Origin of the sequence: Streptomyces graminilatus (assembly GCF_001418565.1) — a bacterium.
GTDB lineage: Bacteria > Actinomycetota > Actinomycetes > Streptomycetales > Streptomycetaceae > Streptomyces > Streptomyces graminilatus.
Map to the genome: position 1 here is coordinate 1 of NZ_LIQQ01000187.1, position 42,012 is coordinate 42,012.

The following is a 42,012-nucleotide window of genomic DNA, read 5'->3' on the forward strand; positions in this document are numbered from 1 at the left end:
CGTCCCGCCCCAGGTCACCCTCCCCGACCGGGGCATCTACGACACGGCGACCGCGTCCTCATGGACCGACGGCTTCCTCACCGGCAACGGCGAGTACGGCGCCCTTCTGTACGGGGCGCCCGCGCTGGAGAAGGTCATCTTCAACCACCAGCGGTTCGTGCTGCCCAACGGCACCCGCGACACAGCGCCACCGGTGATCTCCGGCCGACTGGACTCCGTACGGGACAAGGCGCTGGCCGGTGACTACTCCGGGGCGCAGTCGACGTTCGCCTCCGGCTGGAGCCTGAAGTGGACCCAGACGTACCACCCCGGCTACGAGCTCCAGCTCAGCACCCCCGGCATGACCACGGTCAACGACTACGCCCGCATCACCGACTTCCGCACCGGCGAGGTCACCCACACCTGGACCGACCAGGCCGGTACCTGGAAGCGGCACGCCTTCGCCTCCCGCGCCGACAAGGTCGTCGTCCACGAACTGCTGCCCGCGACGGGCCGCACCGTCGACACCACCCTCAGCGTCAACACCGCGCTGGAGGGCACCCCGTCGAGCGTCACCTTCGCCACGACGGCCACGGTGAGCGGCGGAGACGGCTACCTGAACCTGCGCGGCACCTACCCCGCCGGACAGGGCGCGTTCGGCTACGAGGGTGTCACCCGGGTCGTCGTATCGGGACCCGGCGCCTCGGTGACCGTCAGCGGCTCGACCCTGGTCGTGGCCCGCGCCACCAAGGTGCTGCTGCTGACCAAGCTGGGCCGGTACGAGACCTCCACCGGCTGGGACCCCAAGCCGCTGCACAGCGCGCTGGCCGCCCTCACCGCGGACTACGCCACCCTGCTGTCCCGCCACAGCACCCCGCACTCGGCGCTGTACGACCGCTCCAGCCTGGACCTCGACGTCTCCGCGGCCGACCGGCGATTGTCCACCAGTGAGCTGATCGCACGTCAGAACAACGACAGGTCGGTCATCGACCCGGCCCTGCTGGAACGCCTCTACGACTCCGGCCGCTACTTCTTCGTCAGCTCCAGCGGGATCCTGCCACCCCGGCTGACCGGCATCTGGACCGGCACCTGGAACGGTGCCTGGGCGGACGACTTCACCACCGACGCCAACGTCAACTTCCAGGTCGCGGGCGGCAACATCCTCGACCTCACCGACGCCATGCAGGGCTACTTCGACCTCGTACTGGGGCAACTCGCCGACTGGCGCACCAACGCCCGGAACATCTACGGCACGCGCGGCTTCCTCGCCCCCATCCGTACCGACGGCGAATCCGGCCACATGCTCCACTTCGACGGAGGCTTCGCCGGTCAGACCTGGACCGGCGGCGCCGACTGGCTGCTCTACCCGCTCCTGGAGTACTACCAGGTCACCGGTGACGCGGCCTTCCTGAAGAACAGGCTCGGCCCCGCCCTGATGGAACTCGCCCTGTTCTACGAGGACTTCCTCACCCGCACCGACGCCGACGGCAAGGTCGTCTTCGTACCGTGCTTCTCGGTGGAGAACAAACCCGGCAACACCAACCAGTTCCTGTCGGTCAACGCGACCGGGGAGATCGCCGCCGGCCGGCACGCCCTCGAAGCGGCCATCGACGCGGCGAACACCCTGGGCGTCGAGCAGGGCAGCGGACAGGGCGTGGCGCGCTGGACGGCGCTGCTGGCCAAAATGCCCGCACACCGTGTCAACGGCGACGGAGCCCTGGCGGAATGGGCCTGGCCCAGCCTCACCGACCACTACAACAACAACCACGCCCAGCACATGTACGGCGCCTGGCCCCTCCACGAGATCAACCCCGAGGACGAGCCGGACCTGGTGCTGCGCGCCCGCAAGGCCCTCGACCTGCGCGGCGACGAGACCAAGGCCGCCCACGGCGCCATTCACCGGACCTTCGCCCGGGCCCGCCTCAAGGACGGCGCCGGTGTCTACGGCAACATCAGGAAAATCGTCGGCAACAACATGGTCTTCAGGTCGCTGATGACCTCCCACAACCCCAACCTGACGACCTACAACGCGGACGCGGCCAACGCCCTGCCCGCGATGCTCTCCGAGGTACTGCTCTACACCCGCCCAGGCATCCTCGAACTGCTGCCCGCCCTGCCCGACCAGCTCGCCAAGGGCACCATCAAGGGCGTACTGGGCCGCAACCGGATCCGGATCGAGAGCCTGGCCTGGGATCTCGCGGGGCGCACGGCGACCGTCGTCCTGACCTCGGCCGTCACCCAGGACATCACCCTGATCTCCCGTCGCGGCATGACATCGGTGACCACGGCGGCGACAGTCGCCCCGTCGTCATTGGGCGGTCACGCCCGGGTCGTGTCCCTGACCGCGGGAACCCGGACGACCGTCACCATCGGCCTGCTCACCGGCGCCTTCCGCCTGGTGAACCGCAGAAGCGGCAAGGTGCTGGACCTCAAGGACGGTTCGACCGCCTCCGGGGCCACGGCGATCCTGTGGCCGTGGAACGGCGGCACCAACCAGCAGTGGCGCTTCCTGCCGAACCACGACGGGTCCTTCCGTCTGGCGAGCGTCAGGAGCGGAAAGGTCCTGGAGTCACCGGGAGGATCGACCGCCAAGGGGCAGGTCCTCGACCAGTGGACGGACGACTCGGCGTCTCACCAGTGGTGGAAGCTCGTCCCCACGAGCGGCGGCCACTACCGCCTCGTCAATGCCAGGAGCGGCCTGTGCGCGGACGCGGAGAACGGCGCCACGGCTGACGGCACCCGAGTCATCCAGTGGTCCACCGACGGCGGCTCGAACCAGGAGTGGCAGATCGTGGCGGTGTGAGCCACGGGTGCCGCGCGGGCACCCGGTCACCCGGCCGACGAGCGGCGGTCCGTGCCCCCCGTCGTCGAGAACACCGACGCGGCGCCTCCGGAGTACAGGAGGCGCCGCGCTGTGACTCCGCGCTCGCGAGGTCAGGGCGGCCCGGCCGCGCTGCCGGTCAGGCAGGATCGGCAGCGGTGGCCGGTCGGCGGGAGAGCGCGTCGGATGCCTTGGCCGTGGCCCAGAGGGACACGGCGAGGGTGAGGGTGAGGGCCGCGCCCGCGGCGAACACGCCGGCCGACGGCTCGGCGTCCGGGACACCGGCTTCCGTACGGGCGGAACCCGTGAGGAAGGGGACCACCACGAGGACGGCCAGGCCCAGGACGATCTCGCCCCAGACGACCTTGGGGAAGTGCCGCAGCGTCAGGAGGAAGAGTGACGTGGTCTCGCCCGCGCGGCGGGCCTGGGCCATGCGCGGCATCAGCCAGAACTGGTTGAAGGCGCCCGCGGTGACCAGCCCCAGGACGAGGACGAGCTTCACCAGCAGGGCGATGCCGTAACCGGTGGTCCACAACTGGCTGATCGAGCCGACGTGTTCCCAGCTCATCCACAGGCCCGAGACGACGACGGCGGCGACGCAGACCATCGCGACGAAGCTGAAGCGGCGCCACATGTCGGCCCAGACCAGACCCGCGTCGGAGCTCAAGTGCCGGCGGGTACCGGCGAGGACGCTCAGCAGGACCAGACCGCCGAGCCACACCGTGCCACTGATGATGTGGACCTGGGTGAAGGCCCGGTCGAGGAGGTCGGCAGCCCTCTCCGGGGCGGTGGCCGGGACCGAGGGGATCAGTGTCACCGCGAGTGCGAGGGGCAGGGCGGTGAGGGCGATCGCGTCGAGTCTTCGCCGGGCGCCGGGGGCGAACAGGGTCATGAGGACGGCCGCGGTGACGAGCAGGACGATGTTCTGCACCAGGAAGATGGTGCCCTGCGCGATCCAGTCGCCCTTGTCGGCCGGGGCCCGCAGGAACTGCCATATCCGGTGCGGGGCGAGCGCGTCGCCGAACGGCATGCCTTCGCCTGACCGGGCCACACGCGCGGCGAGTTGGAGGTATCCGGCCACCAGCAGCACCACGCCGGACCATGCGAGGAAGCTCGCAGACCGACGGCGCAGCACGGCGACGTCGTCGGCCGGGTCGGAAGATCCCATGACGGAGGGGCGAACAGTGGTGGCGTAGGTGACAAGACCGCCGATGGCGCCGGTCAGGCCGATGAAGTAGCCCGTCTTGGTCATGGCCCGCCAGGATGTGGGCAGGGTGTATCCGGCCGTCTCCGCGGCCAGCAGCAGTGCACTCATAAGGTGAGGCTAACCTAAGTTTAGAGTAAAATCGCACAGCTGGTGGGCGTGGTCGCGTATGAATTCCGGCTCAGGACAAGGGTGGGTGGCCCCGTCGGGCGACGGGGCCACCCGGGGGCCTACTTCTGCCGGGCGAGCCAGTCGGCGAACGTGGTCTCGGCGATGTGCGCGTCGGGACCCGGCAGGAGCGTGTCGTCCTCCAGTTCGGCGCCCCAGTACGTCGCCCGCGGGTCCGTGACGATCTCGCGGGGGTCGTTCTGGGCGGTGAGCCCCATGCGGATGAACTCCTCGAGCTGGAACGCCTCGGGACCGGCCACCTCCACCACGCCGTTGGCCGGGTCGCCGACCGCCGTACGGCCGACTGCCGCGGCGACGTCGTCGGAGACGATGGGCTGGATCCTCCCGGCGGGCAGGCGCACGGTGTCGCCCTCGGTGACCCCGTCGGCGAGCCCCTTCGCGAACTCGAAGAACTGCGTCGCGTGGACGATGGAGTACGGCATGCCGGACGCCTTGACCAGCTCTTCCTGGGCCTGCTTGGCGCGGAAGTAGCCGCTTCCCAGGAGACGGTCGGTGCCGACCACGGACAGCGCCACATGGTGTGCCACACCGGCCTCGGCCTCCGCCTTGAGGAGGTTGGCCGTGGACGTACGGAAGAAGTCCATGACGGCGCTGTCCTCGAAGGAGGGCGAGTTGGACACGTCCACGACGACCGACGCACCCTTGAGGACCTCGGCCAGGCCTTCGCCCGTCAGGGTGTTGACGCCGGTGCTCGGCGCCGCCGCGACCGCCTCGTGGCCGTGCTCGTTGAGCTCGCCGACCAGCTTCGAGCCGATGAGCCCGGTGCCACCGATCACTACGACCTTCATAACGGATTCCTCTCGTGGGTCTGCCTGGTCACATTCGGACCGCACCAGAAGAGACCGGACAGCGACTCGGTCTGTGACAGGGGGCTCAGTCCTTCCCGGCGGAAAGATCCGGGAGACCGGGCAGAGATGTCACGGCAAGGCCGTTCGCGGTCAGTCCACGAAGTAGGAGTCGTGCCTGTCGAAGAACCCGGCACGTTCCTCGTCCGTGGCATCGGCCATCTCCGACACCTTCTCGAAGTACTCCTCACGCGGTGCGCCCGGGGTGAAGAGCAGCAGCATTTCGGCCGGGGCGTCGGAGTCGTTGCGGAAGGCGTGCAGGCCACCCTGCGGCACATGCAGGAAGTCCCCCTTCCGGCCGTCGATCCACTGGGCTCCGTCGAAGAGACGCACGGTGCCGTCGAGGATGTAGAAGGACTCCGAGATGGTCTTGTGGAAGTGCGTCCTGGGGCCGCCGGCCCGCGCGCTCATCTCGACCCGGTAGAGCCCGAACTCGCCCCGTGTGGTCCGCGTCGTAGCCAGGTAGTGAATGGCGTCCTTCCCCGTCTCACCGACGCCGGGCGGGGTGTCCGCCGGGCGGAAGCCGGCGCTGACCTCCCCGCCGTCTCCCCGATACACCTGCTCCGGATACGACATGCTCACCATCCCTTGTGTGAAATCCGCGGTGCGAGAGGCGGTTCCGTGTGCGCGTCCACACTATTGACCATGTGGTCCCACGGTGTGTGACACGGCCTCGCTCACCTCGCCCGGTCCCAGTGGCGGTTCTCCCACAGGATGAGCCCGAGCAGCACCAGGAGTGCGGACACGAGTGCCGCCGCTCCGCTGAGGTACAGCGCGGCGGGGGTGACCAGCGCGGCGACGGCGAGTGCCGCCCACAGCCGGGCGAGCGGCCAGGTTCCGGCGAGGGCGCGGTGGAAGCACGCGAGGCCGGCCAGGTACAGGGAGATGCCGAGCGGCAGGAGCAGGGCCGGGACACCGTGTGACGCGTGGTGGAACCCGTGGATGGACTTCTCCATCCCGACCGCCGCGACCGCGATGCCGTAGACGACGACGAAGTAGGCGTAGCCGAAGGAGTAGATGGCGACGTGCGGTCGCCGGTCCGCCGGCACCCGTGCGAGGCGGGCCTCGCTCTCGCGTTCCTCGCGGCCGAAGTAGAGCCACCACATCGCCGCGCTCAGCGCCAGTACGAGGAGCGCGCCGGTGATCACCGTGGCCATCTCGTTCTCCGCCGAGGCCACGCCACCGACCTCGACGATCGACTCGCCGAGCACGATGATCACCGCGAGTCCGTGCCGCTCCACGAAGTGCCCGGCCCCCACGGTGAATTCACCGATCCCGGCGACGACGGGCGTCGCCAGCACCATGACCCAGGCCACCACCCACAGCCAGGGCCGCGTGCCGGGCGGAACCAGTCCGGCGGCCAGGACGACGAGGGCCATCACCACGTTGAGCGGCCCGACACGCATGATGCCGCGATGCCCCGACGTCCCGATGAACCCGACCAGATGAATGACGACCACGACGAGATAGCTCGCACCGAACAGCCACGCCCACGGGCCCCGTTCGGCGACCCTGGGCACGGTGATCGACATGACGAAGAACCCCGCTGTTCCGGTCAGGAGGAGCAGCCGGGGGCCCGTGCGGTCCAGGTCGAGTGCGTTGGTCAGCCAGGCGTAGCCCCCGTACATCCACCAGATGATCGACAGCAGCGCCGCCGCCCGTGCGAGGCCGACCGGCGTCGGCAGCTCGTTGAGGACCGACGCGACCTGAGTGATCGTGAAGACGAAGACCAGATCGAAGAATAGCTCCAGCGGCCGGACGGACTCCACCGTGCCCTGGTCCGGCGGGCGGGGCTTGGTTATCTCATCGGTCACGGCGGCGATTGTGCCAACCTCGGCCCACACACACCAGTTCAGGCCGGGCAGCCGGCCCCGTGTCACGGGTCTGTCCGCTCACCGCATGAGCGCCCCGCCGCTGTCGACCACACCGCAGGTCACCGTTCACCGCCCTTGGCCGGCCGTGTCACCGATGTGCGCTGCGTGATCCGTCCAACGACCCGCGAAGCGCGGCGCGTGTTCCGTCGCGGGCACCGCGCGACCCCCGAGGAGGTCGCCGCAGCCGTGCCTTCGCCGCCTTCGGCCTCGGCTGCGGCGCCTCATGCGGAGCACGCCTCAGAGCTTCGGGATCCTCAGCGCCGCCCAGGTTTTGGGGCCCGGGATCCCGTCCGCGTCACCGGCCAGCTCGGTCCGGGAGCGCTGGAAGTCGGCGACGTTGCGCCTGTCCGCGTCCGACCATTCGGGTCCGGGACCCGAGGTGTAGTGCTTGCCGAAACCGAGCGCCACCAGGCGCCTTCCGAGGGCGGTGACGACGGGGCTGCGGCGGCCGGGACGGAAGAAGCCGGTCCCGGGAAACGGCTCGTACCGAGGTGCCGGTGCCGGATGCTTCGCCGGGCCCGCCGTCGGCAGTTTCAGTCGCTGTCCCACGGAGATCGCGTCGGCGTCCTTGATGGCGTTGAGGGACAGCAGGGCGGCCACGGTTGTCCGGTGCGCCGCCGCGATGGACGTCAGGGTGTCGCCCGCCTTCACCGTGTAGGTGCCGGACCCGTTGGCCGGAGGGGTTCCCCCGCCGTCGGAGTGGGGCCTGCCCGGCACGATGTCGATGTCCACGGCCCCCGGGTCCCAGTGGTCCTGGCCGGGGATCTGGGAGTGCCCGTAGTGGCCGCCCTTGTTCTCCCAGGTGAGTCTGGGACGCTCCGTCGCGTCCTCCGCGGTGGCCGGCGGGGCCCCGACGGGCCACACGTCCGGGATGCCGTGCGCGCGTATCGCGGCGAGCAGCTTCTGGAAGTTCGGCTTGTCCTTCGGGTCGAACCCGTTCGTCCAGGGATCCCGGGCACGTCCCAGCACCTCGACCTGGACGCAGACCTTGCCGGTCCGGTTCGTGCGCTGAGTGCCGTCGTTCTTCAGCGCCCTCGCGGACTGGTCCAGGGGCCCGAACTGGCCCAGCCGGTCGGTGACGGGGCAGTAGATCACCTGCGGTTCCACCGCGCCGCGCATCAGGTAGGCCGCCACGGAGGTGAAGTAGTCGCCGCCGGCCGGGGACTCGGTGGTGTGCCACACGGCCCGCGGCGGCTCGTTCGGGGTGTCCATGTCTCCACCGATGCGCTGCGAGCCGAACCGGGTCACGCCGTCGATGTACGCCGGGCCCGAGTTGTCGGCCAGCAGAGTGTTCGCGGTGTGGCTGTCGCCGCCCAGGGGCTGCACGGACCGGACGCCGACCGGGCCGGGGCCGTCGCCTTCGTCGTCGTTCGTCTCCGGCAGCGGGCCGGGCTCGTGCGCGAGAGGCTCGGCCGCGTCGGTGGGAACGTACACGTCCAGGTCGCCGTCGTCGCGCAGGACCATGAAGGCACCCTCGATCCGCGGGTGTTCCTTGACCTGGCGCTCGGAGCCCGGAAGTTCGGCGAGGGCGCGTACCTGGTCGACGTGGGCCTGGTCGGCGGTGCCCAGATAGGTGGTGGTGATGTCGTGGGTGCCGGGGTCGGTGTGGTCGACCGCGACGTGGAAGGTGGTCATGTCGGAACTCCGGGTTTCGGGACTGGCGGAGGTCTTCCCGCTGGTGCGGGGCGAAGCAGGTGCCCGGGCGGGGAGGGCATGAGGTGAGCGCGTTCCCCGCTCCGGGCGCCGGTCGGAACACATCGGGCCGCGCGGTGCCACGGGAAGGGCAGGGGGCGGCGAAGGGCGCGCGGTGACGGATTCGGTCAGGAGATCGTGGGCCAGGCACAGTGCGTCGAGACGGACCGGCACGATCAACGGCCCGCCGACGCTCACCGGTCTTCCCCCGCCGGGGCATGACAAGCCCCGGTGATTCCTCGCAGCACGGCTCTCCCAGAGTCCAACTGCTGGTCGAACGTTGGCTCTCCCAGCGCGGCGAGCGCCACCGTACTGGTCAAGTACCCGATCACGAAACGAAGTTGATGGAAAACTAAACATCTGAAGGGTGACTTGAGAGCAGGTGTTCATACGCACCCGCAACGACGGCAAGTCACGCCGGTCGCCCGGCGCTGAGGACGCCAGGCGCCAGGCCGACGATCACCGCGGACGGAGCTCCCGAAGCCCCGGTCCGGTGCTCCCGCACCGCCCAAGCCGCCAACCCACACCTTCCGGACGACCGACTCGGTGCGTCTTTACCACCCCATCGCCGGCCGTTTCTTGTCTCTTGACCTGGTCCACGAGGCGACCTCAACACCCACGTTCGTGCTCACGCCCGATCCGCCTGATCCGCCCGATCGCCACGACCTCGACGGCAAGTGGAGCCGGCCCGCAGGGTGTTCGGGAAGGCAAAGGCCGAGGATCCGAATGTCTACGGCGTCGCGCGGGTGTGTCGCGTGCGGAGCGAAAGGCGCCTGACGGGTGAAAACCAGGTCAGGCACCCATGAACCGCGCCGGCTGTACGCATCGGCATGCGACCGGCGCTCGCACTGACCGGCCGCCGGTCCCGGCGTCAAAGGGGGCGGCACCCGGGGGGAGAGACGGCGGGCCTCATGCCGGAAGCCTCTGCCGGGTCAGGGGCGAGCCGCGACACTCTCCTGACGGCTGCGGCCTCGCCCCGCTCGCGATGGCGCCGGGAGATCGCCTTATCGCCGGTCGCACGCCGCTGACCAGCCCATCGGCCACTGCGTTCAGGTTGTGCTCAGGCCCGGACGGGTCTCGGGCAACTCAAGCACCAGAAGCGCCAAAACTCTGGCAAAGGGGTCTGGGGGAACCGTCGGGCACCATGCCATCGTGCCTGCCATGACGACACATCACCTCAAGGACGACCGGCCCTCGCACCGCGCACGACACATGGCGAGCAAGGTGCCCGAGGTGACCGTCTACTTCTGGATCATCAAGGTACTCACGACCGGAATGGGCGAGACTGCCTCCGACTTCCTGGCCCATGTGCTCGGTCCGGTCCCTGCGGTCGGCCTCGGTGGCGTCGCCCTGGTGGCCGCCCTGGCGGTGCAGCTCGCTGTCCGTCGGTACGTGGCCTGGATCTACTGGACGGCGATCGTCATGGTCAGCGTGTTCGGCACGATGGCCGCCGACGTCCTCCACGTCGGCCTCGGCGTGCCGTACTCGCTCTCGACCCCGTTCTTCATGGCCGCGCTGGCCGCCGTCTTCGCCCTCTGGTACCGCAGCGAACGCACCTTGTCCATCCACAGCGTCCACACCCGGCGCCGCGAGACCTTCTACTGGGCCGCCGTGCTGGCCACGTTCGCGCTGGGCACCGCCGCGGGTGATCTCACCGCCACGATCGGCCTCGGATACCTGGGCTCCGCCGTCCTGTACGCCGCCGCGATCGCCGTTCCGGCCGCTGCTCACCGCTGGGGCCGCCTGGACGCGGTGGCCGCGTTCTGGACCGCGTACGTCATCACCCGCCCGCTCGGTGCCTCCGTCGCCGACTGGATGGCTGTCGGTCACGCCCGGGGCGGACTCGACCTGGGCCTGGGGCCGGTCACGCTGTCCTGGACGGTGGCCATTCTCGGGTTCGTCGGCTATCTGGCCGTATCTCGCAAAGACATCCCTCACGACGCCATGCCGTGACGGGCGGGACGGTGCCGTCGAGTCCGGCCCGGACCTCCGCCGGAGTCGGCGCCCGCTCCGCCGCCCACGGCGCGGCGACTACCTCGCTCTCCAGCTCACCGGCGTTACGCCGTTCGGCTCTGCCCCGCGAGCCCCTGCCGGCCATGACTGAGACCTTGCACCGTGTAGGGGCCTCCCGGTCCGAGGGATGTGCCGCAGCCCTACAGGCCGTAGGGGACAGGGGACAGGGGAGCGAAATGAGCGATGGTCCGCAGGCCACGGACGGTCCGCAGGCCACGGACAGCGTGCGGGCCACGGACAGTGCGCGGGCCGCATCGCCCGGTCCGCCCGGCTTCGGCCCGACGACGGCTGTCCGTTCCGCCCGGCGGTCCCGGGGCGAGGTGGCGCTCGCGGTGGTGGCCGGCGCTTTCACCGTGGCCCAACTCCTTCTCGTGCGGCCGGGGATGGGTCTCGGCTGGGACGAGTCGGTCTACGTCAGCCAGGTCTCCCCCCACGCGCCGGCCGCGTTCTTCAGCGCCCCGCGCGCCCGCGGCGTCCCGCTGCTGGTGCTGCCGGTCGCCGCCTGGTCGTCGTCCACCACGCTGCTGCGGGTCTACCTGGCCGTCCTGTCCGGCCTCGCCCTCTACCTCGCGCTGCGCGCCTGGCGGGGCGTCGTTTCCGCCCGGGTGCTCGTGGCCGGGGGCGCCTTGTTCGCCACCTTGTGGGTGACGCTGTTCTACGGCCCACAGGCCATGCCCAACTACTGGGTAGCGGTCGGCGCCCTGGCCTGCGCGGGCTGCTTCCTGCGTGCGCAGGCGAACCGCTTCGACCGCCCGGCCCTGTGGGGCGTGGGCCTGAGCGCGGCCCTGATGGCCTCGATGCGCCCCACGGACGCGGTATGGGCGACCCTTCCTCTTCTCGTCCTGCTGCTGTGTGTACGGCGGTGGCGGCGCCCCGCGCTGCTGGTGGCGCTGGTCGGCGGTCTCGCGGCCGGGGCGGCCGAGTGGGTGGTGGAGGCGTACGTCTCCTACGGCGGACTGGCCCAACGCCTGTCCGACGCGTCCCGCATCCAGGGCGGCCTCGGCTGGAACATCGCCGTCGGAGACCAACTGCGCGCGCTGGGCGGACGTACGCTGTGCCGCCCGTGCACCAGCGCCGCGCCCGCTGTCCTGGCGACCCTGTGGTGGTACGTCCTGCCGCTGCTCGCCGCCCTCGCGGCCGTGGTCGCCGTCCGCGCCCGTCGCCCCGCCGCCACGCTCGTACCGGTGGCCTGCGCCGCCTCGGCGGCCTTCCCGTACCTCTTCCTGATCGGCTACGCGGCACCCCGCTTCCTGCTGCCCGCATACGCACTGCTCGCCCTTCCGGCCGCCGGTCTTCTGGCGCACCTGGTCCGGGCGCCCGGACGGATCCGTCGGCCGCTGACCGTGGCGCTGCTGACGCTCGCCCTGGCCGGGCATCTGGCCGTGCAGTTCGTGGTGCTGGAGCGCACTGTGCGGCGTACCACGGCGGCCCACCGTGAGTGGGCCGCCGTCGCCGCCGGGCTGCACCGGCTGGGCGTCCGACCGCCTTGTCTGGTCACCGGAGAGAACTACGTCCCGATCGCCTACTACGCGGGCTGCTCGTCCGCGGCGACCGCCGGCCACGACGCCAACAGCACGTCGGCCGGCATCGGGCGGACCGCCCTCCGGCTGCCCACCGCCACGCTGGTGGCACCGGGCGTCGGCCCGCCCGCGTACGCCCGTTCCTGGATCCCGCACCGGGTGGCCGACCTGCGCGTGTACGTCGCACCCGCCCCGGCGGGGGGAGGACGGCGGTGAGCGCCACCGGCGTTCCCCCGTCCCGTGGCCTCGGCGGGCTACGGCGGCTCACCGTCACCGCGGTCGTGGTGGTGAGGGCGGCCGTCCGGCTGCCGGCCGCGCACCGGCACATGGGGGACGCCGGGGCCGATCGGCCTGCCGCCGCGCCGATCACGCCTGGCCGCCGCTGCTTCCCGGCCCGCTGGTCCTGGCGGCGCCGGCCCGCCGCCCCGTCCGGTGATCCGGGCCGGGCACCGACGGAAACACCGCAACACCGCAGATGGTCGCGTAGTACCGGGGTTCTACGCGCGCGGGGTGGTTCAGCCTTCCGGTACCACCGGATCCAGGGATCGGGCACCTAGCGTTGCCGGTGAGGCGTCCGAGGAGACCGGCGCCGGAGCCGACAGGGAGAGCGCGAATGATCGACGCACGGCAGCTGACCAAGAGGTACGGCGAGAAGACGGCCGTCGACGGGCTGGACTTCGTCGTGAAGCCGGGAACGGTGACCGGCTTTCTGGGGCCCAACGGCGCGGGCAAGTCCACGACCATGCGCATGATCGTCGGCCTCGACGCCCCGACCAGGGGCTCCGTCACCGTGAACGGGCACCACTACGCCCGCCACCAGGCACCGCTCCAGGAGGTCGGCGCCCTCCTGGAGGCGAAGTCGGTCCACCCGGGCCGTTCGGCGTACAACCACCTCAAAGCCCTCGCCCTGACCCACGGCATCCCGGGCCGCCGGGTCGACGAGGTCATCGGCCTCGCCGGACTGGGCAGCGTGGCGAAGAAGCGGGCCGGCGCCTTCTCCCTCGGGATGGGCCAGCGGCTGGGCATCGCGGCGGCGCTGCTGGGCGATCCGCGGACGGTGATGCTGGACGAGCCGGTCAACGGGCTGGACCCGGAGGGCGTGCTCTGGATCCGCAACCTGCTGAAGGGGCTCGCCGACGAGGGCCGGACGGTGTTCGTGTCCTCGCACCTGATGAGCGAGATGGCCCTGGTGGCGGACCACCTGATCATCGTGGGGCGCGGGCGGCTGCTGGCCGACACGACCGTCGCGGACCTGATCCGCGAGGCGGGCGGCGACACGGTGAAGGTGGTGACGCAGGACCCGGCGCGGCTGCGTGACGTGCTGGCGGGGCCGGGCGTCGACGTCAGCGGCCGGATCGGCTCCGAGGAACTGCGGGTGACCGGGCTGACCGCCCGCGAGATCGGACTGAAGGCCGCCGAGCACGGCATCGCGCTGTTCGAGCTGAGCGCACGGACCGTGTCACTGGAGGAGGCGTTCATGGACCTGACCAGGGATGCCGTGGAGTACCACGGCACCACGACCGGCACCGAGTCTGTCGGGAGGCCCGCATGAGCACCCTCACCGAAACCGCCGAGGAACCCCGGACCACCTCCGCCCGCCCCGCCTACCGGGTGACCGGACGGCGCGTGCTCGCCTCCGAATGGGCCAAGCTGTGGTCCCTGCGCTCGACCTGGATCACGCTGGGGCTCGGCCTGGTGTTCCTGGTGGCCTTCGGCCTGATCTCCGCGAACCGCTACAAGTCGGGGATCACCTCCGGGCACATGGACCATGACTTCGCCGGTGCGACGGCCGTGAGCCTGTCCCTTTTCGGTACGCACTTCGCCCAGATGGCCCTGGGGGTCCTCGGCGTGCTGGTCACGGCGGGGGAGTACTCGACCGGCATGATCCGCTCGACCCTCGCGGCGGTCCCCCGCCGGCTCCCCGTCCTGTGGTCCAAGGCAGTGGTGTTCGGGCTGGTCGCGCTGGCCGTGGGAACGCTCGGCGGGTTCGTCGCCTTCCTGACCGGGAGCGGAATCGTCTCGGGCACACCCGCGGCCATGGGCCTCTCGCACGCGGGCGTCCCGCGCAGCCTGCTGGGCGCGGGGCTCTACCTCGGCCTGGTCGGGGTGATCGGCACCGCCCTGGGCGCGCTGCTGCGGTCGGTGGCGGGCGGGATCTCGGTGCTGGTGGCCACCCTGATGCTGATCCCGGGACTGACCTCCCTGCTGCCCAGCTCCTGGAAGGACCACATCGGCCCCTACCTGCCGTCCAACGCGGGCGAGTCGATGTTCGCGGTGACCCACGACTCCACGACCCTGTCGCCGGGCGCCGGACTGCTCGTCCTCCTCTGCTGGACGGCGCTGGTCCTGGGCGGCGCGGCGTACCGGCTCGCGCGCAGCGACGTCTGACGCCCGCACCATGGACAGGTGACGTCCGTGACCACCGATGACCTCAGCGGGATGGGACCGCTGGTCGCCCGGGTCTCCCGGGGCGGCCAGCGGCTGCGGCAGGCCGACCGGAATCATCCGTGGGCGCTGGACACCGCGGTCGTGGTCCTGGTCTTCCTGATCTTCTGCCTGCCCGACCTGCTCCACGGCGGTCTGGACGACGGCGACCGTCCGCGCCGGTTCCGCCTCGCCTTCACCCAGCTGCCCGTCGCGGGCCTGCTGGCCTTCCAGGCCGGACTGGTTCTGCCCCTGCTGTGGCGGCGACGCAAACCCCTCGTGGCGTTCGCCGCCATCACGGCGGTGTTCGTCCTCCAGTGGTCCCTGGGCGCGGCGATGCGCGCCGACGTCGCCCTCTTCATCGCCCTGTACAGCCTCGCCCTGCACGGCAGGCTGCGGCAGCTGCCGTGGGCCTGTGCGGCCATGGCGGGTGCCATGACACTGGTCGCGGTCCGGGTGCCGTCGGCCGTGTCCTTCTGGGACGCGCTGTTCTTCCTGCTGGGCACGGCGACCGCGGCCCTCGCGCTCGGCCTGGTGGTACGGATCCGCCGGGCCCAGCTCGCCGGACTGCGGGACCGGGCCGCGCGGCTGGAGATCGAGCGCGACCAGCGCAGCAGGCTGGCCACGGCCACCGAACGCACCAGGGTCGCCCGCGAGATGCACGACATCGTCGGCCACAACCTGTCCGTCATCATCACGCTGGCCGACGCCGGCGCCTACGCCACCGACCTCGCTCCCGAACGGGGCAAGGAGGCCCTCCAGCTCATCGGCGACACCGGCAGGCAGGCCCTCGGTGAACTGCGGCGCGTACTCGGCGTGCTGCGCGAGGCCACCGGCGGTCCGACGGACGGACCCGAACTCAGCCCACAGCCCGGCATCGCGGACATCGGCGCGCTCTGCGCCAAGGTGCGCGCCGCCGGCCGCGAGGTCGTCTACCGCACCTCCGGCGACGTGGACGCCCTGGACAGCGGGGTGCAGCTGACGGTGTACCGCATCGTCCAGGAAGCCCTCACCAACACCCTGAAGCACGCCGGCACCGAAACCCTGGTGCGGCTGGCGATCGTCGAGAAGGACGCCCGGCTGACCGTCCGGGTGCATGACAGCGGCCCGGTCGCACCGTCCGGACCGCCGAACGAGGAAGGACACGGCCTGGTGGGCATGCGGGAGAGAGCGGCTCTGTACGGCGGCACCGTCAGCGCGGGGCCGACGGGCGGCGGAGGATGGAGCGTCGAGGCCGTCCTCGACCTCACACCCGAGGGCGGTGCCCGGTGACCACCGTGCTCATCGTGGACGACCAGCCGCTGCAACGCTACGGCTTCCACATCCTCCTGGACTCCGTCCCCGAGACCGATGTCGTCGGTGAGGCCGCCCACGGCGCCGAGGCCGTCCGCATGACGGCCGAACTGCGCCCGGACGTCGTCCTGATGGACGTCCGGATGCCGGGCATGGACGGCATCGAGGCCACCCGCCGCATCGTCGCCGCCGGTGGCCGCTCGCGCGTCCTCGTGCTCACCACCTTCGACCTCGACGAGTACGTCCACGCCGCCATCCGCGCCGGTGCCAGCGGCTTCCTCCTCAAGGACGCGCGCCCCGAAGAGCTCCTCGCGGGCATCCGGGCGGTCGCCTGCGGCGACGCCGTCATCGCGCCCGCCCTCACCCGCCGCCTCCTGGACGAGTACGCCCGCTACGTCCCCGCCCACCGCGCGGACTGTGCCGAGGACCCGGGACTCGGCTCCCTCACCGACCGCGAGCACGAGATCCTGGTCGCCGTCGGCAAGGGCTGGACCAACGGCGAGATCGCCACCCGGTTCGTCCTGTCCGAGTCCACCGTCAAGACCCACGTCGGCCGAGTCCTCGCCAAGATCGGCGCCCGGGACCGAATCCAGGCCGTGATCTTCGCCTACGACCACGGTCTCGCCCGGCCCAACGAGGACTGAAGCGACAAGCGGCAGCGGTGAAGGCCGGACAGCCTCCCGGCCCGTAAGAGTTCCGTGAGCGGGTCGAACTCCTCCGGACCGTCCATCTCGGGCAGCCCCGGATCGAGCAGCGGTACGTCGTACGGGGTGCGCGTGGCCTCGGCCGGAGCGGCGGATCCCGTCAGGCTCCAGGTTGTCGGAACGCGTTCAGGAAACTTTCAGGCGGTCATCGACATGGTCGGACCCCACAGGCGGCCCGCGCGGTCGGCCCGTGTACCGCAGGGCGCCCGCCCCCATCCGGAGACGGGTGCCCTTTTACGCCCACCCCCTCACGAACAGGAGCGTCCGACCATGGAGAATTCCGAAGTCCGCACCGACTTAGACGGTGCCGCCGGGCAGCGACGTGCCGCGACCACGGCCGGGGCGGTGATGAAGAAGCTGCCCGAGGTCACCCTCGCGTTCTGGGTCATGAAGGTGGCCGCGACGACTCTGGGCGAGACGGCCGGCGACCTCTTCGCCCAGACCCTGAAGCTCGGCTACTTCCTCACCACGGTCGCCCTGTTCCTGCTCTTCGTGGTGACGCTGGTCGTTCAGTTGCGCTCCCGCCGCTACAACCCGTTCTTCTACTGGACGGTCATCCTGTCGACCAGCATGGCCGGCACCACGATGTCCGACTTCATGAACCGCGACGCCAGCGCCAAGTACCTCTCGGGCGGCGCCGCTTCGCTGGGCTGGGGACCCCAGGGCCTCGGCCTCGGATACCCGGCGGGCGCGGCGATCCTGATCTCGATCCTGGTTGTCGTCTTCGCCGTGTGGAAACTGACGGGGATGACGTTCGTCATCCGTGACATCGTCAGCTTCCGTGGGGAGACGCTGTTCTGGACGGCGATCCTCGTCTCCAACACCCTCGGCACCTCGATGGGTGACTTCCTGTCCGACAGTTCGGGCCTCGGCTACGCCGGCGGGGCGGCACTGGTGACCGGAGTCCTGCTGGTGCTGGTGGCCCTGATGAGGGCGCCCATGGTGTCGAACGTACTGCTGTTCTGGATCGCCTTCGTGCTGACCCGCCCCCTCGGGGCGACAGCCGGCGACTTCCTGACCAAGCCGGTCGCGAAGGGCGGTCTCGACCTCGGTACGGCGGGTTCGTCAGCCGTGCTGCTGGCCGTGCTGGTCGGCCTGACGGGCTACGCCCACGCCCAGCAGCGCCGTCGCCCGGTCCCGTCCACGGTTCTGCCTCCGGAGACGGGCGAGTACGACGACCGGGCCACCGAGCGGGCTGATCGAGTGTGAACGGCGCCGTGCTCGGACCGCGTCCGGTTGCGGGACCCCGGCCGACCGCAGCCGCCGCTTCCGGGCGTGGCCGACCGCCGGTTGCGTACTGACCCAAAACCGCTGGTCAGGAGAGTGGGGCCTCGCGTGAGCGAGGCCCCACTGAGACCTGTGCGTCATGAAAACCGCACGTCAGACGGCCTGGCGGGCGGGAGGGAGCTGTTCGAGCAGTGCCTCGATCGGCCGGTCCTCGCCGGTGGCGACAGCGGTCAGAAGGGTTTCGAGCGCCTCCCTGAGGTGGGGGACGGTTCCGTCCGGGAAGTACCCCGCGTAGTGGTTGAGGTTGACCAGCAGGGACTCCTGCCAAAGGGCCACCTCGACCCGTAGCGGGTGTTCCGTCTGGTTGATGAATTCCACCGGCTCCGCGTCCAGCAGCCGATGGAAACGGTCGAAGTTCTCGTCGAACTCGGGGAAGTGCTCGTTGACCACATAGCTGTCGAAGAGGTCGGAGGACGGTGGCAGCCCGGCCAGCTCGTACAGGCGCTGTGCGGGCAGGTACTCGTACCGGCTGATCGTCGAGATCTTCTGCTGGAGCAGGTCCAGCCAGCCGGAGAGGTGCATCGCACGGTCGATCGAGACACGTACCGGAAGGAAGTTGAAGAACTGTCCGACCGCGCGTTCGACGTCGAGCTGAGCCGTTCCCCGGCCCGAGAACACGGCACCGAAGACAACCTCCGGAGCTCCCGTGACGGCGCCGAGCAGGAGTGCCCAGCAGCCCTGCACCACGGTGTGCAGCGTGAGGTCGAAGCGCCGGGCGAACCTGGTCAGAGCGGCCGTCCGCGCCGGGGACAGCAGGACGCTCTCCTGGAGGTAGGGGCATCCGGGGTCGGGTCGCCGCTCGGACGCGGGCAGCGCGATCCTCCACGAGGGCGCGGTGATGCCGGCGAGCTGGGGCCGCCAGAACTCCTCGGCCTCCACGGTGTCCCGGCGCTGCTGTGCCACACAGAACTCGCCGAACACGGTGCCGGGTGCGGCGGCCTCGGGGGTGGCGTCCGCCGTGATCGCCTCGTACGCGTCCAGCAGTTCCTTCATCACGATCATGTAGCTCCAGCCGTCGTGCTCGACGAGGCTGAACAGGTACACGTACTCGTAGACGTGCTCCTTCGTCCGGAAGAGTGCCAGGCTCATCTGGAGCGGGGCCTCGGGGTCGAAACCACGGCGACGCCGGTCGGAGATGTACGCCTGTATGCGCCTCTCCTGTTCGACGGGCTGAACCGCGCGCCAGTCGTGCTCCTCGATGGTCACGGAGACGCCCTCGCGTACGACCTGGAGCGGGTGGCCCTCCACGGTCACATGGCTGGTCCGCAGTGCGGGGAACCGGTCGACGGTGTGCTGCCAGCTCCGCCGCAGTGTCTCGGGGCTGAAGTTCTCGCCGGTGATGCGGAAACGGTGGTGGATGACGTTGCCACCGGACTCCCGGGTCTCGCGGACACGGCGATGCATGTGTACCTGAGTGCCCGTCGCCGGGTACACGTCCGAGGCATCCGGGAACCGTTCCCGTACCTGCCGTACCAGGTCCGGCTCGGTCCGTTCGTACGACCAGGCCGAAGGAGCGGTGTCGACGACGGTGCTCTTCCGGGAGGCGGCCAGTTCCGCCAGGGCCGCGATGGTCTTGGTCTGGAAGACGTCCTGCGGGGTGAGCGAGAGGCCGCGGGCCGCGGCCCTGCTCACGACACGGATGGCGAGCAGGGAGTCGCCTCCCAGGGCGAAGAAGCCGGTGGATGTGCCGACCTCGTCCAGGCCGAGCACGTCCGCCCAGATCTCGGTGAGGACCGCCTCTTCGGGCGTGCGGGGTGCGGTGGTCCCGTCCGCGGAGACGGCTGTGTGCCGGGGCAGGGGCAGGGCGCGCCGGTCCAGCTTGCCGTTGGCGTCCGTCGGCAGGTGCGGGAGCGTCACGATCGCCGACGGAATCATGTGTTCCGGGAGCCTGTCCCGCAGGAAGCCGTCTGTCTCCTCGGTCAGCCGGCGGCCGATCTCGTTGAGCAACGGGTTGCTGATGTAGTGCCATGCCGGGCGCGGGGACGCGTCCGGCGCCGTCCAGCCCGGGTCCGGGGCGGCTCCGGGACGATGCAGCACGACACGGTAGCGGCCGGTCGCCGTGCCAGGTGCCCAGCCGATGCGGGCGTGGTATCCGTGGGCGTCGGCGAGCCGCCACCAGTCCTCGGGTTCCGAGGCGCCGTGCTCGGGCTCGGGTGACAGGTCCTCGACGGGGGTCGTGCCGTCGGCGGCGGACATGGCCGCGCGGAAGGCGTTGATCGAGGCGACGCGGGTGTTGGGCACGTCGTCCACGATCAGCACGTCGGGGCACTCGGTGCGAAGAACACGGTCCGCGTCGGCGACCGAGGTGGCACCGGACAGCCGGAGCGGCTCGACGCGGGCGTCGTCCGTGGTCGCCGGGCCTGTTTCCGGCGCGGGGGCCTCGACCGTCCGCAGCACGACGTCGTAGCGGTACCGGGTCAGCTCGTTGTGGAAATCTCCTCGCTTGAGCAGGACGTCCACGCCCGAGATACCCGGAATCTCGCGGGAGACCGCCAGGAAGAACTCGGGGTCGAGAGCGAGTTCCTGTTCCTGCGCGACGCGCTGCTCCGCCCGGGTCCGCAGCCGGTCCACCGAGAGCCCCGGTTCCGCCCTGGCCAGCTCCACCTCCGTGTGAAAGGTCTCCAGCAGGCTCAGACTCCGCAGGTCGCCCAGATAGATGACGCCACCGGGTCGCAGTCGGGCGGCCACGTCGGTGAGTACGCCGCGCAGGTAGGACGGGTCGGGGAAGTACTGCACGACGGAGTTCAGCAGGACGAGGTCGAACTCCTGCTCATCGAGGGCGCCGATGTCGTGGGCGGCGGCCGGGAACAGCCGTACCCGCGAGTGGGACGGCAGGGTGGGGAGCAGTCGCGTTCCGATGTAGTCGACCGCTGTCGGCGACACGTCCGTGCCCCAGTAGAGCTTGGTGTGCGGGGCGATCCGGGAGAGGAGCAGCCCCGTGCCGCAGCCGATCTCCAGCACTCGTTCCGGGGCGCACTCCAGTACGCGCTCCACGGTGCTGTCCACCCACAGCCGCATTTCCTCGGCGGGCAGCGGTTCGCCCGTGTAGCTGCTGTTCCAGCCGACGATGTTGAAATCGGCGTCCTTCGTCGGCTCGTCGTGGGCACGCTCGTTCCCGGTAGCGGGCACCGCGCCGGTGCCGGCCTCGTCGGCGCCGTACGTACGGTCGAAGACCTGGCTCCATTCGGCGACCTGGGCCGTGGCCAGTTCGGGGTCCCGGCCCCAGGTGTCGTCGAGGTGGGGCACGACGTATCCCACGAGCTGCTCGTGACTGTCGGGGCCGTGCAGGCGGCGCGGGACCACCACGGCCTCGCGGACCGCGGGATGCTGTTCGAGGGCGCTCTCGATCTCGCCGGGCTCGATACGGAGCCCGCGTATCTTGACCTGGAAGTCGGTGCGCCCCAGGTAGACGATGTTTCCGTCGGGCTGGTAGCGGGCGAGGTCTCCTGTCCGGTAGAGCGTTCCGCCCGCCGAGAACGGGTCGGGTACGAACCGTTCTTCGGTGAGTTCGGGCCGGTCCAGGTAGCCGCGGGCGACCTGGACGCCGCCGATGAACAACTCGCCGGTGACCCCGATCGGGACCGGGTTCATGGCCGGGTCGAGGATGTGGATCGCGGTGTTGGCCACGGGCCTGCCGATGGGAACCGTGGTGGACGACGGCTCCCGGGGCACGGTCCAGTGGGTGACGTCGATCGCCGCCTCGGTGGGCCCGTACAGGTTGTGCAGGTGGCTGTGGGGCAGCCGGTCGAAGAACCGGCGGGTCAGCGAGTAGGACAGCGCCTCGCCACTGGTGAACACGCGCCGCACGGACCCGAGTCGCGTCACTTCGGGCTCCTCCAGGAAGACCTGGAGCATGGAGGGGACGAAGTGCAGGACGCCGACGTTCTGGCGCCGGATCAGGCCGGCCAGGTACCGGGCGTCCCGGTGCCCCCCGGGGCGGGCCAGCACCAGACGGGCCCCGGTCACCAGCGGCCAGAAGAACTCCCAGACGGACACGTCGAAACTGAACGGCGTCTTCTGCAGGACGCGGTCCTCCGTGGTCAGACCGTATTCCTCCTGCATCCACAGGATCCGGTTGCGAACCGCCCGGTGGCTGACCATCGCGGCCTTCGGCCGTCCCGTCGAGCCGGAGGTGTAGATGAGGTACGCCAGGTCGTCGGGGCCCACCGTCACGTCGGGAGCGGAGGCGGGCTCCTCCGCCAGCCCGCTGTCGGGGGCGTCGAGGCACAGCACGTCGGCCCGGTGCGGCGGCAGGGAGTCCAGGAGCCCTCGCTGGGTGAGCAGAATCCGGGGCGCCGCGTCTTCGAGCATGAACGCACGCCGGTCGGCCGGGTAGTCGGGGTCGACGGGGAGGTAGGCGCCGCCCGCTTTGAGGATGCCCAGGAGCCCGATCACCAGCTCGGGTGACCGCTCGACGGAGATCGCGACGGGTTCGTCCCGGCGCACCCCCATCCGCACCAGCCGATGGGCCAACTGGTTGGCCCTGCTGTCGAGTTCGGCGTAGGTGAGGGTGTGGCCGTGCTCCGGACCCGGTTCGTCGCCGTCGGCCGCCTCCCGGAGGTGGGCGGCGTCCTCGCTCCACAGGGCGGTCGCCTCGGGGAACCGGCGTGCCATCTCCTCGAAGAGGTGGTGCAGACCCTCGCCCGGCTGATCGGAGTAGTCCCGTTCGGTGCTGTTCCACCGCACCAGTTCATCGCGTTCGTCGGGGGAGAGGACGGGCAGCTCGGCGACACGGTCCCCCGGGCTGTCGATGACGGCGTCGAGCAGCAGCCGGTAGGCGGCGATCATCCGTTCGATCGTGGCGTGGTCGAAGATGTCGGAGTTGTACTCGACCTCGCCGTGCAGGCCGTCGTCCTCCTCCGTCAGTGAGATCCACAGGTCGAACTTGCTGGTGCCGTTGCGGAGTTCGCGCCCGCCGGTGAAGACCGTGTCCCGCCTGAAGTCGTCCGGAAGGCGCGGCTGGAGCGCGAGGCAGACCTGGAAGAGCGGGTTCATGCTCATGCCGCGCTCGGGGAGCAGCTCGGAGACCAGCAGCTCGAAGGGAATGTCCTGGTGGGCATAGGCGCTCCTGGCCATGTGGCTCACCCGGGAGAGGACTTCGGGGAAGCTCGGGTTGCCGGACATGTCCGTCCGGAGCACCACGGTGTTGGCGAAGAACCCGAGGAGATCCTCGATGTCCGAGTGGTGCCGGCTCGCGACGGGTGTGCCGATGACGATGTCGTCGCTGCCGCTGAAGCGGTGCAGGAGGACGTTGAGAGCGGACACCACGGTCATGAACAGAGTGACGTCGTTCTCCCGGGCGAGCGCCTCCAGCGAGTCGACCCGGTTCCGGTCCACCCGGAAGTTCAGGCTGCCGCCCTCGAAGGACTGGACGGCCGGCCGCGGTCGGTCCATGGGGAGTTCGAACCCGGAGTTGCCCGTGCCGAGCTGCTCACGCCAGAAGGAGAGCTTGCGCTCCAGCACGGGACCGCTGAGCCGGTCCCGCTCCCACCGGGTGAAGTCGCGGTACTGCACGGGCAGTTCCGGCAGGCGTACCGGCTCGTCATGGGTGATCGCCTCGTACGCGGTCTGCAACTCCTTGAGGAGGAGGTAGAACGAATGTCCGTCGATGATGATGTGGTGCAGAGTGATCAGCATCCGGTGGCTGCTGGGGGCCAACCGTACGAGGCGGGCGGTGAACAGTGGCCCGTCCGCGAGGTCGAACAGGTGCCGGGCCTGAGTGTGCGCGAGCCGGGCGAACTCCGCTGGCCGTTCGTCCTCGGGCAGGTCACCCAGGTCTGTCATGGGCAACTCCACCCGCACTTGGTCGTGCACCCGCTGCCAGGGTTCACCGTCGACGCTGGGGAAGTCGGTGCGGAACGCCTCGTGCCGCTGGACGATCACCTCCAGGGCCTCGGCCAGGGCCCGCGGGTCCACCTCCCCTTCGAGGGTGAACTCAATGGTCACGTTGTAGGCGGGGCTGCCGGGCACCATCTGGTCCAAGGACCAGAGGCGTTGCTGCTGGAAGGCGAGGGGAACGCGGTCCGTGTCGTTCCCCGGCAGCAGCTCCGGTTCGAGGGCGTCGTCGGACCGGGACAGCTCGCGGAGCGTGTCCGCGATCAAGGCGGGTGTGGGGTGATCGAAGACGAGGGTGGTGGGCAGGCTCAGCCCCGTCGCCTTCGTGAGGTGGTTACGGAGTTCGAGCGCGCTCATGGAGCTGAGGCCCAGCTGGACCAGGTTGTCGTCCGGGGCGACGTCATGGGCCCTGCCGTACCCGAGGACGGCCGCGGCGGCGGCTCGTACGACATCGAGCAGGTCCGCGTCCTCGATCGGGTCACCCGGGAGTGACCCAGCAGCCTCTTCCGACGGCCCCAGGGCAGCCAGGGTACGGGTGAGACCCGCTGACGACGACCGGCTGTCCGGCGACTGCCCCTGGTCGGGCCCGTCCAGCCAGTACCGCCGGCGTTGGAAGGCGTAGGTCGGCAGGTCGACCAGTCGCCCTCCGGCGAGCCGCCAGTCCACCGGCAGGCCCCGCGTGTACGCCTCGGCCGCCGACGCCAGCATCCGGGCCATGCCGCCCTCGTCCCGCCGCAGCGTGCCGACCGTGTGAGCGTCGTCGGGTATGGCGGTGATGAGCACCGGGTGAGGGCTCGACTCGATGAAGAGGGTGTAGCCCTGTTCCCTGAGGCTTTCGACCGCGGGGCCGAACCGCACGGTCTCGCGCAGGTTGCGGTACCAGTACTCGGCGTCGAGCGCGGAGGTGTCCAGCCAGTCGCCGGTGACGGTGGAGAAGAACGGGATCCGCGAGGGCCGGGGTGACGTGTCGGCGAGGGCTTCGAGGAGCGGTGCCCGGACCGATTCGACCTGCGCCGAGTGCGAGGCGTAGTCCACCGGGATCCGGCGCACTCGTGCTCCCGCCGCCTCGTACCGTTCCACCAGCGCGTCCAGCGCCCCGGTGGCCGCGGACACCACGAGGGAGGACGGGCCGTTCACCGCCGCCAACGAGACGTCGTCACCGATCAGTTCGGCATGGTCGACAGCGGCCATGCCGCCTCCGCCGGCGAGCTCCCTCGCGATGATGCGGCTGCGTACCGAGACGATGCGGGCGGCGTCCTCAAGGGTCAGCGCGCCGGCGACGTACGCGGCGGCGATCTCGCCCTGCGAGTGCCCCAGCACCGCCGCCGGCTCGACGCCCAGCGAACGCCACATCTCCGCCAGCGACACCATCACCGCGAACAGCAGCGGCTGGACGACGTCGACCCTGTCGAGGTCGAGGTCGTCGTCCAGCACCGACCAGTCCACGAAGGGCGCCAGCGCCTCGTCACAGCGCCGCATCGACGCGGCGAACACCTCCGACGATTCCAGCAACTCCCTGGCCATGCCCGCCCACTGGGAGCCCTGACCAGGAAAGACGAACACGGGCTTGGGCCTGCCCATGGCCACCGCCGACACCACGCCCGAGGCCGGCTCGCCCTTGGCCAGCGCTGTCAGTCTCGGCAGGAACTCCGCATGGCTCCGCCCCAGCACCACCGCGCGGTGCGGGAAGGCGCTGCGCGACGTCAGCAGTGAGTGGGCCACGTCGACAGGCGCCGCACGGGGCCTGTCCTCGACGAACGACACAAGCCTGCGGGCCTGGGCGCGCAGCGCGTCCTCGGTGCGACCCGACAGGACCCACGGGACGACGGAGGCGGTAGCGGAGGTGGAGGTGGAGGTGGAGTCGGAGGGTTCGGTCGCGGAACCGGGCTCGGCGGATTCGGGGCCGCTCCGTCCGTCGCCGGTGTCCTCCGGCGCCTGTTCCAGGATCACGTGCGCGTTGGTTCCGCTGACGCCGAACGACGACACCGCCGACCTGAACGGGTGCCCTGTCACCGGCCAGGGCCTGCTCTCGGTCAGCAGTTCGACGGCTCCGGCGGTCCAGTCCACCTTCGGCGACGGTGCGTCCACGTGCAGGGTCTCCGGGACGACGCCGTGCCGCATCGCCTCCACCATCTTGATCACTCCGGCCACTCCGGCAGCGGCCTGGGTGTGCCCGATGTTCGACTTCACCGAGCCGAGCAGCATGGCCCGTTCGGGCGTTCGCCCCTGGCCGTAGACGGCCATGACGGCCTGTGCCTCGATGGGGTCGCCGAGCACCGTGCCCGTGCCGTGCGCCTCGATCACATCGATGTCTTCCGGGGCGAGACCGGCGTTGTGGAGGGCCGCCCGGATCACGCGTTGCTGAGAAGGTCCGTTCGGCGCCGTGAGCCCGCTGCTGGCGCCGTCCTGGTTGACGGCGGTGCCACGGATCACGGCCAGCACCGGATGCCCCGCGCTCCTGGCGTCCGACAGCCGCTCCACCAGCAGCATGCCGACGCCCTCCGCCCAGGCGACCCCGTCGGCTGCGGCGGCGAAGGACTTGCAGCGGCCGTCCGGGGCGAGCCCGCCCTGCCGGGAGAAATCGACGAAGGTCTCAGGCGTCGCCATCACCGCCGCGCCGCCCACCAACGCCAGCGAGCAGTCCCCCTGGCGCAGTGCCTGACCTGCCAGGTGCACGGCCACCAGCGAGGAGGAACACGCCGTGTCCACGGTCACCGCCGGGCCTTCGAGGCCGAGGGTGTAGGAGATACGGCCCGAAGCCACGCTGCCCGCACTGCCGTTGCCGAGGAAACCGGACAGTTCCTCCGGCGCGGTGGGCCACCGCGAACCGTAGTCGCCGTACATCAGTCCGACGAACACGCCGGTCCGGCTGCCCCGCAGGGAGAGCGGATCGATGCCGGCGCGCTCCACCGCCTCCCAGGAGCACTCCAGCAGCAGGCGCTGCTGGGGGTCCATCGCCAGCGCCTCGCGCGGAGAGATCCCGAAGAAGGGGGCGTCGAAGCCGGCGCAGTCGTGCAGGAATCCGCCTTCCTTCGTCACGGAGCGGTCGCCGACGTCCCAGCCGCGGTCGTCGGGGAAAGGCGTGATCGCGTCCCGGGCGTCGGCGACGAGCTGCCAGAGCTCCTCCGGGCCGGTGACGCCTCCGGGGTACCGGCAGGCCATGCCGACGATCGCCAGGGGTTCGTCGGCCGCCGCCCGTAAGCGCTCGTTCTCGCGGCGCAGGCGATCGCTCTCCAGGAGGGAGGCGCGCAGCGCGGCGATGGCACGCTCGTTGGACGAAGGCGAGGAAGGGGCGGTGGTGTTTACGGTGTCCATGTCAGGCCCGGTCTCGGTGTCGGTGGCGCTCTCGTCGGCGCCAGGGGCGGTCGGGGTCATGGGAAAACCTCCAGGTGGTACCACGTCACTGCTGGGCGGCGTCGAGCGCCAATTGGATGAGCTGGTCGTCGGTCATCGACCCGATCCCGCTGTCGTCCCGCTCCGGTGCCGGGCCCGGGGCGCCGGGGGACCCGGTGTCGGACGGCGCTGTGGTGTCCGGAGGGCCGGCGAGACGCAGAAGGGCTTCCAGCAGGCCGGCCTCCCGCAGCCGTGCGACCGGGATCGCGGCGAGCGACGCCCTCACCCGTGCCTCGACGGGGTCTTCCCCGTCCGCTCCTGCCGGTGCTGTTCCGGCATCCCGAGTGTTCTGCTCGGTCAGCCGGTCCAGCAGATGGCCGGCCAGGCCGGTGACGTTGGGGTAGTCGAAGACCAGCGTGGTCGCCAGGGCGAGGCCCGTTTCCGCGTGGAGCCGGTTGCGGAGTTCCACGGCCGCGAGGGAGTCCACGCCCAGGTCGAGGAAGCCGCGTGCGGTGTCGAGAGACGTCGGCGTGGTGTGCCCGAGGACGGTCGCCAGGTGTTCCTGTACGGCGTCGACCACCGTCTCCAGGCGATCGGCGGGTCGTACGGCCGCCAGCCGTTCACCGAGCAGCGGGCCGGCCTGCCCGACGGCCGGGACGGAGGTGCCGCCGGTGCGGGCCGGTGCCAGTGACCACAGCAGCGGGGACAGGGAGCCGTGGTCCCGGGGACGGCGACGCAGGGCGGCCACGTTCAGCTTGACCGGTACGGTCACGGCATCGTCGCCGACGACCGCGAGATCGAACAGCGCCAGGCCCTGCTCCGTCGACAACTCGCCGATCCCGGCCCGGTTGAGCCGTTCCAGGTCGACATCGGTGAGGTTGCCGGTGATGCCGTCGGCGGGCTGCCAGAGGCCCCAGGCGAGCGACAGCGCCGGCAGACCGCAGGCCACACGATGCTGGGCCAGGCCGTCCAGGTAGGCATTGGCCGCCGAGTAGTTCGCCTGACCCGGGCTGCCGAGGGTCCCGGCCGCCGACGAGAACATCGCGAACATCGTCAGATCCATGTCGCGGGTCAACTCGTGCAGATGCCGGGCGGCGACCGCCTTGGGCCCGAGGACCCCGGGGAAACGCTCCGGAGTGAGCCGGGTGACGACGCCGTCGTCGACGGTACCCGCCGCGTGGATCACCGCACCCAGCGGACGGTCCGCCGGGATCGCGGAGAGCAGGGACCGCAGCGCCTCCCGGTCGGCGACGTCACAGCCGACCACCGTGGCGCGGGCGCCCAGTTCGGCCAGCTCGGCGATCAGCTCGGGCACTCCCGGGCGATCGGGGCCCCGACGGTTGACCAGCAGCAGGTGCCGGGCACCGTAGTGAGCCACGAGGTGCCGGGCGAAGGCCGCGCCCAGCGTCCCCGTGCCGCCCGTGACGAGGACCGTGCTGTGCGGCGGCAGGACCGGCCTCGGCCGGTCGGCGCTTCCCCGGTCGGCGGCCGGTACCAGGCGCGGCACCAGCAGCCGTCCGTCGCGCAGCGCGAGCTGGGGCTCGTCGGTGCCCGTCAGGTCCGCCGGAAGCGGCGCCGCAGACCCCGGGCCCTCGCCGTCCAGCAGGACGAACCTGCCGGGATGCTCCGCCTGGGCGGAGCGCACCAGCCCCCACACGGCCGCGCAGGCCGGGTCGGTGTCCTCGCCGGCCCGGGTGGCGACGGCCCGGTGGGTGACGACCACCAGCCGTGCTCCCTCGGGCCGTTGACCGCTCCGCGCGTCCGATCGCGTGTCCGGTCGCCCGTCCTGATCCGCCGGTTCGTCCGCCAGCCACTCCTGGACCACGGACAGCGCCCACCGCGTGACCTCCTCGACGTCCCCCTCGGGACACACGGCCACGACATCCTTCGAGTCCGGCCGGGCGGACCGCGCGTCATCGGGCAGCGCCGACCAGACCACCCGGTGCAGGAACCGCCCGACGGGCCGGGGGAGGAGTTCCGGAGACATCACACGCAGGGCAAGCGCGTCCACGGAGAGCACCGCGCGGCCGTCGGGGTCGACGGCGTGCAGCGAGACGGTGTCCGGGCCGGAGACACACAGCCTGACCCGGAGCGCGCGAGCGCCCGCGCTGTGCACCGTGACGCCTCTCCACTCGTAGGGCACCCGAGGACCGCCCGGCGCCACGAGGCGCTCGGGCCGGCCGGTCGCTCCCGCGAGGAACAGGGCGTGCAGCGCGCTGTCCCAGAGCGCCGGATGGAGGCCGTAGCCGTCCACCGGCTCGTCGGCGCCCAACTCGACGTCGGCGAACACGTCGTCGCCCCGGCGCCATACGGCCCGTATGCCCGTGAAGGCGGGCCCGTAGCCGTAACCCCGCTCCGCCAGGTCCTCGTAGAGGGAGGAGGCGTCCACGGACACGGCATCCGGCGGCGGCCATGCATCGGCGGCGAAGCCGAGTCCGGTGGCGGCGTCCTCGGGCCGTCGTTCGCCGAGCAGGCCCGACGCGTGGAGTGTCCACGGTTCCTCCGGTACGGCCTGGGCGTGGACGCTCACGGACCCGTCGCCCTCGACGACCAGCCGCAGCCGTGTCCCTTCGCCGTCGGGGACCGCCAGAGGGGCGTGCAGGATGAGTTCCCGCAGGACCGGACGGTCGACGGCACCGCCCGCCGCGCAGACGAGTTCCGCGAGAGCGGTACCCGGAAGCAGCGCCACCCCACCGATGGTGTGGTCGGCCAGCCACGGGTGACCCTCCCGGGTGACGACCCCGCTCATCACCAGCCCGCCCGATCCGGGCAGCCTGGTCGTCGCCCCGAGCAGGGGGTGCTCGGAGACGTCCAGCCCGAGCAGAGCGGGCCGGTGCCGCCCGGGGCGGGCGTCGAGCCAGTAACGCTGTCGCTGGAAGGCGTACGTCGGCAGTTCGACGCGATCGCCTTCGAGTACGGACGCCCAGTCCACCTCCGCTCCGTGCACGTGCAGCTGGGCCAGGGCGGTCAGCGCGGACCGGGGTTCCTCCCGTCCCGATCGCAGCAGCGGCACGAACAGGCGTCCGTCACCGTGGCCGCCGGCGACGCCGACGAGCTGATCCGAACCCACCTCAAGGAAATGGGTCGCACCGGCCGCCCGGAGGGTCGTGAGGGCGTCGTCGAACCGTACGGTCTCCCGCACCTGCCTGGCCCAGTGGTGGTGGTCCAGCAGCGAGGGGTCGACGGTCTCGCCCGTCATCGTGGAGACCCACCCAATCGGCGGGTGACCGCGCTCACCCCTTCCGTCGTGGGGCAGGACGGACGCGGTGAGATCCGTGAACTCGGCCAGCATCGGGTCCATACGTGCCGAATGGAAGGCGTGCGAGACCCGCAGCCGCTTGGTGCGCGCCCCGCGCGAGCGCCACACGGCCTCGGCCCTGAGCACCGCGTCCTCGTCGCCCGACAGGACCAGCGAGTCCGGCGCGTTCACCGCGGCGATACTCACGGCCGGCTCGTTGGCGTCCAGCCATTGCCTCATCGGTGGCTCGGCGGCCTGCACCGCGACCATCGCCCCGCCCGTCGGCAGGCCGGCCATCAAGCGGCCGCGCGCGGCCACGAGCCGCGCCGCGTCGGGGAGCGACAGCGCGCCACAGACATGCGCCGCCACCAGCTCTCCCACGGAGTGTCCCGCGACGAGATCGGGCCGCACACCCCAGCTCTCCAACAGCCGGAAGGCGGCGACCTCCAGCGCGAACACCGCCGGCTGGGTGTAGTCCGTACGGTCCAGCAGCCGCGCCCGGTCACTGCCGGCCGCCGCGAAGAGCACCGTCCGCAAGGGCACGTCGAGATGGCTGTCCAGCACCCCGCACACCTCGTCCAGACTCTCCCGGAACGTCACGTACGAGGCGGCCAGTTCCCTGCCCATACCGATCCGCTGGAAACCCTGCCCCGAGAAGAGGAAGGCGACCTTGCCGCGCCGCGTGGCCCGGCCCCGCACGGCGTTCGCCGGACACCCGCCCGCGGCCAGCTCCGCCAGCCCCCGCAGCAGGTCCGCGCGCCCCGCGCCCACCAGCGCCGACCTGTGTTCCAGTGACGAACGGGTGGTCGCCAGCGACCGGGCGACATCGGCGAGGCGTGCCTCGGGGTGCGCCCGCAGATGGTCCAGCAGGCGTCCGGCCTGGCCGGGCAGAGCGGTCTCGCTTCTGGCGCTCAGGAGCAGGGGCACCGGGTCCGTCGCGTCCGGTTCGCCGTGAACGGCGTCCGCGGGGTCCGGCCCCGTTGTTTCCCGCGCCTGTGGCGGTACCGTCGGCGGCTGTTCGAGGATCACGTGGGCGTTCGTGCCGCCGATACCGAAGGAGGAGACACCGGCGCGGCGCGGGCGGGCGCGGTCGGGCCAGGGCCGGGCCTCGGTCAGCAACTCGACGCCGCCGTCCGTCCAGTCCACCTTCGGGGACGGCTCCTGCGCGTGGAGGGTCTTGGGCAGAACCCCGTGGCGCAGGGCCAGCACCATCTTGATCACGCCGGCCGCTCCGCCGGCCGCCTGCGTGTGACCGAGGTTCGACTTGACCGAGCCCAGCCACAGAGGGTGGTCCCCCAGGTGGGAGCCCCCGTAGGCCGATTGAAGGGCCCGGGCCTCGATGGGGTCGCCCAGCACGGTCCCGGTTCCGTGTGCCTCCACCGCGTCGACATCGGCGGCGGTGAGGCCGGCCCGGGACAGGGCGTCCTCGATGACGCGCTGTTGGACACGCCCGTTCGGCGCGGTCAGACCGTTGCTCGCCCCGTCCTGGTTGACGGCGGAGCCACGGATCACCGCCAGTACGGGGTGTCCGTGGCGGCGGGCGTCGGAGAGCCGCTCCAGCAGCAGCATCCCCGCGCCCTCCGCCCAGCTCGTGCCGTCGGCACCGCTGCCGAAGGACTTGATCCGGCCGTCCGGTGCCAGACCGCGCTGGCGGCTGAACTCGGTGAAGCAGAAGGGGGTCGACAGCACGGTCACGCCACCGGCCAGCGCCATGCTGCTCTCGCCGAGTCTCAGCGACTGGCAGGCCAGGTGCAGGGCCACCAGGGACGACGAACAGGCCGTGTCCACGGTCACCGCGGGGCCCTCGACACCCAAGTAGTGCGCGACCCGGCCCGAATCGACGGCGCCCGTGTTGCCGGTCGCGAGATAGCCCTCCAGCGCGCTCGGCATCTCGGGCAGCCGCTGCGCGTACTCGTGGTACATCACCCCCGCGAAGACCGCGGTGCGGCTGCCCTTGAGCGTCACCGGGTCGATCCCCGCGCGTTCGATGGCCTCCCACGAGGTTTCCAGGAGAAGGCGCTGCTGGGGATCCATGGCCAGGGCTTCCTTGGGGGAGATCCCGAAGAAGTCGGCATCGAAGTCGGCGGCGTTGTCGATGAAGCCGCCGTGCCGCGTGTACGAGGTCCCCGGGGCGTCGGGGTCCGGATCGTAGAGCCGTTCCAGGTCCCAACCCCGGTCGGCGGGAAACGCGCTGATGGCGTCCGTACCCGAGGACACCAGCGCCCAGAGGTCGTCAGGGGTCTCGACGCCGCCCGGAAAGCGGCAGGCCATGCCCACGATCACCACAGGATCGTCGTCGGTGGACAGGACCGGGGCGCCGGTGCCGCCGATGCCGGCGAGAGCCCCGGCATCCCGTTCGCCCTCGGAAGCCCGCGGATCGTGTCCGTCGAGCTGGTCCAGCACATGACTCGCGACGTCCGACGGAGTGGGGTGGTCGAAGACGAGAGTCGGGGACAGCCGCAGACCGGTCGCTTTGCTGACGCCGTTGCGCAGTTCCAGAGCCATCAGCGAGTCCATGCCGAGGTCCTTGAAGCTGCGGTCGGCACCGACGTCGTCACCGCTCCCGTGGTCGAGGATCTCGGCCGCCGTCGTACGCACCAGGTCGAGTACGGCCTCCGCGAGCTCCTCGCCCCTGAGACCGTCCAGCCGTGCACGGGCCGTGCCGTGCACCGGTCCACCCGAGGCGGAAGTCCCGGGGGCGCGTCGACCGGGTGCGGGCATGAGGCCCCGCGACAGGGGACCGGGCTCGTCGTCCGCCCCGGGCGTGCCGGCGCCGGCCACGGCGGGGTCGAGCCGGAGCGGAACCGTCATCGGACGGTCGAGGAGGAGCGCCGTGTCGAGCAGGCGCAGCGCGTCCCGCGCCGCGAACGGCCTGATGCCGACGCGCGCGAGCCGGGACAGGCCGGCGGTGTCCAGGCCGCCGAGCATGCCGCTCCCCTCCCAGGGGCCCCATGCCAACGCGGAGGCCACGAGCCCTTCCTGCCGGCGTCGGTGGGCCAGCGCGTCGAGGAAGGTGTTGGCCGCCGCGTAACCCGCCTGGCCCGCGGTGCCCAGCACACCGGCGGCGGAGGAGAAGAGCACGAAGGCGGAGAGGCCCAGCTCGCGTGTCGCCTCGTGCAGATTCCAGGCGCCCGCCACCTTCGGGGCGAACACTTCGGCGAGACGGTCCTCGCGCTGTGCGTCGAGCACGCCGTCGTCGAGGACGCCGGCGGTGTGCACGACAGCGGTGAGTGGATGGTCCTCGGGGATCCCGGCGAGCAGCGCGCCGAGCGCCGCCCGGTCCGAGACGTCGCACGCGGCGACCCGTGCCACGGCGCCGTACCGGCTCAGTTCGGCGACCAGACCGGCGGCGCTCTCGGCTCCGGGACCGCGTCGCGAGGTCAGGAGCAGGTGCCGTACCCCGTGCGCGGAGACCAGATGCCGGGCCACCTCGCCGCCCAGGGCGCCCATGGCACCGGTGATGAGGACGGTGCCCTCCGGATCCCACGACACCGGGTCGAGCGGAACGGGGACGGCGGGGAGCGGCGTCAGCCGAGGCGCCAGCATCTGCCCCGCGCGCAGCGCGAGTTGGGGCTCGGCGGTGCGCAGGGCGTCCCGCAGGACGCGGGCGCTCTCCGTACTGCCGTCCACATCGATGACTGAGAACCGGCCCGGGTGCTCGGTCTGAGCCGTGCGCAGCAGGCCCCACAGCGGGGACTGGGCGAGCGTGAGATCGTGGTCGTCGTCGTTCGTCGCGACGGCCCTCGTGGTCAGCACGGTCAGCCGGGATCCGGTGAACCGTCCGTCGGCCAGCCACTCCTGGAGCAGACGCAGTACCCGGCCGGTCAACGCCTCGGCGCGCACGGCCGGGTCGTCGCCCGGTTCGGGGGCGAGGGCGACCACGACGTCCGACGGTCCGGCTGCCGCACCCAGCGCGGCGAGATCAGGGTGGACCGGGGCGTCCCGCAGCCCGTCGGGGGCGTCTCCGAGCACCGTGCACACGGCAGGGTCGTCGCCTGTCCCGCTCCTCGCCGGGACGGGCACCCAGTCGACCCTGTGGAGCGCGTCCGACGCGGTGTCCTGCCGTAACTGGTCCCCGGTGACCGGCCGCAACGCCAGCGAGCCGATCTCGGCCACGAGCAGGCCCGCCTCGTCGAAGAGCGTGACCGACACGCGATCCGGCGCGTTCACGCGGAGCCTGCACCGCAGAGCGCTCGCGCCTGTCGCGTGCAGCCGGAGATCCGACCAGGCGAAGGGCAGCTTGAGCGAGCCGTCGGGTCCGCCCAGGTCCATGGCGTGCAACGCGGAGTCGAGCAGCACGGGATGAAGGCCGAAGCGGGTGGCGTCCTCGCGGAGTTCCTCCGGCAGCGCCACCTCGGCGAAGATCTCCCCGTCCAGCCGCCAGGCGGCTCGCAGCCCCTGGAAGGAAGGTCCGTAGTCCAGGCCTCGCTCGGCCAGCGCCCGGTAGGTGTCGGCCAGGTCGACCCGCTCGGCACCCGGCGGTGGCCACACGCCGGCCCAGGAGGCGGGAGCCGGCTGTGACGACTCCGGCCGCCGGGGGGACGTCGGCTTCCGCGAGGGCATGGACCCGGGGCGGCCGAGCGTACCCACCGCGTGACGCGTCCACCCACGCTCGATCGGTGCGTGCTCGGGCATCGAATGGACGGTGACGGTTCGGCGCCCCTCCTCGGTGGCGGGGCCGACCGCGACCTGCACCTGGAGGGCACCGCTGCGGGGAAGCACCATCGGTGCCTCCAGCGTCAGCTCCTCCACCGTGTCCCCGCCCATCAGTTCCGCCGCCTGGCCGGCGAGTTCCACCTGAGCGGCTGCCGGGAACAGCACGCTGCCGAGGACGACGTGGTCGGCCAGCCAGGGGTGGGAGTCGAGACCGATCCGCCCGGTGAACAGGGTGCTTCCGTCACCGGCGATGGAGAGGACGGCACCCAGCAACGGGTGCCCGGACGCGGCAAGGCCCAGCGCGGTGGCCCCGCCGGTGCGGGGCCCGGACGGGGGAAGCCAGTACCGGCGGCGCTGGAAGGGATACGTGGGCAGATCGACCCTGGGCGCTGCCGACGCCGCGAACGCCGCGCGCCAGTCGACGACGGCACCGCTCACGAACGCGGACGCCAGAGCGTCGGTGACGGCACGGGCCTCGTCGCGTCGGCGGCGCAGCGTCGGTATCACGACCGGTTCACGGTGGCGGGCCGCACGTTTCTCGCCGTTCTCCGTACGATCCTCCGCGCGCCGCCCGCCCTCCGGCGCCGGCTCGACGCAGGCCTCCAGGCAGTCGCGCACCATTTCGGACAGGGCTCCGTCGGGGCCGATGTCGACGAACGTCGTCGCGTCCTGTGCCCACAGCCGTCGTACCCCGTCGAGGAACCGGACCGGCTCCCGCACATGCCGAACCCAGTAGTCGGCCGTGCGGAGCTCGGCGGAGCCCGCGAAGTCGCCCGTCAGGGTCGACACCAGCGGGATCACCGGGGCGGCGAACGACAGCCCCTGTGCCACGCGCCGGAAGTCCGCCAGCATGGGATCCATCAACGGCGAGTGGAAGCCATGACTCACCCGCAGCCGCTTGGTCCTGACGCCCCTCTCCGCCAGTGTGTCGGCCACCTCGGTCACGGCGTCCTCGGCGCCGGAAACCACCACCGACCGGGGCCCGTTGACCGCCGCGACGGCCGCCTTGTCCCCCAGGGTCCGAAGAACACTCAGCACTTCGTTCTCCGAGGCGCGTACGGACACCATCGCCCCGGCCGTCACCAGCTCCCCCATCAGCCGGCCGCGCGCCGCGACCAGGGTGCACGCGTCCTCCAGCGAGAGCACGCCGGCCACGTGCGCGGCGGCGAGCTCGCCGATGGAGTGCCCGGCCACCATGTCGGGGCGCAGACCGAACGACTCCAGGAGCCGGTAGAGGGACACCTCGGTCGCGAACAGGGCTGGCTGGGTGAACTCCGTGCGATCCAGCACCCCGGATCCGGCGTCGAGGACCACCTCACGCAGCGACCGCCCGATCGCCGGGTCGAAGTGCTGTGCCGCCTCGTCGAAGGCCGCCCGGTAGACGGGGAACCGGGCGTACAACTCGCTTCCCATGCCCGTCCGCTGGCTGCCCTGCCCGGCGAAGACGAAGGCGAGCGCGCCACCGTCCGCGACACCTCGTGCCAGCCGCCGCACGGGCCTGCCGGCGGCGAGGTGTCCGAGGTCCTCGACCAGGCCGTCCCTGTCGCCCGGGAACAGCACGGCCCTGTGCTCCACCGCCGACCTGCCGACGGCCAGCGCGTGTGCGACCTCGCGCACACCGAGCCCGGCATCGGCCTTCAGCCGCTCCCGGAGCCGCGCCGCCTGCTCGCCCAGCGCGGACGCGGTCCGTGCCGAGAGCACGACCGGGATGTTGTCGGGGTGGACCGGTTCGGGGGGCGGCGCGGCAGGCGGCCCGGGTGCTTCCTCGACGATGACGTGGGCGTTGGTTCCGCTGATGCCGAAGGACGAGACGCCTGCCCTGCGCGGCCGGTCCCGCTCGCGCCAGGGCACGGACTCCGTGAGCAAGGACACCGTGCCCGCGCTCCAGTCGACGAACGGCGAGGGCGTGCCGGCGTGCAGGGTCTTCGGCAGAATGCCGTGACGCAGCGCCAGCACCATCTTGATCACGCCTGTCACACCGGCGGCGCCCTGTGTGTGACCGATGTTGGACTTCACCGATCCCAGCCGGAGCGGGTCCTCCGGCGTGTGCATCTGTCCGTACGTCGCCAGCAGGGCCTGGGCTTCGATCGGGTCGCCGAGCCGGGTTCCGGTGCCGTGCGCCTCGACGACGTCCACGTCACCGGCGGTGAGCCCGGCGCTGTCCAGGGCTGCCCGGATGACACGCTCCTGGGCCGGGCCGCTCGGGGCGCTCAGACCGTTACTGGCTCCGTCCTGGTTCACGGCGCTGCCCCGGATCACGGCCAGCACCCGGTGACCCGCCGCGCGCGCGGTGGACAGCCGCTCCACCACCAGCACGCCCACGCCCTCGGACCAGCCCGTACCGTCCGCCTCGGCGGAGAAGGCCCGGCAGCGGCCGTCCTTGGACATTCCGCGCAGCTTGTCGAACTCCACGAACAGCCAGGGCGAGGGCATGACGCAGACCCCGCCGACCAGCGCCAGCGAGCATTCCTCCTTCCGCAGTGACTGCGCCGCCAGGTGGAGGGCGACCAGTGACGACGAGCAGGCGGTGTCGACGGTGATGGTGGGGCCCTCCAGGCCCAGGGTGTAGGCGAGCCGTCCGGACATCACGCTGGCCCCGCTGCCGGTCACCCGGAGCCCGGTGATGCCCGGTGCCGGCTCGTGCAACGCGGGACCGTACGGCTGGTGGAATCCGCCGACGAAAACGCCGGTGCTGCTGCCCTTCAACGAGAGGGGACCGATGGCCGCCCCTTCGAGCGCCTCCCACGCCGTCTCCAGGAGCACCCGCTGCTGGGGGTCCATCGCCAGCGCCTCGCGGGGCGAGATCCCGAAGAACTCGGCGTCGAAGTCGCCGGCGCCGTCGAGGAATCCGCCCTGTCGGCAGTAGGCCGTCTCCTCGCGTCCGGGCTGGGGACCGTGCTCTGCGTCAAGGTCCCAACCACGGTCACGGGGTAACTCGGCGATGGCGTCGCCCCCGGCGGTGAGCAGGGTCCACAGCTCCTCGGGGGAGGTCACTCCGCCAGGAAGGCGGCAACCCATTCCGACGATGGCGATCGGTTCCATGGCGGAATCGGTGAGTTCCCGGTTCCGCGTACGCAGCCGGTCGGTCTCCTTGAGGGAGGCGCGCAGCGCGCGGACGAGGTCTTCACTGGAGGGGGCGGTCATGGTCTCTTCCTCACGCATCCGTTCCGAGGGTCGCCAGGCGGACCAACCCGCCGGCGTCCAGTCCGTCGATCCCGGCGTCCGGGCCCTGCCCCGCCCCTTCGTCCTCGCGCCGCGCAGGGACGCTCTCGATGTCCCCCTTGTCTCTCTTGTCCCCCTTGTTTGTGGGGTTCTTCTCGGCCAGGCCGCGAAGCACGTCGACCAGGCCGGCCGACCGCAGACGAGCCAACGGGATGGAGGCCAACATCCGGCGGAGGTCTTCGTCCTCGCATCCGGACGTCACATCCGGATCGGCCCTGAGCCCGGCACCGGGCGCGGGCGGAGCGGGCTCCGCCGCTTCGGGGAAGTACTCCACCGCCAGGTGCGCCGCCATCTCACGCGGTGTCGGGCGGTCGAAGACCAGGGTGGCGGGCAGCCGCAGGCCGGTGGCCGCGATGAGCCGGTTGCGCAGTTCCACCGTGGTCAGGGAGTCGAACCCGACGCTCTTGAACAACGCGTGGGCCGGAACACGCTCCCGGGAGGCGTGCCCCAGCACCGCGGCGGCCTGGGTACGGACCATGTCGAGCAGAGCCCGTTCACGCTCGGCGCGGGACAGCCCCGCCAGCCGCTGGACCAGCTGCGGGCCCTTCTGCTCCACCTCGTCCACCGCACGCCGTACCGGCCCCTGGGCCAGCCCCCTCAGCAGCGGTGACAGCGTCCTGCCGGAACGCAGCGCCTGCCTGTCGGGTTTCATGGCCACGAGCAGCGGGTCGTCGCAGGCGAGCGCGGCATCGAACAGCGCCAGTCCCTCCTCGGAGGACATCGCGGCGATGCCGCCGCGGGCGAGCCGCGCCACATCGTTGTCGCTGAGCCCACCGCTCATCCCGCTGTCCCCGGCCCACAGGCCCCACCCCACAGACACGGCGGGAGCGCCGCACGCCCTGCGGTGGTGAGCCAGCGCGTCCAGGAAGACGTTCGCCGCGGCGTAGTTGGCCTGCCCGGCACCGCCGAGCGTCCCGACGACGGAGGAGTACAGCACGAACAGAGACAGGTCCAGGTCGCGGGTCAGCTCGTGCAGGTACCAGGAGGCATCGATCTTGGGCGCCATGACGACATCGAAGTTCTCCGGTGTCAGCGCCGTCACCACTCCGTCGGCCAGCACACCGGCCGCGTGGATCACCCCGGTCAGTGGATGCTCGGGCGGCACCGAGGCGATCAGTGCCGCCAGCGCCTCCCTGTCGGAGACATCGCATGCCGCCACCGTCACCTCCGCCCCGAGCCGGGACAGTTCGGTCTCAAGGTCGGCCACTCCCTCCGAAGCCCTGCCCTTGCGTCCGGTGAGCAGCAGGTGACGCACACCGTGAGCCGTGACCAACCGCCGGGCCGTGTTCCGGCCCAGCGCCCCGAGACCGCCGGTGATCAGCACGGTTCCCCCCGGATCGGGGCGACGCGGGATCGTCAGCACGACCTTCCCCACGTGCCGCGCCTGGGCCAGCTCCTGGAACGCCCTCTTGGCCCGGCGTACGTCCAGGACCGTCAGCGGCAGATGCCGCAGGGCCCCGGACCGGAACAGGTCGAGGACACGGGTCAGCAGTTCCTGGATGTGGTCGGGGCTCAGCTCGGTGAGGTCGTACGCCTGGTAGCTGGTGCCCGGCCAGGTGACGGCCATTTCCGCCGGGTCCCGGAGGTCGGCCTTGCCCATCTCCAGGAAGCGCCCGCCCGGACGCAGGAGGCCGGCGGAGGAATCGACGAACTCACCGGCAAGGGAGTTCAGCACCACGTCCACCGAGCCGAAGCGCCGCGCGAAGTCGAGCGTCCGGGACGAGGCGATGTGCGCGTCGTCGAGCCCCCACGCACGCAGCACGTCGTGCTTGGCGTCACTGGCGGTGCCGAACACCTCGGCTCCCAGATGCCGGGCCAGTTGCACGGCGGCGAGCCCGACACCACCGGCGGCGGCATGCACCAGCACGGATTCGCCCTCGGCGAGACCGGCCAGCTCCACCAGCCCGTGGTACGCGGTCAGGAAGACCACGGGGACCGCCGCCGCCTCGGCGAAGGACCAGCCCTCGGGCACCGGAGCGACAAGCCGGCGATCGGTGACGGCGACCGGACCCAGAGCGTTTGGGATGAGGCCCAGCACCCGGTCGCCGGGAGCGAGGTCGGTGACATCGGGAGCCACCTCCATCACCACTCCGGCCCCCTCCAGACCGGGTTTCTGTTCACCGGTCACGTCCAGGGCGTGCAGCACGTCCTTGAAGTTGAGGCCACCCGCCCGCATCGCGATACGGACCTGACCGGGGCCCAGCGGCTCCAGCGCGTCGGGTGCCGGGCCGAGTTCGAGGTTCTCGAAGGTGCCGCGCACCGGGATGCCCAGCCGCCAGGCAGGATCGGACGGGACGGCCAGGCCGTCGCCGTCGGCCGGAGTCAGCCTCGGCAGCAGCACTTCGCCCGCCCGGATCGCGACCTGTGTCTCACCGGTGCCGACAGCGGCCGGCAACGCCCGCACGGACGCGTCATGGCCGAGGTCGATACGGTCGAGATCGACGAGCGCGAACCGCCCGGGATTCTCCTCCTGGGCCGACCTCACCAGCCCCCACACGGGAGCCGACGCCAGATCGGGCACGACGCCGCCCGCCGCGACCGCGCCCCGGGTCACCAGCACCAACCGACGTCCCTCGAACCGGTCGTCGGTCAGCCACCGGCGAACCGTCCCGTCGACAGCGGCCACGGTCGCCCGCGCCGCGAACGCCCCGTCCGCCGTCCCGTCAGGAAGGGTCACCGGTACCGCGACGACCTGCGGGGCGGTGCCCGCTCCCAACGAGAGCGCCAGCGCGTCGAGATCGTCGTAGTGGGTCACGGTGACACCGGCGGCGGACAGGGCGGCGGTGAACTCCTCGGCCGTCCCGGCCGGCATACCGGCCCCTCGGACGACTCCCCAGGAAGCCTCTGACACGGGGGCCGTGTGCGCTGCCGGCACCGGCACCCAGTCCACCCTGAGCAGCCGGTCGCGGGGGACGGCGGTGGAGCCGGGCGCGGCCAGACGGCCGGTGTCGACGGGACGCAGGGTCAGGGACTCCACCTCGGCTACGGGAGCACCGGTGGGGTCGGTCAGCAGCAACCTCACCGTGGCGGTACCGGTCCAGGTGATCCGGGCACGCAGCTCCGTGGCGCCGGTGGCGTGCAGAGTGACGCCGGACCAGGCGAACGGGAGAAGCATGGTGGCACCGGGAGCGTCGGAATCGTGGTCGGGCGCGGACGCCAGTACGAGCGGGTGGAGGACGGCGTCGAGCAGCGCGGGGTGCACGGCGAACCCCGGGGCCGAGTCCCGCAGTTCCTCCGGCAGCCGGACCACGGCGTGGAGGTCCCGGCCCTCGTGCAGTGCCGACACCAGGTTCCGGAAGGCGGGCCCATAGCCGTAACCGAGGTCGGAGAGCCGGTCGTACAGGTCCGGCGGCGGCTCGGAATCGGCGCCGATGGGCATCAGGGAGCCCTTCCGCCCCCGGGCGTCCGGTGCCTGGGGACCGAGAGTGCCCGAGGCGTGCCGGGTCCAGGGGCGGGCCGACGGATCGGCTTGCGGACCGGCGTCGGGCGCGGCGTGCACGGCGAAGGCGCGGCGCCCGGTGGCATCGGGCGCGCCGACGCTCACCTGGAGGCGCACGGCCCGGTCCGGCGGCAGCCGCAGGGGCGCCTCCAGGGTCAGCTCGTCCACGTACGGCACGTCCAGGCGGTCGCCGGCGGCGACGGCCAGTTCGAGGAACGCGGTGGCGGGCAGCAGAGTGGTTCCGGCGATGACATGGTCGGCCAGCCATGGGTGCCCGCTCAGGGAGACCCTGCTGGTGAACACGGTGTCCCCGCTCCCGGCCAGGTCCACCGCCGTGGCGAGCAGCGGGTGACCGGCCGGGTCAAGGCCGAGCCCGCGCACGTCGGCGGCGGGCTGCGGGGCCAGCCAGAAGTGCTCGCGCCGGAAGGCGTACGTGGGCAGGTC

At 71.5% G+C, this 42,012-nt stretch carries 16 protein-coding genes; 8 read left to right on the forward strand and 8 right to left on the reverse strand.

The genetic code is table 11. The annotated features are described in order from the left end of the window. On the forward strand, nucleotides 1-2,782 hold a 2,782-nt coding region (locus tag AOK08_RS17230), incomplete at its 5' end, for a glycosyl hydrolase family 95 catalytic domain-containing protein (RefSeq protein WP_055526518.1). A gap of 157 nt (nucleotides 2,783-2,939) precedes the next feature. On the opposite strand, the gene AOK08_RS17235 is transcribed toward AOK08_RS17230, so the two are convergent. The 5 genes from AOK08_RS17235 to AOK08_RS47375 form a co-directional block, all read right to left on the reverse strand. Beyond that, nucleotides 2,940-4,115, reverse strand: a complete 1,176-nt coding sequence (locus AOK08_RS17235) for a CopD family protein (RefSeq protein WP_055526521.1) — start codon at nucleotides 4,113-4,115, stop codon at nucleotides 2,940-2,942. A gap of 119 nt (nucleotides 4,116-4,234) precedes the next feature. After that, nucleotides 4,235-4,981: an SDR family oxidoreductase gene (locus tag AOK08_RS17240; RefSeq protein WP_055526523.1), complete on the reverse strand. Its 747-nt coding sequence runs from the start codon at nucleotides 4,979-4,981 to the stop codon at nucleotides 4,235-4,237. 150 nt (nucleotides 4,982-5,131) lie between these two features. Continuing rightward, on the reverse strand, nucleotides 5,132-5,620 hold the full coding sequence (locus tag AOK08_RS17245; RefSeq protein ID WP_055526545.1) for a cupin domain-containing protein: 489 nt from the start codon (nucleotides 5,618-5,620) through the stop codon (nucleotides 5,132-5,134). Between the two features lie 95 nt (nucleotides 5,621-5,715). After that, complete coding sequence (locus AOK08_RS17250; RefSeq protein ID WP_157876705.1) at nucleotides 5,716-6,852, reverse strand: low temperature requirement protein A; 1,137 nt, start codon at nucleotides 6,850-6,852, stop codon at nucleotides 5,716-5,718. A gap of 297 nt (nucleotides 6,853-7,149) precedes the next feature. Next, a complete protein-coding gene (locus AOK08_RS47375) occupies nucleotides 7,150-8,547 on the reverse strand; it encodes a peptidoglycan-binding protein (RefSeq protein WP_055526528.1) in 1,398 nt (465 codons plus the stop codon). A gap of 1,218 nt (nucleotides 8,548-9,765) precedes the next feature. On the opposite strand from AOK08_RS47375, the gene AOK08_RS17260 reads away from it, so the two are divergent. The 7 genes from AOK08_RS17260 (at nucleotide 9,766) to AOK08_RS17290 (ending at nucleotide 17,767) form a co-directional block, all read left to right on the forward strand. Then, nucleotides 9,766-10,557 (forward strand): COG4705 family protein, encoded by a 792-nt coding sequence (locus tag AOK08_RS17260; protein ID WP_055526530.1) that lies wholly within the window; start codon nucleotides 9,766-9,768, stop codon nucleotides 10,555-10,557. A gap of 236 nt (nucleotides 10,558-10,793) precedes the next feature. After that, complete coding sequence (locus AOK08_RS17265; protein ID WP_241826981.1) at nucleotides 10,794-12,353, forward strand: hypothetical protein; 1,560 nt, start codon at nucleotides 10,794-10,796, stop codon at nucleotides 12,351-12,353. Between the two features lie 397 nt (nucleotides 12,354-12,750). Next, on the forward strand, nucleotides 12,751-13,689 hold the full coding sequence (locus AOK08_RS17270) for an ABC transporter ATP-binding protein (RefSeq protein ID WP_055526532.1): 939 nt from the start codon (nucleotides 12,751-12,753) through the stop codon (nucleotides 13,687-13,689). Continuing rightward, nucleotides 13,686-14,525, forward strand: a complete 840-nt coding sequence (locus AOK08_RS17275; RefSeq protein WP_055526534.1) for an ABC transporter permease — start codon at nucleotides 13,686-13,688, stop codon at nucleotides 14,523-14,525. Before AOK08_RS17270 ends, AOK08_RS17275 begins: the two co-directional genes overlap by 4 nt. 27 nt (nucleotides 14,526-14,552) lie before the next feature. Continuing rightward, nucleotides 14,553-15,833, forward strand: a complete 1,281-nt coding sequence (locus tag AOK08_RS17280; protein WP_055526536.1) for a sensor histidine kinase — start codon at nucleotides 14,553-14,555, stop codon at nucleotides 15,831-15,833. Beyond that, complete coding sequence (locus tag AOK08_RS17285; protein ID WP_055526538.1) at nucleotides 15,830-16,498, forward strand: response regulator; 669 nt, start codon at nucleotides 15,830-15,832, stop codon at nucleotides 16,496-16,498. The genes AOK08_RS17280 and AOK08_RS17285 overlap by 4 nt, the downstream gene beginning before the upstream one ends. Before the next feature lie 330 nt (nucleotides 16,499-16,828). Then, on the forward strand, nucleotides 16,829-17,767 hold the full coding sequence (locus AOK08_RS17290) for a COG4705 family protein (protein WP_079054082.1): 939 nt from the start codon (nucleotides 16,829-16,831) through the stop codon (nucleotides 17,765-17,767). 171 nt (nucleotides 17,768-17,938) lie between these two features. On the opposite strand, the gene AOK08_RS17295 is transcribed toward AOK08_RS17290, so the two are convergent. From AOK08_RS17295 to AOK08_RS17305, 3 genes are all read right to left on the reverse strand, one after another. Beyond that, entirely contained in the window at nucleotides 17,939-27,055 is a 9,117-nt protein-coding gene (locus tag AOK08_RS17295) for a hybrid non-ribosomal peptide synthetase/type I polyketide synthase (protein WP_055526540.1), read from the reverse strand. A gap of 25 nt (nucleotides 27,056-27,080) precedes the next feature. Next, nucleotides 27,081-38,051, reverse strand: coding sequence for a type I polyketide synthase (locus AOK08_RS17300; RefSeq protein ID WP_055526543.1), 10,971 nt, complete (start codon nucleotides 38,049-38,051; stop codon nucleotides 27,081-27,083). 10 nt (nucleotides 38,052-38,061) lie between these two features. Continuing rightward, a partial coding sequence (locus AOK08_RS17305; protein ID WP_157876706.1) for an SDR family NAD(P)-dependent oxidoreductase occupies nucleotides 38,062-42,012 on the reverse strand: 3,951 nt, incomplete at its 5' end.

Coding starts and splice junctions, on each gene's coding strand:
- AOK08_RS17235 (WP_055526521.1), bottom strand. CDS start 4,115: ATGAGTGCACTGCTGCTGGCCGCGGAGACGGCCGGATACACCCTGCCC.
- AOK08_RS17240 (WP_055526523.1), bottom strand. CDS start 4,981: ATGAAGGTCGTAGTGATCGGTGGCACCGGGCTCATCGGCTCGAAGCTG.
- AOK08_RS47375 (WP_055526528.1), bottom strand. CDS start 8,547: ATGACCACCTTCCACGTCGCGGTCGACCACACCGACCCCGGCACCCAC.
- AOK08_RS17260 (WP_055526530.1), top strand. CDS start 9,766: ATGACGACACATCACCTCAAGGACGACCGGCCCTCGCACCGCGCACGA.
- AOK08_RS17265 (WP_241826981.1), top strand. CDS start 10,794: ATGAGCGATGGTCCGCAGGCCACGGACGGTCCGCAGGCCACGGACAGC.
- AOK08_RS17270 (WP_055526532.1), top strand. CDS start 12,751: ATGATCGACGCACGGCAGCTGACCAAGAGGTACGGCGAGAAGACGGCC.
- AOK08_RS17275 (WP_055526534.1), top strand. CDS start 13,686: ATGAGCACCCTCACCGAAACCGCCGAGGAACCCCGGACCACCTCCGCC.
- AOK08_RS17290 (WP_079054082.1), top strand. CDS start 16,829: ATGGAGAATTCCGAAGTCCGCACCGACTTAGACGGTGCCGCCGGGCAG.
- AOK08_RS17295 (WP_055526540.1), bottom strand. CDS start 27,055: ATGACCCCGACCGCCCCTGGCGCCGACGAGAGCGCCACCGACACCGAG.
- AOK08_RS17300 (WP_055526543.1), bottom strand. CDS start 38,051: ATGACCGCCCCCTCCAGTGAAGACCTCGTCCGCGCGCTGCGCGCCTCC.